At 42.9% G+C, this 57,671-nt stretch carries 47 protein-coding genes and 1 riboswitch (1 of these 48 running past the window's edge); of the genes, 28 read left to right on the top strand and 19 right to left on the bottom strand.

Annotation, left to right across the window (positions count from 1 at the left end):
• Together BLS49_RS20335 and BLS49_RS20330 are read left to right on the top strand one after the other, a co-directional pair.
• On the top strand, positions 1 to 951 hold the 3' portion of the coding sequence (locus tag BLS49_RS20335) for an MFS transporter (protein WP_091235178.1). The gene continues 372 nt to the left of window position 1, outside the view; the window shows 951 of its 1,323 coding nt (coding positions 373–1,323); its start codon lies off the left edge, out of view; the stop codon is at positions 949 to 951.
• Between the two features lie 28 nt (positions 952 to 979).
• Positions 980 to 1,840, top strand: coding sequence for a polysaccharide deacetylase family protein (locus BLS49_RS20330; RefSeq protein WP_425432166.1), 861 nt, complete (start codon positions 980 to 982; stop codon positions 1,838 to 1,840).
• Between the two features lie 20 nt (positions 1,841 to 1,860).
• On the opposite strand, the gene BLS49_RS20325 is transcribed toward BLS49_RS20330, so the two are convergent.
• Positions 1,861 to 2,769 carry an EamA family transporter gene (locus tag BLS49_RS20325; RefSeq protein WP_091235174.1) on the bottom strand — a complete coding sequence of 303 codons (909 nt, stop codon included), beginning with the start codon at positions 2,767 to 2,769 and terminating at the stop codon, positions 1,861 to 1,863.
• Positions 2,770 to 3,075: 306 nt separating this feature from the next.
• Between BLS49_RS20325 and BLS49_RS20320 the strand changes: the two genes are divergently transcribed.
• Positions 3,076 to 3,831 (top strand): GNAT family N-acetyltransferase, encoded by a 756-nt coding sequence (locus BLS49_RS20320; protein ID WP_091235172.1) that lies wholly within the window; start codon positions 3,076 to 3,078, stop codon positions 3,829 to 3,831.
• Between the two features lie 150 nt (positions 3,832 to 3,981).
• Here the strand turns inward: BLS49_RS20320 and BLS49_RS20315 are convergent, their stop codons facing one another.
• Positions 3,982 to 5,166 (bottom strand): glycosyltransferase family 2 protein, encoded by a 1,185-nt coding sequence (locus tag BLS49_RS20315; RefSeq protein ID WP_175471488.1) that lies wholly within the window; start codon positions 5,164 to 5,166, stop codon positions 3,982 to 3,984.
• Between the two features lie 198 nt (positions 5,167 to 5,364).
• Between BLS49_RS20315 and BLS49_RS20310 the strand changes: the two genes are divergently transcribed.
• The 8 genes from BLS49_RS20310 (at position 5,365) to BLS49_RS20275 (ending at position 13,460) form a co-directional block, all read left to right on the top strand.
• Positions 5,365 to 5,898 (top strand): sigma-70 family RNA polymerase sigma factor, encoded by a 534-nt coding sequence (locus tag BLS49_RS20310; protein WP_091235167.1) that lies wholly within the window; start codon positions 5,365 to 5,367, stop codon positions 5,896 to 5,898.
• Positions 5,885 to 6,940, top strand: coding sequence for a DUF4179 domain-containing protein (locus BLS49_RS20305; RefSeq protein WP_091235165.1), 1,056 nt, complete (start codon positions 5,885 to 5,887; stop codon positions 6,938 to 6,940). The genes BLS49_RS20310 and BLS49_RS20305 overlap by 14 nt, the downstream gene beginning before the upstream one ends.
• A gap of 122 nt (positions 6,941 to 7,062) precedes the next feature.
• Positions 7,063 to 8,658 (top strand): helix-turn-helix domain-containing protein, encoded by a 1,596-nt coding sequence (locus tag BLS49_RS20300; RefSeq protein WP_245742602.1) that lies wholly within the window; start codon positions 7,063 to 7,065, stop codon positions 8,656 to 8,658.
• A gap of 119 nt (positions 8,659 to 8,777) precedes the next feature.
• The gene (locus BLS49_RS20295; RefSeq protein ID WP_091235163.1) at positions 8,778 to 9,803 is read left to right on the top strand and encodes an ABC transporter substrate-binding protein; all 1,026 of its coding nucleotides are present in this window, start codon (positions 8,778 to 8,780) and stop codon (positions 9,801 to 9,803) included.
• Positions 9,804 to 9,807: 4 nt separating this feature from the next.
• Complete coding sequence (locus BLS49_RS20290; protein WP_091235161.1) at positions 9,808 to 10,821, top strand: FecCD family ABC transporter permease; 1,014 nt, start codon at positions 9,808 to 9,810, stop codon at positions 10,819 to 10,821.
• Entirely contained in the window at positions 10,818 to 11,855 is a 1,038-nt protein-coding gene (locus BLS49_RS20285; RefSeq protein ID WP_091235159.1) for a FecCD family ABC transporter permease, read from the top strand. The genes BLS49_RS20290 and BLS49_RS20285 overlap by 4 nt, the downstream gene beginning before the upstream one ends.
• Before the next feature lie 26 nt (positions 11,856 to 11,881).
• Positions 11,882 to 12,700 (top strand): ABC transporter ATP-binding protein, encoded by an 819-nt coding sequence (locus BLS49_RS20280; protein ID WP_091235157.1) that lies wholly within the window; start codon positions 11,882 to 11,884, stop codon positions 12,698 to 12,700.
• Positions 12,672 to 13,460, top strand: a complete 789-nt coding sequence (locus BLS49_RS20275; protein ID WP_091235155.1) for an IucA/IucC family C-terminal-domain containing protein — start codon at positions 12,672 to 12,674, stop codon at positions 13,458 to 13,460. Before BLS49_RS20280 ends, BLS49_RS20275 begins: the two co-directional genes overlap by 29 nt.
• Before the next feature lie 164 nt (positions 13,461 to 13,624).
• Here the strand turns inward: BLS49_RS20275 and BLS49_RS20270 are convergent, their stop codons facing one another.
• The 7 genes from BLS49_RS20270 to BLS49_RS20240 form a co-directional block, all read right to left on the bottom strand.
• Positions 13,625 to 14,032 carry a DUF350 domain-containing protein gene (locus BLS49_RS20270; protein WP_091235154.1) on the bottom strand — a complete coding sequence of 136 codons (408 nt, stop codon included), beginning with the start codon at positions 14,030 to 14,032 and terminating at the stop codon, positions 13,625 to 13,627.
• Positions 14,033 to 14,044: 12 nt separating this feature from the next.
• Positions 14,045 to 15,325 carry a glutathionylspermidine synthase family protein gene (locus tag BLS49_RS20265; protein WP_091235152.1) on the bottom strand — a complete coding sequence of 427 codons (1,281 nt, stop codon included), beginning with the start codon at positions 15,323 to 15,325 and terminating at the stop codon, positions 14,045 to 14,047.
• Positions 15,326 to 15,354: 29 nt separating this feature from the next.
• Positions 15,355 to 15,828, bottom strand: a complete 474-nt coding sequence (locus BLS49_RS20260) for a hypothetical protein (RefSeq protein ID WP_091235150.1) — start codon at positions 15,826 to 15,828, stop codon at positions 15,355 to 15,357.
• A 22-nt stretch (positions 15,829 to 15,850) separates the two neighbouring features.
• Positions 15,851 to 16,354 (bottom strand): hypothetical protein, encoded by a 504-nt coding sequence (locus tag BLS49_RS20255; RefSeq protein ID WP_091235148.1) that lies wholly within the window; start codon positions 16,352 to 16,354, stop codon positions 15,851 to 15,853.
• A gap of 190 nt (positions 16,355 to 16,544) precedes the next feature.
• Positions 16,545 to 17,429: a sugar ABC transporter permease gene (locus tag BLS49_RS20250; protein ID WP_091235147.1), complete on the bottom strand. Its 885-nt coding sequence runs from the start codon at positions 17,427 to 17,429 to the stop codon at positions 16,545 to 16,547.
• A complete protein-coding gene (locus tag BLS49_RS20245; RefSeq protein ID WP_091235145.1) occupies positions 17,426 to 18,766 on the bottom strand; it encodes a carbohydrate ABC transporter permease in 1,341 nt (446 codons plus the stop codon). The genes BLS49_RS20250 and BLS49_RS20245 overlap by 4 nt, the downstream gene beginning before the upstream one ends.
• A gap of 18 nt (positions 18,767 to 18,784) precedes the next feature.
• A complete protein-coding gene (locus BLS49_RS20240) occupies positions 18,785 to 20,119 on the bottom strand; it encodes a sugar ABC transporter substrate-binding protein (RefSeq protein WP_091235143.1) in 1,335 nt (444 codons plus the stop codon).
• A gap of 471 nt (positions 20,120 to 20,590) precedes the next feature.
• Between BLS49_RS20240 and BLS49_RS20235 the strand changes: the two genes are divergently transcribed.
• From BLS49_RS20235 to BLS49_RS20225, 3 genes are all read left to right on the top strand, one after another.
• Positions 20,591 to 22,309, top strand: coding sequence for a methyl-accepting chemotaxis protein (locus tag BLS49_RS20235; RefSeq protein WP_091235141.1), 1,719 nt, complete (start codon positions 20,591 to 20,593; stop codon positions 22,307 to 22,309).
• 120 nt (positions 22,310 to 22,429) lie between these two features.
• Positions 22,430 to 23,539: a threonine aldolase family protein gene (locus BLS49_RS20230; protein WP_091235139.1), complete on the top strand. Its 1,110-nt coding sequence runs from the start codon at positions 22,430 to 22,432 to the stop codon at positions 23,537 to 23,539.
• A 589-nt stretch (positions 23,540 to 24,128) separates the two neighbouring features.
• Complete coding sequence (locus BLS49_RS20225; protein ID WP_091235138.1) at positions 24,129 to 24,890, top strand: hypothetical protein; 762 nt, start codon at positions 24,129 to 24,131, stop codon at positions 24,888 to 24,890.
• A 52-nt stretch (positions 24,891 to 24,942) separates the two neighbouring features.
• Here the strand turns inward: BLS49_RS20225 and BLS49_RS20220 are convergent, their stop codons facing one another.
• The 4 genes from BLS49_RS20220 to BLS49_RS20205 form a co-directional block, all read right to left on the bottom strand.
• Positions 24,943 to 25,587 (bottom strand): DUF1266 domain-containing protein, encoded by a 645-nt coding sequence (locus BLS49_RS20220; RefSeq protein WP_175471486.1) that lies wholly within the window; start codon positions 25,585 to 25,587, stop codon positions 24,943 to 24,945.
• Between the two features lie 29 nt (positions 25,588 to 25,616).
• Positions 25,617 to 27,578, bottom strand: coding sequence for a J domain-containing protein (locus tag BLS49_RS20215; RefSeq protein ID WP_091235133.1), 1,962 nt, complete (start codon positions 27,576 to 27,578; stop codon positions 25,617 to 25,619).
• The gene (locus BLS49_RS20210; RefSeq protein WP_091235130.1) at positions 27,578 to 29,278 is read right to left on the bottom strand and encodes a molecular chaperone HscC; all 1,701 of its coding nucleotides are present in this window, start codon (positions 29,276 to 29,278) and stop codon (positions 27,578 to 27,580) included. The genes BLS49_RS20215 and BLS49_RS20210 overlap by 1 nt, the downstream gene beginning before the upstream one ends.
• Positions 29,279 to 29,370: 92 nt before the next feature.
• Positions 29,371 to 29,805 (bottom strand): VanZ family protein, encoded by a 435-nt coding sequence (locus tag BLS49_RS20205; RefSeq protein WP_425432165.1) that lies wholly within the window; start codon positions 29,803 to 29,805, stop codon positions 29,371 to 29,373.
• 517 nt (positions 29,806 to 30,322) lie between these two features.
• Here BLS49_RS20205 and BLS49_RS20200 point away from each other — a divergent pair.
• Positions 30,323 to 31,483 (top strand): Rho termination factor N-terminal domain-containing protein, encoded by a 1,161-nt coding sequence (locus BLS49_RS20200; RefSeq protein ID WP_091235125.1) that lies wholly within the window; start codon positions 30,323 to 30,325, stop codon positions 31,481 to 31,483.
• A 277-nt stretch (positions 31,484 to 31,760) separates the two neighbouring features.
• On the top strand, positions 31,761 to 34,325 hold the full coding sequence (locus tag BLS49_RS20195) for a beta-mannosidase (RefSeq protein ID WP_091235122.1): 2,565 nt from the start codon (positions 31,761 to 31,763) through the stop codon (positions 34,323 to 34,325).
• Positions 34,326 to 34,745: 420 nt separating this feature from the next.
• Here BLS49_RS20195 and BLS49_RS20190 read toward each other — a convergent pair whose 3' ends face one another.
• A complete protein-coding gene (locus tag BLS49_RS20190; protein WP_139173162.1) occupies positions 34,746 to 35,159 on the bottom strand; it encodes a hypothetical protein in 414 nt (137 codons plus the stop codon).
• A gap of 237 nt (positions 35,160 to 35,396) precedes the next feature.
• Between BLS49_RS20190 and ald the strand changes: the two genes are divergently transcribed.
• The 3 genes from ald to BLS49_RS20175 all read left to right on the top strand — a co-directional run bounded on the left by ald (position 35,397) and on the right by BLS49_RS20175 (position 38,455).
• Complete coding sequence (gene ald / locus BLS49_RS20185) at positions 35,397 to 36,521, top strand: alanine dehydrogenase (protein WP_091235117.1); 1,125 nt, start codon at positions 35,397 to 35,399, stop codon at positions 36,519 to 36,521.
• Between the two features lie 98 nt (positions 36,522 to 36,619).
• Positions 36,620 to 36,752, top strand: a riboswitch (cyclic di-AMP (ydaO/yuaA leader).
• A gap of 7 nt (positions 36,753 to 36,759) precedes the next feature.
• Positions 36,760 to 37,482 carry a CAP domain-containing protein gene (locus BLS49_RS20180; RefSeq protein ID WP_091235115.1) on the top strand — a complete coding sequence of 241 codons (723 nt, stop codon included), beginning with the start codon at positions 36,760 to 36,762 and terminating at the stop codon, positions 37,480 to 37,482.
• A gap of 160 nt (positions 37,483 to 37,642) precedes the next feature.
• On the top strand, positions 37,643 to 38,455 hold the full coding sequence (locus BLS49_RS20175; protein ID WP_091235112.1) for an alpha/beta fold hydrolase: 813 nt from the start codon (positions 37,643 to 37,645) through the stop codon (positions 38,453 to 38,455).
• Between the two features lie 2 nt (positions 38,456 to 38,457).
• Here BLS49_RS20175 and BLS49_RS20170 read toward each other — a convergent pair whose 3' ends face one another.
• Both BLS49_RS20170 and BLS49_RS20165 read right to left on the bottom strand, forming a co-directional pair.
• Complete coding sequence (locus tag BLS49_RS20170) at positions 38,458 to 39,474, bottom strand: bifunctional glycosyltransferase family 2/GtrA family protein (RefSeq protein ID WP_091235109.1); 1,017 nt, start codon at positions 39,472 to 39,474, stop codon at positions 38,458 to 38,460.
• Position 39,475: 1 nt separating this feature from the next.
• Positions 39,476 to 40,414, bottom strand: coding sequence for a phosphodiester glycosidase family protein (locus tag BLS49_RS20165; RefSeq protein WP_091235107.1), 939 nt, complete (start codon positions 40,412 to 40,414; stop codon positions 39,476 to 39,478).
• Positions 40,415 to 40,674: 260 nt separating this feature from the next.
• Between BLS49_RS20165 and BLS49_RS20160 the strand changes: the two genes are divergently transcribed.
• The 8 genes from BLS49_RS20160 (at position 40,675) to BLS49_RS20125 (ending at position 53,016) form a co-directional block, all read left to right on the top strand.
• The gene (locus tag BLS49_RS20160) at positions 40,675 to 42,057 is read left to right on the top strand and encodes an aldehyde dehydrogenase (RefSeq protein ID WP_091235105.1); all 1,383 of its coding nucleotides are present in this window, start codon (positions 40,675 to 40,677) and stop codon (positions 42,055 to 42,057) included.
• Positions 42,058 to 42,125: 68 nt separating this feature from the next.
• The gene (locus tag BLS49_RS20155) at positions 42,126 to 43,019 is read left to right on the top strand and encodes an aldo/keto reductase (protein WP_091235102.1); all 894 of its coding nucleotides are present in this window, start codon (positions 42,126 to 42,128) and stop codon (positions 43,017 to 43,019) included.
• 177 nt (positions 43,020 to 43,196) lie between these two features.
• Complete coding sequence (locus BLS49_RS20150; RefSeq protein WP_091235098.1) at positions 43,197 to 44,615, top strand: transcriptional regulator; 1,419 nt, start codon at positions 43,197 to 43,199, stop codon at positions 44,613 to 44,615.
• Positions 44,616 to 44,847: 232 nt separating this feature from the next.
• The gene (locus BLS49_RS20145; protein WP_245742599.1) at positions 44,848 to 45,096 is read left to right on the top strand and encodes an aspartyl-phosphate phosphatase Spo0E family protein; all 249 of its coding nucleotides are present in this window, start codon (positions 44,848 to 44,850) and stop codon (positions 45,094 to 45,096) included.
• Positions 45,097 to 45,341: 245 nt separating this feature from the next.
• Positions 45,342 to 47,276, top strand: coding sequence for an LTA synthase family protein (locus BLS49_RS20140; protein ID WP_091235095.1), 1,935 nt, complete (start codon positions 45,342 to 45,344; stop codon positions 47,274 to 47,276).
• Positions 47,277 to 47,291: 15 nt separating this feature from the next.
• A complete protein-coding gene (locus BLS49_RS20135) occupies positions 47,292 to 48,032 on the top strand; it encodes an MOSC domain-containing protein (protein WP_342707220.1) in 741 nt (246 codons plus the stop codon).
• Between the two features lie 267 nt (positions 48,033 to 48,299).
• Positions 48,300 to 51,854, top strand: coding sequence for a copper amine oxidase N-terminal domain-containing protein (locus BLS49_RS20130; protein WP_091235093.1), 3,555 nt, complete (start codon positions 48,300 to 48,302; stop codon positions 51,852 to 51,854).
• A 163-nt stretch (positions 51,855 to 52,017) separates the two neighbouring features.
• The gene (locus BLS49_RS20125; RefSeq protein WP_091235090.1) at positions 52,018 to 53,016 is read left to right on the top strand and encodes a glycosyltransferase; all 999 of its coding nucleotides are present in this window, start codon (positions 52,018 to 52,020) and stop codon (positions 53,014 to 53,016) included.
• Positions 53,017 to 53,072: 56 nt separating this feature from the next.
• On the opposite strand, the gene BLS49_RS20120 is transcribed toward BLS49_RS20125, so the two are convergent.
• The 3 genes from BLS49_RS20120 to BLS49_RS24900 form a co-directional block, all read right to left on the bottom strand.
• Positions 53,073 to 54,812 (bottom strand): putative bifunctional diguanylate cyclase/phosphodiesterase, encoded by a 1,740-nt coding sequence (locus tag BLS49_RS20120; RefSeq protein WP_245742597.1) that lies wholly within the window; start codon positions 54,810 to 54,812, stop codon positions 53,073 to 53,075.
• A 226-nt stretch (positions 54,813 to 55,038) separates the two neighbouring features.
• The gene (locus BLS49_RS20115) at positions 55,039 to 55,380 is read right to left on the bottom strand and encodes a hypothetical protein (RefSeq protein WP_139173161.1); all 342 of its coding nucleotides are present in this window, start codon (positions 55,378 to 55,380) and stop codon (positions 55,039 to 55,041) included.
• A complete protein-coding gene (locus BLS49_RS24900; protein ID WP_175471485.1) occupies positions 55,343 to 55,516 on the bottom strand; it encodes a hypothetical protein in 174 nt (57 codons plus the stop codon). Before BLS49_RS24900 ends, BLS49_RS20115 begins: the two co-directional genes overlap by 38 nt.
• A 270-nt stretch (positions 55,517 to 55,786) precedes the next feature.
• Between BLS49_RS24900 and BLS49_RS20110 the strand changes: the two genes are divergently transcribed.
• A complete protein-coding gene (locus BLS49_RS20110) occupies positions 55,787 to 57,271 on the top strand; it encodes a glutamate synthase subunit beta (protein WP_091235085.1) in 1,485 nt (494 codons plus the stop codon).
• Positions 57,272 to 57,671: the final 400 nt, after the last annotated feature.

The raw sequence follows: 57,671 nt of genomic DNA, 5'->3' as shown, positions 1-57,671 counted from the left end.
CTGTGGGTGAACTACGGAGCGTTATTTCCAGAGCTTTTTCGCGGGGATCGTTTAAGGGCCAAAGCATCTGCTATCCAGCAGGGATATCAAGTAGTTGCTTTACTAATAGCTACCGCATTAACACCTGTTATTTATGCAGCTATCAATTTCTCTAATATGGCGCTATTGTATGCCTGTATTTTTGGCTTGTTTATGTTGTTATGCATGATGAGTGTCCGTGAAAACCCGGAATCGAACCAAGGGGAGCAGCTTGGGCTAATTCCTGCTTTTAAGGAAACGATGAAGAACAAGAAATTTTGGGTGTTTAACATCTCGAATTCTTTCGCTCAGACAGTGAATGGACTGATTAGCTCAATGATTCCCTTTTACGCAAAATATGTGTTGAACATTTCAGAGGCGCAAGTGTCCATATTGCTGGCGGCGGTGTTCGTATCGGTTATCCCATTAGTTTTCGTATGGTACTGGATCATTCGCAAAATGGATGGGGTCAAAGCATGGCGACTATCGTTATATGTGTACGGTTTGTCGGTCATTCCGCTCTGGTTCGGGTATGATCTGGTTAGCGGGATCATTGCTGGTGTAGCCGTAGGTTTTGGCTTGGCGGGATTTTTTGTCACTCCGGCGTTAGTAGGCGGACGGATCATTGATGAGGATGAGGAGAAAACCGGATTAAGAAGAGAAGGAATTTATACGGCGGTTGCTGGTTTTATTACACGTTCAAGCGGTCTGATTTCGGCGCTGGCCTTCCTGATTGCAGGTATGATTTTTGGTTATGAGAGCGGGGACAATCCGGGGGCATCGCCGGAACTGACTTTCCGATACTTAATAAGTGTTGTGCCACTATGTTTGTTAGTGATATCTGTCGTTCTATCCTACACCGTTAAGTTTAATTTTTCGGAAAATAAAAGAGGTGACCACGATCTTGAGCAAACAGAAGCGATTAATCGTTAATTGTGATGATTTTGGACAAAGTGGGCCCATGAATGGGGCAATTATGCACTTGCTGGAAGAAGGTAAGGTATCCTCCACAACCATTATGGCTGTAGCCCCCGGGTTTGATGAAGCAGCAGCGTGGAGCGTTCGTAAGGGCATGACGAATGTGGGATTGCATTTAACGATGACAAGCGAATTCGATGCTCTAAGGTGGACCAGTCTTACAAGCCATCCCTCGCTGCATGATGTGAGCGGACATCAGTACAGGACAGTGAAGGAATTTGAGATGGGGGCCGAGACCAGAGCTGTATTGCGAGAGATCGATGCACAATTTGAGAGGGTGAAAAAAGCAGGGATCGCCATCAGCCACGTCGATAATCATATGGGCAGCCTGTATGGAATGGAGACAGGACGCAGCCTGCTTCCGCAGATGTTATGGAGAATCTCACGGTGGAAATTACCCGCCAGATTTTTTCGCAACATTCATACGGATGACCCGCTGCTCGGCTCGCTTACGAATATCGAGCGTCCGGTCGCTAAAGCCGCCGCGCTGGCAGATACGCTGGGAGTGCCTATTCCCGACTATCTGTTGTCACATCCCTTTGATTTACAAGCAGGCGAAACGTATGACAGCTTCAAGCAGTCGATCATTGACAAGATTTATAGACTCCCGGATGGCGTTAGCGAAACTTATATTCACCCGGGAGTAGAGGATGAATGGATGCTGAAGCATATCCCTCACTGGGAGAAAAGAGTATGGGAGTTCCGGTTATTTTGTGACGATGATTTGACCTATGCATTGCACGATGCTGGTGTTGAGATGATCAATTACCGCTATGTGCAGAATCAGCTCAGACGTCCGCGCATACGTTCAGCGTTTAAATTAATAAAGGAGCTGACTAGGTAAACTGCATTCACATTGTGCAGCTACAGCTCATCTGCGATACCAAGTAATGCAATACCAACAATAACGACAACAATAACCACATACTGCAGCTTACTCAGCTTTTCCTTAAGGAAGATCCGGGACAATATGACGGAAAAAATGCTATATGAAGCAATGAGCGGTGCTGCGATAATGGCGTTACTGGACATGGCAAACACGTAGAAGAACTGTCCGATGGTTTCCAGAATCGCAGCACAGCCTTTATCTCGTTCTTTGAATGGATTAAACGATTCCTTCTTCATAAATTTCAGATAAATAAAGCATATTGCGGCACAGATAAAAAAGGTGAACTCATACGAGAGCAGGGCCGCATCTTCGCTGATCAGCTTCAGTTCATCTAAATAGATGCCATCGGCAAATGTTCCGAGTCCATCGATCAAGCAGTATAGAATAGGGAACATAATCGCCATGAATCCGATTTGATATTTTCTATCCATTTCGGTGGAATTAGCCCGCAGCGCTGCTTGCTCCTCTTTTTTTTCCAAAATAGCAATTGAAATGACGCCCAGAGTGATCGTAACAATTCCTAGTATTTGAATCAGATTAAGTGTGTGTGTGAAAAAGATGAACAGAAGAATAGTCGTTACCGCTCCGGAAGAATTTTGCACAGGTGAGGCAATGGACAGATCGATATATCGTAATCCTATGTACCCGATGGCCATCGACAGAATATAAAGGGCAGATACAGGCAAATACCGGATCATATCCATAGGGTCCAGAGTAATTCCTTTCGTTAGCATATACCCCGTACCATGAATACCCATGACCAATCCCACCATAATTACAATCTTGATATGGCTGAATCGATCCAGAGGGTCAGTCCCCTTTTTGTAAAATAAATCAGCGCCCCCCCATGTGAAGGCTGTTAATAAAGCAAATGCAAACCACATACGAAAATCTCCTTGTTATAGATTCACTCCGTTTTAGACAACAGAGACAGGCTGGACATATGCAAAATGAAAAATTCGGCATGAGTCCGCATCTAGTCATAACATAAAAGAAAGTCGTTTGTCAGTACCTTTTGATATACTCAATATATACATAACCGCCGCTAACCGTAATGCTGTTTCCCGGAATGATTTTAGTTACGGGGTACGACTTGCGTATTGTCCTTATTAGAGTCGCAGCCTGTAACGCTGACTGAAAGATTCATGAATGCGAAAATTTGAATTTAATGGAAGGTAGAGTGGAGAGTAATGCAATGTATCCAATTATCGAATAGCAATCTGAAAGATGAACATATTTGCTGCGCCTTGGGAGCAAAACAATATGAGCAAGCAGTCATTGAGAAGAAAAAATGGTTGTCAGATCGTATGGAGGAAGGGTTAGTGTTTTATCGCTTAGACGAGCGTGCAAAGGTTTTTATAGAGTACTTGCCTGCTGATAAAGCATGGGCTCCTATTGCTGCACCTAACTATATGTACATAAATTGTCTTTGGGTTTCTGGAAAATATAAAAATCAAGGATATGCGAAGCGATTGCTGGATAAATGCAAGGAAGATGCAGCAGCACTTGGTATGGATGGAATTGTTCATATCGTGGGGAGTAAAAAGCTCCCGTACCTAAGCGATAAACGGTTTTTTGAACATATGGGATTCAAGGTAGTTGATCAGGCAGATCCATATTTTGAGCTGGTTGCCCTGCAACTGAATGAATCAGCTGCGCTTCCTGCCTTTAAAAAAATGGATGAAAACGCCTCTGTAAATGAAAAAGGGATTGTGATATATTTTTCCGCCCAATGCCCTTTTGCTGTTGGTATAGTAGAAGAGTTAAGAGAGGTTGCAGTGAATAAAGGAGTTCTTTTTACCGCACATAGATTGATTACACGGGATGAATCTCAATATGCTCCTGTTATATGGTCAACCTTCGCACTGTTTTATGACGGAAAATTTATAACTCATGAAATAATGAGCCCTAATAAATTCGAAAAGCTGTTAACAACGATATTATGATCCTTAATGAGTGAAGTAGATGGTATTGTAACGAGGAGAATGATATTTCGGGGAGATTTGGGGAATTTCACAATGTCATTATTACGATTTTCACCAGAGAAGTAGTTCTAGGGAAAGCAGATTTCCTTTGAACTACTTCTTTATTTGAGTTTAGCCCCTCTTTAAGCTTCTGCATGTTTTGTCCATGACACTTTTGATTTTGCGGTGTTTTTGTAATGGACTTGCTTTTCCTGAATAAATTTGATCCAGTGAAATCAAACCATTTTTTAATGTAGAGGATACATGCTTGTAGACCGGAGAATCAGGATTTGTATAAAGCAGCTTTGCGCTTCGCGCACAGGCTCTTCTTACTTGCTGGGCTGATCTTCGGTACGATGGACGTTTGCTATTTTTCCATTTTCGCAAAGTACGAAGGGTATTTTTATAGACCCGTATCTTATCTGATGGAGGGCAGATTGCAAATAGGGTTAGCTCTGGATCGCGGTAGCCGTGTTTTTTGTAGAGAATCTGTAAATTTTCAAATTCAGAGTCTGCATCTCGAAAGGATGATGGGTGTTCTTGATGGTAGCCGACGATCTTCTTGATGACCTTGAATTTATATCCACGACGGTGGAGTCGGTAACCTAGCTCCCAATCCTCAAGTCCGTATTTGAAAAATTTCTCGTGAAATCCGCCAGCTCTCACAAATAGTCTCTTAGGCATGGATAGGCAACGGGTGACGGATAACAACCAAGGCGCTACATCGGTTTTTGCATACTGTGCCTTGATCGGTTCATCTACATCCCACGGAGCAATTACTTGCTTGAGCCTGTCGGTCTGATGCTGAACGTCATCCAAGGATATAACATCCAGGGTCTCTTTTGCCTCCCAGAACTGATCGTTCCATAAGCCGGTATCCTTCAATACCGAATGCATAAGCCCTCTCTCATCCATTGAGAAGTCGGCGTGCATATGAGTATAGACATTTTGCCATATGTTAGGTGCGCCTGACACAACGGTGTTTCGGTATTTTGTATGGTACAGGGTATGGATTTGAATAAAGTTCGGAGAGACAAGAAAATCCGGGTCGCAAAAAATAATGTAGCGCTCTTTGGTCTCATCGACACCAACGTTCCGCGCAACAGATCTGCCTGATTGCTGCTTCAGAGATAACAGAGTAAGACGATAGGGAGGATGATATTGCTGCAATCGCTCAATAGTATCATCTGTTGAACCGTCATTGACAATGATGATCTCAAATTGGTCCATAGAACACGTTTGCTTTTCAAATGCCTTCAACGTTAGCATTAATTGCATGGAGCGGTTAAAAGAGGGAATGACAACGCTAAACTTCATGGGTTTATGTGACACCTCCATGTTTAGTGATTTCGTACATCTTATGCGCGGATGACAGGGGTATGAAATAGACAATGGACTATTTGCGTGGAGAATGATTAGATATGTCTCTTGTTAGCTTTACATATGAATGTGAACCAAATACTTAATTGAACGATCTAATAGGAAGAACAACAAACTTGAGGGGAGGTATGAGCTATGTGTTCTGAGGAGGATGTGAGGTTAGCACAACAAGGCCATAAGGAGGCTTTTGTCCGAGTGATAAAAGCAACTGAAGGAACAATGTATCGAGTCGCCAAATCAATTCTTCACTCGGAAGAAGGCGTGGCCGATGCGATTCAGGATACTATTCTGAAATCTTACAGCTCTATTACATCGTTAAGGGAGCCGCGATTTTTTAAGACATGGATCATTCGCATCCTGATTAACCGATGTCATCAGATGCTGACGAGTGATAGAAGATTTGTTCCCCTGGGAGACTGGATCGAATCTGTTGAAGAGGCCGTTTCTTATGAATCAGTAGAGCTTCAGGATGTATTAAACAGGTTAAAAGTAGATCACCGTGTCATTGTCACCTTGTATTATTTGGAGGATATTCCGATTAATGATATATCGGAAATGCTTCAAATACCTGCAGGAACTGTAAAATCCAGACTTAGTGCAGCTCGTAAACAGTTGGTGATATTACTTCGCTCGGAGGGAGAAGGGAGGATTAGTTATGATTTTCATTAAAAATGGACGGGATCAACAGATAGGTGACAAGCTAAAGGAATTGGATCGAGGTGTTTCTCAATATGTGCGGAGTAGTGTCGATCACATTTTATCGACTTTGCCTGATGCTCCAGACACTCCGCCAGTCATAACAGCAACAGTCGGAAGACAGACCTTCGGTAATAAGAGATACATAGCTCTTGTTGTCGCTATTGTACTTAGTCTGGGTATAGGATTCTATCCCCAAATGATCTATGCTCTGAAGCAAATTCCGCTCGTTCAGTCTATCTTTGAAAGGATTGGAGACGATAATCTGAAGTTTGCACATGACAAGGGGTGGTTCGCTGAGCTTGGGCAGGTTGTTGAGGATCATGGGCTGTCACTTCAATTAACTGAGGTTCTCTATGATAAATCAGATATTTCTATAGCCTTTCTACTTACTTCAAAGGATGGATTTACGGTGAAGGATCGTAAGGAAGACGGGTTTGATGACATTCGAATTATCGCAGCTGTTAACGGGAAAACAATAGACACCTACGGTTATTCAAGTCGTGGAAGCTTTATAGATAACAATCATTATGCAGGAGTTATTCAAATTAAATCAATGAGAGATCTCCCGCACCAATTTCAATTGAGTATGAATGTAGAGAAAATCGGCAGCACATGGGGAGAGTGGGATTTTTCTTTTCCGGTTGCCCTGAATGAAGAAGCTAACAAAACCATCTTTGTAATGAACAGCAGGACTTATGGAAACGTGACAGTGAATGTAGAGAAACTTGTTTATTCGGCATCCTCCATAGATATCATAGGTACAGGAAAGGGGATAATGACTCCGGATTGGAACTTTGAGATGGTAGATGAAGCAGGGCGAGAGATAGCACCTAAGGGGTCTATTTCGAAGCGAAACATCACTTCCTCGGGTCTAGAGTTGGAATGGAAAGCAAGCTTTGAAGCAGCCGATTCTGTTCCATTGTCCGTAACCATACGTCCACATGCAGCTGGTGTTGACCAGCTTGATCCCGAGTTTGTAAAAAAGATGGAGATGACCATCCCAATAAAGTAACTTATTCATTACCTCATAGCCCAGCATTCTTTGTGAAAAGAATCGTTGGGCTATTGCCGTTGATGTCATACCTATCATCACTTATAATCTTCGATAGTAAGGTATGAGAAAGGCAGGGTACTGTGAATAAATCGGAGCAAATTGCAAAGTACATCTACAAAATAGAGGACGTAAAACGCAAAAAAAATAAAAACATCTCTTCTCTGACGGAGCATACGAGACTCTATACACTGCTGTTCATGCTGGATGCTAGCGGAGAGATTGAAATTGACGGACTGATCACGCCGTTACACAGTCAGCAAGTGCTGGTGCTGCCACCGGGAACCTCCGTAAAACATCAGGCTCCGAGGAATAGCCGGATTGATTATTATGACATTCAGTTTCATGCTTTGCATCAGGATGAGCAAGGCTGCTTTGTTCCGGCAGACGTTCATTTTCCAAAGGAAATTTCGATTAGCAATTATCATTTTCTGCTAGGAAAACTTACCGAGATGGAGAATTTCTTGAATAACGGCGACCCTTGGGATGCGATGAAGGGCAATCTCATTTTTCAGGAAATACTGATGGTACTCTTTAAAGACGCTCTGCATAAGGAGCATACGGATCGGAATCAGATGGTAAATAAAGCAATTGATTATATGGAACAGAACTATCCTTATTCCATTCATCGGGATAAGCTTGCGACGATGGCGGGGGTCAGCCCGGATTATTTTACAAGAGTTTTCAAGAAAACGACTGGCAAAAGCCCTGTAGAATATTTGAATGAAATCAGAATCAAGCATGCTAAGCAATTACTGCTGTCTACCAATGATTCAATGCGTTCTATAGCGCAAAATGTTGGATTCAGTGATGAGTTTTATTTTAGCCGCAAGTTTAAAAATATGTCGGGCAAGTCGCCGATGCTATATATAAAATCTATGAAACAAACGGAGAGGATCGCTTCACTGAAACCCCTGCTCACAGGTCATTTGTTGGCTTTAGGGATTGAACCTTATGCGGCTGTGATCAATAGAGCATATCCTATGACTGAAGGGCTCAACAATACGATAAATATAGGGGAGCTCGCACCGAATTTGGAAAAGCTGATGTCTGTGAAGCCGGCTCTCATTTTAACAACGCAATACCGTGATTTTGATAAATCCAGCAAGGAAAAAATATATGATCATATCGCCCCTACCGTGACCCTGCCCTTTTTTGAACCATGGAGGGTTCATTTACAGACCATCGCCAGATTGGTGGGTAAAGAACAAGAAGCCTATGATTGGCTGAGGCGTTATGAATTGAAATGTGATCAAATACGTGACCGGGTGCATCGCAAGGTGGGCACTGACAGTCTTTTAATTATTGGAATAGGTAAAAACAAACTGTGTGTATACGGGCAGCGCAATCTAGGAGCCGTCCTGTATGGTGACCTGCAGATCTCTATCCCTCAAGGAGTCGAGAAAATATCGCATTACAAGGAAATTGAACCGGATGAGCTCCAACAATTTGAAGCGGACCGAATTATGCTGACAAGTCATAAACACGATGGGACGATAGATACTGATGAATCCATTGCACGAAGAGTAAGCATTTTATTCGATAGCGAACAGTGGCGATCTCTAAAGGCAGTTAAGGAAGGATCGGTATATTCGATGTATAATAGTCGTCATTTGTATACGTGCTATACCTCGCTGTCCCATAATTTACTTCTGGATCAAGTCCAACTGTTATTTTAGTCGTTTTTCTCCAAAAGACGGACGGGAAAATCCATGTTCATTCTTTCTTCATTTTGTATAATCGATAATGAGAATCAATATCATTACATTATACGTAATAAGGGAGAGAGCATCGAGGCATGTTGAAGCTAAGAAGAGAATTGCTGCTGGTTTGTATTTTAACTTTTGTATTCGTTCTAGCAGGATGCGGTGGCGCAAAGGAAGCGGGAAACAAGTCGACAAATACTTCTTCTAACGCTCCTGCGGCAGAAGCAACCCAGCCGGAATCAAATAATGATACACGTACGATTGAACATGCTATGGGAACGACAGAAATTAAAGGAACTCCGCAGCGTGTGGTCACTTTATACCAAGGTGCTACAGACGTTGCTGTAGCTTTGGGTGTTAAGCCTGTTGGAGTAGTTGAGTCCTGGGTGGAACAGCCGATCTATACTTATTTGAGACAAGATCTAGATGGTGTACCTATTGTCGGTCTGGAAACTCAGCCGAATCTAGAGGAAATTTCTAAGCTGAAACCGGAATTGATTGTGGCGTCCAAAATCAGACATGAAGCTATTTATGAGCAGCTGTCACAAATTGCTCCAACGGTTGTATCGGAAACCGTATTTACATTTAAAGAAACGATTGGTCTGATGGGAAAAGCTACAAATCAAGAGGAGAAGGGGAATCAGCTTCTCGCGGATTGGGATAAACGAGTGGCAGATTTTAAAACAAAAATTGCCGGGAAATCAGACATTACTTGGCCTGAAGAAGTGTCTGTTCTGAACTTTAGAGCGGATCATGCACGTATTTATGCCAGTGGATTTGCCCCTGAAATTCTGTCGGAGCTTGGCTTTGTATTTTCAGCATCTCAACAAGAAGCTAGAGATAAAGGGGAAACTGTTCTTAAGCTGACAAGTAAAGAGAGCATTCCGAGTATGAATGGTGGCGTATTCTTCATTTTCCAATTTGATGATACAGGGGAAGATGAAGTTCAGAAAACGTATGAAGAATGGACCAGCCACGCACTCTGGAGCAATCTGGATGCAGTGAAGAACAATCAAGTGTTTATGGTTAACGAAGTGTTTTGGAATAACGGTGCAGGTATTATCGCAGCCAATCGTATGCTGGACGAGGTTTATCAGCATTACGGCCTGACCCCATAAACATATGAAGGCTATTCTTTCTCGTAACTCATCGAAGTGGATCGGATTGATATTTGCTGCGCTCATGTTTATGATCCTGTTCGTATCGAGCATCTCTTTTGGGCAGACGAAAATGCCTCTTGGTACGGTGGTGGAGGCATTCACTCAATATGATGCTTCCTCCTCGGATCATATTATTGTTCGAACTACAAGGGTAGAGAGAGCAGTGATTGCAACTGTAATCGGAGCAAGCCTGGCGATCGCTGGGGCATTTATGCAGGCGTTAACCCGGAATCCACTCGCTTCTCCAAGTGTTTTCGGGATTAATGCTGGTGCTATGTTCTTCATCGTTATGGCAGCATCCTTCTTATCTGTATCCTCTCTGTCGTATTTTATGTGGCTTGCCTTTTTAGGAGCAGCAATCGCTTCAGCGCTAGTCTATATGCTGGGGACTTTGGGAAGTGACGGATTATCTCCAGTCAAAATAGTGCTAGCCGGCTCTGCAGTGTCTGCTTTATTCACCTCGTTTACAAGCGGGATGTTGGTGCTAAGCGAGAGCAATCTTGAGGGTGTCCTGTTCTGGTTGGCAGGTTCGGTGTCGGGAAGAACGCTGGATATGTTAGTACCGCTTTTGCCATTTATAGCAGGAGCGGGCCTTTTGGCGTTTTTTCTAGGGACTACGGTCAACATTCTCACATCAGGGGACGATATTGCTACAGGATTAGGTCAACGTACATTACTTATTAAACTGTTAATGGCTGTCGTTGTCGTTGTACTGGCTGGAGGCTCTGTTGCGATTGGTGGCTCGATCGGCTTTATTGGACTGATTGTCCCACATATGGTGCGGGCGCTAGTCGGTGCTGATTACCGTTGGATCACTCCATATTGTGTATTACTAGGGGCTAGTCTGCTTCTTTTTGCCGATATCATCTCCAGATTTGTCATCATGCCAGAGGAAATGCCAGTCGGCGTGTTGACCGCGTTGTTTGGAGCACCGTTTTTCATTTACTTGGCACGCAGGGGGTTCCGTAAATCATGAATCGTCATATCACTTTACGGACTCGTTCCGGCAAGATCTCCTTTTTGATTGATAGAAAATGGGTTAGAACGGTTAGTCTTTTGGTAATGATCACTTGTCTCGTATTTATACTGGGACTTTCAATTGGAAGTATTATGATACATCCATTTGCAGTTCTTAAGCATTTACTTGGTATGGGTACTGGTGAATATGATTTTGTCATCAATACACATCGTCTGCCCCGGATGCTCGTATCGTTATTAGTAGGAGCTGCGCTTGGCCTGTCGGGATTAATTCTTCAGGGCGTGATCCGCAATCCGCTGGCTTCTCCCGATATTATTGGAATAACAGGCGGGGCATCAGTGGGAGCGATTATTTTTATTACGTATTGTCTAGGTACGTTCAGCATTAAGTGGCTGCCGCTTGGGGCCATTGTAGGGGCCGCAGTAGTATCCTTTGCGATCTATCTTTTGTCCTGGTACAAAGGTGTAACTCCGTATCGATTAGTGCTGATCGGTATAGGTATGGCCGCTGTAACAAGCGCTTTAACGACGATGATGATTGTTGTTAGTGCTACGGATATTGCTAGCAAGGCTTATATTTGGATGACGGGAAGCGTCTATGGAGCAACATGGTCACATGTACAGTCTATGCTTGTGTGGGTCGTAGTATTTGCACCACTAGCACTGCTATTTTCCAGGGCGGTTAATGTACAGCAGCTTGGAGATGACATCGCCACCGGATTGGGAGCGAAGGTTGAGCTGCAACGATTTGGTCTGCTGATTGTTAGTGTGGCTCTCGCAGGCTCAGCCGTTGCTTATGCTGGTGCGATTGGATTTGTTGGATTAATTGCACCTCATGCAGCAAAAAAGCTAGTCAACGGGTCTTTTGGAGGACTTGTGCCTGTGACGATGTTACTTGGAGGACTTATTGTAAGTGTATCTGATGTCGTTGGAAGAACTGCTTTTTTGCCGCTTGATATACCGGCAGGTGTGTTTACTGCAGGAATTGGAGCGCCCTTTTTTCTATATTTGCTCTACAAAAAACGGAAATAGGTTAAATCGGAAGGGGAGGGACAGGAATGCATGCACTAGAGGCCAAAGGATTAACCTTGTCCTACGGTAACAAGACAGTCATTCAGCAATTGAACTTGCAAATTCCGGAGGGGAAAATAACGGTGCTCATCGGCAGCAACGGTTGCGGTAAATCAACGCTGCTTCGTTCGCTGGCACGTCTGCTCAAGCCAGTTGAGGGCTCTGTCATTATCGATGGCCGTGAATTGGCACAATGGTCGACAAAAGAAATTGCGAAGCGTCTTGCTGTGCTTCCTCAGGGACCTGTCGCTCCCGAGGCGCTTACGGTTGAACAATTGGTTAAGCAAGGGAGATATCCGCATCAGAGCTGGCTCAGCCAATGGTCTAAGGAAGATGAAATGATGGTCGCGAAAGCTCTCGAAGAGACGGGGATGGCAGATTTCAGCGATCGAACCGTTGATTCCTTATCTGGCGGTCAGCGGCAACGGGCATGGATTGCGATGGCACTGGCACAAGGAACAGATATGCTGCTGCTGGATGAACCAACAACCTATCTGGATTTGAGCCATCAGATTGAGGTTCTGGATCTTCTTTACGAGCTGAATGAACGGGAGCAACGCACGATTGTGATGGTACTGCATGATCTCAATCTCGCATGTCGTTATGCACATCATATTGTCGCAGTTCAGGAGGGATCAGTATATGATCAGGGAGCTCCTGAAGAAATCATGACCGCTGATCTCGTAGAATCCGTATTTCAAATGCGCTGTGATATCATGAAGGATCCTTTGTTTGGAACACCTGTGTTTATTCCCTACGGGAAAGGAAGGATTGTGAATGAACGACGGGATCACGTCTTTGCTTGACAAGAGGGAATGGGAATACTTAACCCAAAACCTGAGATTAACGACAGAGGTATCGTCTGAACGTGAGTTCTCCATGGCGAGCAGTGACTTGTTGGATGAAGAGCTGTGCGGCAACTATTTGGATCGACTTACGGCTGTATTCGAATCTCCTTCCAGAAGGGTTACGGCTTCTATGCTTGCCAAGAGGTACGCCTTTATGGTAGTATCCCCAAGTCTGTACGCTATGTCCATGTTCGATAAGGGATTGAAGCTACCTTTGAAGGACAGTCACATCGAATCGGGGTTTCGTAATGAGGCGTGGTTGCCGAGTCTGCGTCTGTCGAAAATGGAGTTCACTGAGCCTGCAGATCGTGATAGTTATCGTCATCGGGAGCTTTGGAGAGATGTTGTAGTTCGTTCAATATTTGCAGATCATCTGGCCCCGCTCTGGGGGGCCTTGTCTAGGGCCGCTAACATTCCAAAACCGATTTTGTGGGAGAATACCGCGGTCTATGTATATTTTCTTTATGAAACTAGAATAGCCGGAGAGGCGGAGGGGGCGAGAAAAGCCGTTGTCGAGAAGGATTTCGATTATTTACTGAATGCACCTGCCGAGTTGTTCGGTGAGAGCAGGAATCCTCTATCTCAATTCTACAGTCCCAAGCTCGTAGTCGAAGGATCAGATAAACCGGTAAGGATGCGCAAGACTTGCTGCCAATACTACACTACGTCCAAGGAAAGACATTATTGCAATAGCTGCCCTTGTAAATCGAGTCCATGATAAGTTTAGTGGACCTGAGAGGCATTATTTCTTGGAATTAGTGGAAGAAATCCAATAGAATCGGGCGGTGGTACGTGGAATCGTATGGGTGTCCGTTCAAAAAAAGACGTCTTCCACGATGTATCCTTCATCAGAGGAAGACGTCCATTTTTATACGAGAATAATTAGAGCAGGAACGTACCAAGCACGACCGATACCCCGATTATTACCCCGCTCAACATTTTCGCAACCGCTTCGTTGCCTTTTTGAACCTCGTCACACACCTTAAAGCCGATAGTCAGCTTATCAAATATTAAGTAAACCAGGGACAGAATGATTACCCCGACCAGACCCCAAATAATCATCAAAATCCAATCATGAGAACTATAAGATGCAAATGCGATAATAATACCAACTCCCATGAGCTTGCTGCCCATGTAGATACCAGCTGCTTTGTTTCCGTTCTTTATTTCTTGGAGGTCATTGTACTTTGTGATAGTACTGAACACCAGAAAGCCTACCACCATCATTAAGATCGTAATGCCTACACCGATTAAAATATTCAAAGTCCCATTTGCAACCTCTTGAAACATTCAAATTCCCCCTTAATTATTTTCAGTGAAACTAGCACAGAAATAAGATAAATCGCCAGTAATTAAATCTCCCAAACGCGTAAGCAGCCCGGAGAATCTCCCATTAATGACATAGGCTCCTGTCAGAAGGTAACCCTTCTTAGGCTCTTCTCCTATACTCAGAGTAAATTTTGTCATCCCAAATTTTTGTTGATAGATTTTGGGCTGCGTGTTGTAATAGCTATCATACTCATCCAAAGAGTTGGTTTGAGTGGCTACAATTTTGCCATCGTTCACTGTAGTTAAAGTAACTCCACGCCCTTCTCTGCCATACACAGCCTTTTCTACAAATGAGGTAGATTCGGACAAGAAAATATCGTTCACTCCATAAGTAGGCAGGAAGTATTTCGATATGATGGAAGCCTCGTAATGATTAAAGACCCCGAACGTATCGTTGTTCTCGTACAGCGTCCAAATGAACTTGTAAAAGGATTTGCTTTGCATAATAATGCTCTGGATCGGGTTAATAATGCCAAGGAGCCCCTTCTCGATCAAATCAAGAATCTGCTCTCCAACAGGAGTGCCGTCACTGTCCTCATCAAACACTAGCAGCTCCAAAGGATATAGGCGATACCAAATATCGATCTTCTCATCACCAAGGAATAAACCTGCCCCTTCCTGAACGGTAAGCTCCGAAAGGTCTGCAAAAACACTATGTATTCCTATGGATTCGGCACAGGACTGTACGAAACGTGTGTTGGCGTAATCCTCTGTATGCTCTTGATGACAGGAAAATACGATCTTTCCGGTTAATCCAACCGATCGGTAGTGATTCACCGCTGTAGCAAAAGCATTCGCTATATTGACAGGAAGAGGGTGATTGATCATTTCCTTCTGGTAGATGTCGTTCTCTATCAAGTATGAAGGGATAAAGAACGATTCCGGGACACCCGTAGGTGTATCAGCATTATTCTCAATGAACTTCATTTGACCCTCGTACAAAATCCAATCCTGTCTAGCCATAACATGAAAAGGAAGCTCTTGTCGCGCACAGGGAATTAGACGTGGATCTATATGAAGCTCTTGCGCCAGCACCTCATCTGGAACATTACGTTGAACATATCGAAGCGTTGTCAGATATACTTGATCAACACCTTCAGCAGCAGAGGACAACTCCTGCAGCTCTTGCCTGGAGTAAACCATCGCATCCTTAGTGCAATATTCCTGCCCATTCATATCCAGATAAGGTACAAGCTCTGCAATCTCTGCATTAAAAATCTCATTTCTACTTAACTTGCTGCTAATAATATGCAACTGCTACTCCTCCCATGAACTTCATATCTCTACGAGGACACAGAACTTTTACTGCTTGAACCCACACCTGATCTGGTAGTAATAGACCCTTTTCTGTTTGATGTGGAAGGCTTTATTGTTCCTTCAGGAGCTGAACTTATCGTTCTGTTCATGCCATATTTGCTGTAATTATTTTTGAAGGAAGGTGAACGGTAGTAGCTGTGCGACGGTGAAATATAAATGAAGCTTGAAGAAAAACCGTTAGCATCGTACCAGTTACCGCTTGATGTATCATCATCGCAGTTCAGATCAGACTGTCCTGCTTGCTTTTCCCACTCACAGGCATCTCTGGCGGTAAGATCAGAATCCGGATATTGAGGTGTCCCGCAGCCCGCCAAAGAGACAGGAAGCCCAACAACTAGCATATAGGCAAGCAGCTTCTGTGTACTTGGGACACCCTTGCCACTGACTCCGTATTTCGACTTATACCAACGATCCAACTGTTTATCAGTCAGCTTTTTCAATGTGAATTTCCCCTTTGTATAATTACTCTACAAACAAATACACTTTTCTTTTAGATAAGTCCAGACAGCTATAAATAAAGCCATAGGTGTTGCCATCGATTATTCTTTGGTTATCCAGCAGAATGGTGATGATATCCAGACTTGTATCAGCTTCCAGTGAATAAATTTTTTCAGGCTGCTCTACAACATAGTACACTTCCAGCATAAAATGTGGCGGGATATGAGTAGAATAGTCGGTTTTTATAATTTGAGTGATGCGTTCGATGATCGGCTCTTCGTTTATCGAGTCGTCATAGTATTTATATGGACGAACTTCAATAATTTTCTGTTCATTTTCATGCGAATGGAAAGTATTTTCGTAGATTTCCCCGTTAATAACTACCGATTCAGCGAGTCTGGCAATAAAAGAATCTAGCTGGTTTAAGGTTACTGACTGAAGTTGTGTCCCTCTAATTTCGTTATGTACATCATAATCGTAATACTTAAGCATTTCGTTTTTAGCCTTAATCGGGATACTGTAATCCATATGCGCCCCCCCTTGAACAAAATTGATTTGTAACTATGTCAATACCACAAGAATGGATGATAAATCAATACATTCCCAAAATATTGAACATAACCAAACTATTACAATAATACGGAGGCCTGTAAAAACAGTTGCATAAAAAATAAAACCCACCAACTGAAAACAGTTGATGGGTTCTAACAGCTTGTAACTACCCCTTGTTTGCCCCCGCTTTTAAGCCTTCAATAATATACTTTTGCAGCATGAGGAATAAGAGGGTGATCGGAATGGCAACAAGCACAGCCCCGGCAGCGAAGGTAGTAAAATCGTTGTTCGTGCGTCCGGTGATCATTTCGAAAAGACCAATAGCAAGTGTCTTGTTACGATCCGACAGAATGACGAGTCGTGCGAATATAAAGTCCATCCATGGACCGATAAAGTTGTTGACCGCGATAAAAGTAAACATCGGTACCGAAAGAGGCATCATGATGCGAACAAATATCGTGGTATGGGATGCTCCGTCGATTTTTGCGGCTTCTTCCAGACTACGGGGGAGACCGTCAAAATATCCCTTGACGAGCCATGTTCCAAATGGAATGGACCCGCCCGCGTAGACAAGGATTAATCCCCATAAATTATCGAGTAGATTAAGCTGCAATAGCAAAATGTAGATCGCAATCATTCCCATAAAGGAAGGGAACATTTGCAGAACCAGCATGACCATAAGTCCCTGCTTGCGTCCAGGAAACCGAAAGCGTGAAAATGCATAGGCAGCTGATACGACGAGCACTGTAGAAAGAATCATGTTCATTACAGCGACGAACAATGTGTTTTTATACCATATTAAATAATTTGTTGTGTTGAAGAGGTTGACATAATGCTTAATTGTTAGCGACTCTGGTAAATATGTGGTTGCATTGATCGTATCTCCCGGATTAAAGGAACCAAGAATGATCCATATGACCGGATAAAGTACAGCTATAGCGGTAATGATCAGAATAGCGTAAATGATGAATAGGAGAAGCTTTTGTTTAATCAACTGGCCAAAGGGCGACTTGGAGGCAGCGGCGGTTGTTGAATTCGGCTGCGTCTTCATTGAATCATATCCTCTTCCTTGAAGGCTCGTGTCTGACGGAAGTTCCAGATCGAGAACACGGCGATAATGATAAAGACCAGGATGGAGACTGCAGATGCTGTGTTAAATTGGTTTTGCTGGAGTGTTAATTTGAAAATCCATGAGATCAGGATATCCGTTGAGCCCGCAAAACTGTAGTCCATATTAACAGGACCGCCCTCTGTGAACAGGTAAATAATGTTGAAGTTATTGAGATTGCCCGCAAAACTCATGATGAGCAGCGGAGCGGTCGCAAACAGCACCAGCGGCAGCGTAATGCTCTGGAATCTTTGCCATGAGCTGGCCCCGTCGATTTCAGCGGCCTCGTACAGATCCCTGTCAATATTCGTTAATACGCCTGACATAAGAGCAAGCCAGAACGGAAACCCAAGCCATGTATTCACGAAGACGAGCGCTACTTTAGCCCAGAAGGGATCGCCCAGCCACGGAATTTTATCAATCCCGATAAGTCCGAGATATTCATTTAGCGGACCGAATTCAGCGTTGAAGAAATTGCGGAAGATCAGAATAGATATGAAAGCTGGAATGGCCCAGGGCAAAATGTATATGGTACGCCACATCTTTTTGAATTTGATAGCTTTGACGTTGATGATGAGCGAATAGAACAGCCCTGTAAAATAAGTAGTTGCCGTAGCCAGCACGGCCCAGAGTAACGTCCATTTGATAACTCCGAAAAAGGTATTGCTCCAGTTGGTCAGACTGAACAGATTGGTGAATGTTTTGAATCCTACCCAGTCCACGAGATGTTTTGGCGGCAAATGGTTAGGCCCGGAATAGTTCGTAAATGCGATCAAGATCCCGAAGAGCAGGGGAAGAACCGTCAGAAACATCGTAAAAATAATGGCTGGGGCCAGCAAAAAATATACGTATCCCCGCTCCCAGGCAAATTTGATGGACTGTTTGGCATCGTTGGCGGGAATTCCCGCCTCGATGCCTTTTCGAACTTTATATGCGTCACCGATACTAAAAATATAGAAGCAAATCAGCAGAATCAGCGCGAGCAGAAAAATGATACCCTCGACAAGCAGGAAGATGGAATGATCACCCTGCTCAACAATTCGTCCACGTGACCGAACCTGTACCTGTTCACCGAGCGTAACTAATCCCCAGATCCCTTTGGCAATTGGACTGCTCCAAAAAATGAGGATATATGCCTCGAAGATGACCATCAGGAGCCCCTTCGCAAACTGGCGGTTGTACAGCTGTCCCAAACCCATGAATAATAGGGATAATAGCGAGCTGATGAGCGGCTTGCGGCTGGTTTGCTTATTAACTGCCGGAAAATTTGGCGATATCATAAGCTTTGTCCCTTCGCCTTATTGCTTCAATAAGGTGATCCCCTCTTTAATTTGCTTAACGGCTTTGTCCAGTATGACTTTTGGATCGGTATCTTCATCCCAGATTACAGTGAATGCATTGTTCATCGCTCCCCATACAGGCTCCATCTCTGGAATATTTGGCATAGGTACGGATACGGCTGCCTGCTCAAGGAAACCTTTAATGATTTCGTCGCTGTTGATTTTTTCGTTTTCAAGCAGCTTGGTACGCGGAGGCATTTGGCCGGACATTTCGAACTTTTTCATCAGCATTTCTTCGCTTGTCGCAAATTTCGCATATAGGGATGCAGCCTCAGGATACTTCGTATAGGAGTTGACGTAGTAAGCACGAACCCCGGAGAAGCTGGCAGGCGCTTTGCCATTATCGAGCTTAGGAAGCGGAGCAACTCCGAAATTCACCTTACCCTCCTGCAGAGCCGCTACGGACCAAGGACCATTGATATCAAACATCAGCTTGTTATCTATGAAGAGGGACTCTTTTATCGCAGCGTTGATATCGGCACTGGACAGAGGAAGCACTTCCTTGCGAAGACGCTGCATGAGTTCTCCTGCTTTGACCGCGCCTTCATTATTAAGTCCGATATCCTGGCTATTTGTATTTTTATCTCCGAACACGTAGCCTCCGTAACCGCCAAGGAAGCCATGGAGGAAATAGAAGTCACCCACTTGCATCATGAAGCCGTATTGTCCTTTTGATTTATCAGTAAAAGCTTTGGCTTGCTCAATAAGCTCATCCATTGTTTCAGGTACTTTTTTCACCAGATCCTTGTTATATATCAGCGCATAAGTATCGATTGCAGTTGGGTATCCATATAGAACACCGTCAATTGTTGTCCCTGTAATAGCCGCATCCATGAAATCGCGCTTGTATTCATCAGGATAGAAATTTTCCAAAATAAGTCCTGCCGAGACGAGGCTGCCGATTCGGTCATGTGGTGCAAGAAATACGTCTGCACCAAGGAGTGCAGGACCATCTGTCTGCAATTTTGTTGGGGCATCGCCTTGAGCTACTACTTGTACTTCTACAGGAATGTTATATTTTTTCGTAAATTCCTCGGCGACCGCCTTGGCCCAATCTTCATCAGATCCACCATTATCCCATACGAGCAGGCTGGCATCCTTTTCAATTTCCGGCTCAGCTGGTTCGGTTGGCTGGTTTCCTGAATTGGTACTGGTAGCATTTCCTTTATTTGCGTTGTCCGGTTTTGCATTCTGATTGCCAGTTGCATTGTTGCCGCCACTGCACCCTACCAAGGCGAACACCAGAATAAATACAAATGATAAAGCTAGAACAGACATCCCTTTTCTTCTCATACTAAATCCCCTTTGCTCATCATTTTTTTACTGCGTAAACGTTTTCCACGTTATTACATTTATGACGACCTATGATGAAGTAGAATCAGAATTTCGAAAACGTTTTCAAAAAAAATAATACTAACGACAAAGCTAGAACAGACATCCTTTTGTTCTCATACTTAACTCCCCTCTGCTCATCATTTTTACTGCGTAAACGTTTTCGATGTTATTACACTTATGACGACCTATGATGAGTAGAATCAGAATAAAGAAAACGTTTGCAAAAAAATGATACTTTATACCGTAAAAAAAGTCAATCATTGTCATTGATAATATAGGATAGTCGATATAATAGTCACATATTATACAGAAATTCCTAAAGAAAATAATGGATTTTACGAAAAGTGTCGAAATCCTACAAATTCCCTTGTATAAAGCCGATATTGTGATAAAAGTCATTAATAGAAAAAACAATACGGGGGGAAAGTTATGAAGGCTTTTATGATGAGATTAAGGGGTATCAAAATTATACAGAGTATTATAATTGTGTGGATTGTAGCTCTCATTTCTGTATTTTTGGTAGCTAATAAGGGTTCGCTTAATACAGTGAGTCTATATGAAACGATTAACGAAATAAACACAACGATTATACCCAAGCTTAAAAGCTGGGGAGATGTTAATTCAGATGTGGGACTTGTACGGAATAATGTTACCAAAATTATAGATCGTGATTATGATCAAGGGTTGGTTGACGAAGTATACGAACGTAGCAAAAAAATCGAAAACATTATTGCACATAATCTGGAACTGGCCCAAAACAACCCGGAAGAATTAAAGCTTGTTCAGAACGTGGAATCAAGCTATCAAAATTTTTATAGTTATCTTCCTGGTTTAATCGAAGCTAGAAAGAGTGGTCAGATGATCGAAAAGCAACTCGGTTACGTTGAGATGGGCAAAGCAGGCACTGAACTGTCGCAAACGATCTCTGCTATCGTGGATTATCAGGAGCGGATTGCTAACGAGAAAGGCCAGCAATCGGAGATAATTTACAATGATGGGATTACAGCTGCTGCCGTTATTTTTGTTATTTGTTTAATAATACTTAGTGTCATCTCTATAGTCGTTATTAGTGTTATACGGCGGTCAATCAGGAATCTTACGTCGAAGCTTAAGGCTGTTGAAGAAGGAAATATTAACGAGCGCTTTGATGATACTTTGAAGAATGAGTTTGGTACCATTCACCAGTCGCTAAATAAAACACTTGATGGAATTGCTAATGTACTAAAAATGATCGAGAGGGATTCTGTAAGACTAACGACCCAGGCACAATCCTTGTCCTCATCATCAGGCATTATGAATACAACGGTAGGAGAGGTGTCCATTGCGATTCAGGGTGTATCCCAGGGATCTACGAATCAGGCGGAAGAGCTCATGTATATGAATGAGTCATTCCATGCCCTAAGCCATCGCTTGGAGGACATTACGGAGTCTGTTCAGACAGTAGATCAAGCTACTCAGAAGATCGGTGACAAAGCTGAAAGCAGCAGTACAGAATTAAATGGTCTGGTTATGTCAGTTTTGGGAATTGAAAACTCTTTTTCAGACACACGCAGCAAAATAGACAGCTTAATCAGCAGTATTGGCCGAGTTGCGGAGAGTGCTCGATTTATCAGTGATATTTCCAAGCAGACGAATTTATTATCGCTTAATGCTTCAATCGAAGCCTCCCGAGCTGGTGAAGCAGGTCGAGGTTTTGCTGTAGTAGCCAGTGAAATTCGAAATTTGGCTGATCAGTCTCGTTCCTCGTCACAGGGTATAGACGAATTGCTGCAGGAAATTAATCAAGAGATGGAGCTCGTATCAGAAACAGCTGAGAGTACGGGCAAAATTCTCGCTGAACAGTCAGCGGTAGTAATGACTACAATGGAATCCATGAGCGATATTATCCAGTCTATTCAGCTAATACTACCGCAAATTGATGGAATCTCAACATCCATCAGTGCGCTTAATGAGCATAAGAACAAGATTTTGCTTACAGTAGAATCGACTTCTGCTGTATCCGAGGAGAACTCGGCATCCGCCGAAGAAATATCTGCTTCAACGATCGAACTCGTCAGCTCCTATAATGAAATTACAAAGTCTATTCATGAGCTGGATCAAGTTTCGAAGGAAATGATTCAAGCGGTTAAACGATTTAAGCTTGAGTAGTATTGTATACAAAGAAGTGGCCCATTCTAAGGACAAGATCCTTAAGGGGTCACTTTTTAATTTGACTTCATGCTAAAATGGAATTCATAGAGTACAAGTTATAGAAGAGGGGCAAGACACATGTACACACCTAGCGCCGATCAATCATTGTCCGAAGCTTTTAATCTTACAAAATATCGAGTTGGAGGCAATGGCTCCAGGAGCATTGGGGTTCTAAAAGCTGCATTGGAGCAGGTTGAAGATCATATAGAAAGTGACATATATGGAACAGGCAAGGTCATCGAGCAATTTCAAGAGAAGATAGCGAAGTTCCTTGGAAAAGAAACAGCGGTATTTTTTCCAAGTGGGACGATGGCTCAGCAAATTGCATTAAGAGTTTGGTGCGATGAGTTGGGGACTAAAAAGGTGGCATATCATCCTCTGTGTCATCTGGAAATCCATGAGCAGGACGGCTTAAAGGAGCTTCATCATATTGAGCCGATCTTACTCGCAGACAAGGACAGCTTAATCACATTGAGTGATGTTCAAAATCTGAAGGAGGATATAGCGTGTCTTCTGATCGAATTACCGCAGCGCGAGATTGGCGGACAGTTGCCGGAGTATAGCGAGTTGGCCGAAATATCAAAGCATTGCCGCGCCAAGGGGATTAAGCTCCACCTGGACGGCGCCAGATTGTTTGAAGTGCTGCCCTATTATCAAAAGACCGCAGCGGAAATTTGTGAGCTTTTTGATAGTGTATATGTTTCCTTTTATAAAGGAATTGGGGGTATTGCAGGTGCTATATTGGCAGGGAATGAGACCTTTACCACAGAGTCGAAAATTTGGAAAAGAAGACATGGCGGGGACTTGATCAGCCTGTATCCATACATCATTAGCTCGGAATATTACTTCAATCTTAGAATGGGTAAAATGGGCGAGTATTACGAGGGTGCGAAGGAGCTTGCTGAGAAGTTTAATCATTGCTACAGCATAGAGACTCGTCCAATTCAGCCGGTAAGCAACATGTTTCATGTTATGTTTGATGCTCCCAAGGAGAAGGTTGAACATGCACTGGTTGAGTTCTATCAAGAGACGGATGTAGGTATAACAGGTAATCTGAGAGAGTATACAGACACAACGTGTTACTGCGAAATCAGTATAGGTGACCAATATGCGATGATTCCTGATGAAGTGATAGAAGAAGCGTTCACTTTGCTGGGCAGAAAAATGAAGGAAATTGAATTAACCTGATAAAAATGAGCTTGGCATAATGAAAAAATGTAAAAGTGCAGGTTTTTTGGAGGCAAAATCCTGAATCTGACTAAAAGCCTGCGAAAGTGCAGGCTTTTAGCTTTAAGTTGATAATAATCTTGATTTAACCAGAGAAAAGATGCGCTTTTGCAGGAAATTAGAATGTTGATCTAGCGAATGGAGTAGAAGATGTACTTTTGCAGGCTTATTGCGAACCAGACAGGAAAATAACACTTGCATCTAGAAATTGAAAGTACTTGTTAATTTACTAAACGGATTGGAGGTGCAGATACATCCCCTAAATATCGGGTTCGCAGCGTGGTCTCTGTTAACGAAGTTGCTTCTAAAACGACTAGTGCCGCTATGTTGATCTCCCTCATCTCCCACAATCTAAACCAACTGTAATATTATTCCGATATAAAGTTATATACGAATACCTTCTCACTAGACACAAAAGTGCTTAGAAAGGAACTATCTCAATTTGCGCATGATCATGAAAAGGAAGCCAAGTGTTCTTTTTTTAATCCTTATCACTATTCTTCTATTCTTATCAGGCTGCGATAGCCGCGATCAAAGAGTACAGGATCTGATGGATCTTGGCGACGATAATCTTAAGCATCATTCTTATTATTACGCAATAAAGGTATACGATGAGGTTTTAATAAGGGACCCGGAAAACGTGGAAGCCAGGTATAAGAGGGAGCAATCGCAGGCAATCATTGATTTGGCGAACACTTTTATAACTAAAGGCGATGAAGCCATCGCGGAGAAACGAACGGATGAGGCATTAGCGTACTTTCAACAGGCGAAGGAGCTTTTTCCATACAACGAGGATGACGGCTATAAAAGGAATATAGCGGTTTTTGAAATTGGGGAAATTCAATATTATCTGGATCATGTATCTGAGCTTGATAGTCAGTGGAAGAAGGTCAAAGAGGATCTCAAAGGCGGAAAGTCGCTTTCATCCAAAAGCATGTCCAAGTCCATTGCGAAGCTGTATTCTTTAGCAGAGCAGGTTTATAAAATAAGTGAGGCACTGGAGCGGCCAACCTCTTCCGAGGCAGCCCAATTTTATAATACGAATAAGCCTGATCTGGATAAAATGATGAAGGAATTCATCGTATATCAGATCATGCCGCAGCCGCCCATGTACCGTTTTGAGGGAGTGGACGAGTACGTGACTCATGTGAAGAACAGCATTGATGCATTTGGACTGGATTTTCAATATGAGGAAGCGGATGAGCTTATCAAAGAGCTATATTTTATCAATAGACCGGAATTAAAGGAGCTGCGAGACAAGGGCAATTTCCCGGATTTAAAAATGTTCGAAGAAACAACCGAAAACAACTGATCAAAAGCTAACTCCTTCAACCATGTTGATCAGGAGTTAGCTTTTTTGAGGATTACTTTAATTTTCGATCCCATTGAATGGGTGGATGAACACGAGTAGCTTCAAGCAGTTTCTGTACATATCTAGGTTTTAGTGAGCTTAAGTCTGCAGGTGGTGATTCAAAATATGATCCTGCAATGCATGCACTATAATATTCATGCCAGCTATTATATTTGGACTGTGCGATCTGGGCCGCTTCAAGGCTGAAGGATCGTGCCTCTTTCCGACCTGTCAGCCGCATTCTGCTTCCGATCTTGTATAGCGCTGTTAATTGGGCAAAATCAAATGCAGCGATGCTTGCAGGAGTCAGGATATTCATAAACTGATCCACGCAGATGAGCTTGTTCTTTTGTTTATCTTGTTCAGCAAGGCTGTTGATGTACTGCTTGCGCCCAGCTTCTGACATAGTGGACAGTATTTGCGCCAACGCTGCAAATTCCGCGCGATGTCCTTCATATAACAGCCACTTTAATTTGCGGTTAAAGCTAATAGAATCTGTTACTCCTCGCACCAGCAGCCATGATGTAAGGGTCGATTTTGAGCAGGTACTGATATTTTGATAGCTTCCTAGTCTTTCTAATTGAACGGGTGCAACCTTAAAAAGAGTAGAAGTCATCGATTCATAAAAGGCGGTCTGATGTAGCCGTACACCTAGCATGGTCATTTCCTTTCGTTTCAGAACTAAGATCAAAGAGTACCGCGGATTTTTCGGTATTCGAATACAAGGTAATACAAGCTTCGAATCCATATAGCTATGATGAGTCCCAAAGTAGCAATGTTAAATTTATTAACAGGTGACTTCGTTTTTGGGTCAGATATTTCAATATACTTCTGATTTATTTCCGGAACAGGGACGGAATTTGATTCATAATCAGTGTCGAACCCGATGGCAATGCTTTTGTTATACAACTCAAGCTTTGCTTCGGGAGTTCCTTCCGGATTAGAAGGTTTCCATCGCAGCATATGAGTGACGGCAGACTCAAGTCTGCTGCTTACAGCATGGACGTAGCCTTTAATAGCAGTACCGCTTTGAATGCTCAGTACATCTGTAGCAGGGTCAGCGAATACTATGATGTGTTGTCCGTTGAATTCTCCAAGATATACTCTATAGGTCGGGTTCCCGTATTCATCAAAATGACGAAACGCATACGCGCTATTTTCATAGAAGCCCGAATCGAAGGAATTAACCCCACCCGCATAATGATTGATATTTATATCTTGAAGATTGGTGACGGATAGCGCTGTATACTCTTGCTCGTTTATAAGCTCCAGATCATTCAAGCTGGTCACAATAAAGGGAGTATTTTGGATGCTTATGTTCCAGTAGTAATTTATACAGCCTATAATTAGCGCTGACGTTACAAGCATGATGATCATATGTAATAGAATATTTTTGTTGAATAATAGCTTCCAGTTTCTCCGATTTGCCCGGTTAGCCTTCACTAAATTCGGTTGTTCCTCAAGGGTACTCTGATTTCGATCGCTAAGCTGTACCGCCTTATTGAGCAATTCCTCTGCTTCGCCGGGGTTTCCGAGACTCATCCTGCAATGACTTAAGAGAATGACTGCGTCGGAGTTTTTTGGCCACTTGGATAGAATGTACTGGCACTGCTCTGCTGTTTGGCTGGTCTGCCCCATGTAATACCAAATTCGGGCTTTATACAGGTGTCCATCGATTTCCTCAGGCAGCAAACGGATCAATTGATCGAAGTAGGCTAATGCCGCCTCATATTGAGCTGTACGCATACAACATTCCCCAAGCAAACGAAGCAGATCAGGATCATCAGCAAAAAGAGCAAAGGCCCGCTTTAGATAGGTTTCAGCTTGCTTCAGGTCATTTTGAGATAGAGCAGCATAACCTTGATCCCGCAGCTGCAGAAATTGATCGTAATCAAGGCCATCTGTCTGGAGCAGGAATTCGTAACGAAGACCGGGATACTTTAGCTGTCTCAGGTAATAGCTCCAGATGGAATTTGGATTGTGATCGTCATCGAAGTCGATGGATTCCTGTATTGTATTTTCCAGATCCAAAGAGCTCTCAAGCAGCCGCCATATTTCGGTCGGAAGGAAAAGCTTGCGGTCTTCTAAAATAAACATCAACTGGTTGCGAATTTGCAGCTTGAAATCGATATTCCACATTACGCTCGAGTTAAGCAGCTCAAGCCATTTATCCTTTGAAATGCGTGATGGAAAATGCTCATACAAGGCGATGATCGCTTCAACAAATTCAGGGACAGTGTTGTAGTCAGTCTCCGACGAAGAAGAACCCTCAGTCTCGAATACGTGCTGCCATATGGATTGATTTGCATGAAGCGGTATTCTGGGAGGCGGCATTAATTGTTCATTGTCCTCAGGCTGAATATGCTCGTGATTCAGTTGCGAGAGGTTGATTCTGGGAACAAGCAATGTCTGAGGCTCAATATCGCTTTGAGACTCATCATCGTCTCGCAGCTCTTCATACTCTACCACCTCTTCGCGGGAGGCTTCACGCTTGGCAAAAGACAGCGCTGCGTCGAATGCCTCGCGCAGCGCTTGATAACCTCGGGGATCATCCTCCGGATGATATACTTTAAGCTGTTTGGCATACGCTCGTTTGATGGCTTTAATGTCCGCCGTTCGGCTTATACTGAGACGCTCCCAAATGGTCATTAAAACTCCAGCCACCTTTCAAGTGAATCCAGCTTCTGTTTAAATAGAACAGCCTTTTTCTTGATCTCCTGTTCATCCTGGGAGGCTAACACTCGTTCGAAATCAATAAGAAGATTGGCTATCATGTCACGCTTCTCATGAAGAGATTCTTCGTAGAGTCTTTCTCCTCTTGCTAACAGCAAGCGATTTTCACTCCGATCACGCGGATGGATTTTAAGATGCTTGAGCTCTTCAAGTCTGGCCTGAATTTGCTCCGGTGAAGACTGACCCGGGTTTTTCTCAATAATGACGGTTCTTTTTTGGCGAGTGCTTACTGCTGTGAGTTCAACTTCAAGCACCCCGTTAATGTCATACGTATAACGTACATCAACTTCTTCTTCACCGGCAGCTGCGACAGGTACGGGTATATCCAGTTCCCCGAGCTTGACATTATTTTCAACCTTCCGGCTTTCCCCTTGGTAAACGGTGATTCTGATTTTGTCTTGGAAAGGGTGGAGGGTTGTATAACGCTGTACTTTGCTGACGGGAATTGGCGTGTTGCGTTCAATAATAGGATCGAAATGTCCACCTTCATAACCTCCGTTTGGCATTCGGATGGATATAGATGTTCCTAAGGTGAACGGGCACACGTCAGTCAGAATCATTTCTTGCAGGCTGGCATCGCGATCCTTCAGGGCCACCTGAATAGCCGCGCCCAAAGCTACTGCCTCATCGGGATTAATTTGTGAGTAAGGGAGTCTTCCAAAAATTTTGCTGACGATAGTTTTAATAAACGGCATTCGGGTAGCTCCCCCGATCAAGATGACGGCATCAAGATCCTGCGGCATCAGGGATGCGTCACGGAGCGCGCGTTCAATCGGGTTACGCAGGCGCAGCAATAGCTGGGCAGTGAGCTGCTCATATTGGTTGCGATCTACCGTTAGCTGATAGGTCTGTTCCCCTTCAGTGAATACCATTTCACCTGCATTCCCGTTTCCTAGAGCAAGCTTGCACAGCTCTGCCTGTTTGATCAAGGCCGATTGAGCTTTGCTGGACAGGTTTGCATAATCGATTCCATTCGACTCTACAAAGTACGATAATAATACTCCGGTAAAATCCTCGCCTCCAAGATAGTTATCTCCGGCAATGGATTGCACCTGCATGATTCCTTCGAACAACTCCAGTACGGATACGTCAAACGTACCGCCGCCGAGATCAAACACAAGGAACTGTGTATCCGCCTCCTGAAGGTGCAGACCATAGGATACAGCGGCCGCAGTTGGTTCGCTGATCAGTCGCTCTACGTGTAATCCGGCTAATGAGGCAGCTCGTAAGGTAGCCTTCCGCTGCGCATCATTGAAGTAAGCAGGCACGCTAATAACAGCCTCTTCAATCTCTTCACTTAAATAAGCTTCTGCATCATCTTTTAATGATCGAAGAACAAAGGAAGATAGATCCTCCGGTGTGAACGTGTATTTTCCAAGCGGGTATTGTTTATCCGTCCCCATATAACGTTTGAAAGTTGATGCGGTAAGCTGGGGGTGGGTGATTAAGCGTTCCTTGGCGATTTGACCAACTAAAATTTCATCGTTATCGTCCAGACTGACTACAGAGGGTGTTAAGTGATTTCCCAGTGAATTAGGGATAATGACAGGCCCTTGCTCAGTCCAGTGAGCTACCAGACTATTGGATGTTCCAAGATCAATTCCGATTTTTGCCATAATTATGTACCTCGCATTTGCCATCTTAAGTATATATTTTTTATCGGAATTGAAGTCCTCGATGGTTAGTATTTTACATTGCCCTCCCCCTCTTAATTAACGATTATCAATAATACAGTTAATGCTACTATAGGTAAACCTATCACAAGGGATAGAACGGTGATAGTTCTTTTAACCTTATACTCGTCTTTGAGCCATTTATTAAGAGCTTTGAATATGACGATCCCAATTAATCCACCAAACATATTTAAAATAATGTCATCTATATCTGTTGCGCCTAGTGTAAAAATAAATTGAACGATTTCAATGAACAAGCTAATTATGACAATAAACAACAAGTTATGTGATATCGTTTTTTTTGCATTGTGTAAGGTCACATATATTCCGGCCGGGATGAACATTAAAATATTTCCCCATATGTTCACATCTAACAATCGAATTTCACCCAATCCATTGTCAACCATAATATAGTCTTTAATTGAATGAAAAGGGATAAAATTGACACTTCTTAAGCTATCTCTTGCCATAAAAACAATATCGACTAATAGCAGCGCATAAAAAATCAAAATCGCCCAATAACCTATGTTTAAAAATTTCTTCATAATTCAACCTTCCATTTCTTCCTTTATTTATACGTATAACGATTAAGTTCAGACAAAAGTCTTGAAATTAATAAAACACGTCTAAAAATCACTATTTAGCATTTTCGCTTTATGGTACATTTATGGAATATGTAGCTGCTGTGATTGGGGTTCTAACTCTTTCATAGTCAACAAAATGATTGTTTTAGGTTATGCCTAATCAACCAGCGGCGAAGTCTTACGCCTCTGAGAACACGGCACCTGATGCATGGTGCTCGAAGGAGAACACCGTTAACTGGAATGCACCTCTCGTATGGGTAGCTAAATATATCCAGGAGAACCTTAAACCACTGACAGTTGAATCAACGCGCTGATCAGCGGAATATGGTACAATAAAATTCGACTAGTGATTACAAAAAAACTGGTCGAATTTTTTGTGTAACAAATTGAAAGAGGTGTTTTTTTGTTAGAAAATCATGAAGATTTGTTAGAACAAACAAATATCCAGCATGCCATTGTTGGCGAGATGAGTTCGTCTCTGCGTGAAACATTGGGAGGGCTTAATAAGACTAGGATTTCCTCGCTTGCGAGAACGTACAATATATCCGGGAGATCCAAGATGAAGAAGGACGAGCTGGTGCTGGCTCTATTGGAACAGATTACGAATCCGGCAATTATGGAATCAGCTCTGCTCATTTTAGATGCTGAGGAATGGGCAATGCTTGAGTCTGTTTATGCTAGTCCATTTGTTCAGGATAACTTCGTTCCTTACGGGTTCTACCATTTATTGCTTGATCTTGGACTAGTGTATACTTTCTTCGATAACAACAAATTGTATATGGTTATGCCCGAAGAAGTGAAGGATACATTTAAGCAAGTCAATACAGACACATTTAAACAAGCTCATAGCAGACAATTTCTCGTGCTTGAGTATGTACAGGCTCTGACTAATTTATATGGTGTTTTTACTCTGGACCAGCTTCTGGCAATTTATAATGAGCAGAATGCTTCTGATCCACTTAGCGAACCGGAGCTTACGGCTTATGTGGAGCAATTCCTGAGCAGACAGCAGAAATTCGTTATGGAATCAGGTTATTTGATGTATGGCGGGCTGGCGGCTGAAGAGTCAGATGAGGGGGAGCTTGAGCGATTACTAGAGCAGATTCAAGGCAAACCGCATTATGTTCCTGACAAAAGTGAGTTGTTAAAATATGCGGATGACGGTTACTTTGAAATAACATCACAGCTCGAAGAGATGAAAAAATATATCCTGACCCATTTGACTAATGACGTGGAATTGGCCGATTACCTGATCGACGATATTCAGTTTGCTTGTTCTATGGAACTACCTATGCAGCAGGTAATAAACGAATTTGAGAGACGAAATCTTGTGTTTGAGGATGCGAAGCAGGTAGAGCAGGTTGTTCATTTGCTTACTGAGGTACGCAACAATACCAGAATATGGTCAAACTGCGGACATACTCCGAGCGAATTACGGGCGTTAACTGCAATCCCGGTTATTCATGGAAAGGTTGTTAAGTCATTTCAAGTCGAAAAAATCGGACGTAACGAGCCGTGCCCATGCGGCAGCGGATTGAAATATAAGAAATGCTGCGGTAAATAGATCAAAAAGCTTATTCCTCTTCGTTAATGAGCAGGAATAAGCTTTTTTTCTGTGAAATTTTTTTGTATTCATTAGGTGTAATGCCGACCATCCGTTTGAAAAGCTTGCTTGTTATTATTTATTGTCTTTATTTTTCTTATTTTATTGGGTCGTTTCATTAAGGGTTAGACAAATAATAGTAGTAATATTGACAATGTTATAATGATGTAGTGCTATTATAATAACAATAGCTAACAAAAAACGATATCGAAAACAATTTTCTTATAATGGAGGAACTATGACCACTTTACAACATGTATTGGATAATTGGGTTTTTAAGGCTTGCGATGGGGAGAAATGGTTTCCTGCTACTGTTCCGGGATGCGTACATACGGACTTACTGAAGAATGGCCAAATAGATGATCCTTTTTACGGCACGAATGAGCATGAACTGCAGTGGATTGACAAGAAGGATTGGGAATACAGAACTAGCATCGAACTACCGGAAGGCTGGAGTGATTTATCACGGATTGATATTGTTTTTGATGGCTTGGATACTTATGCTGATGTCATAGTAAACGGGCAGCTGGCGTTGACAGCGGATAATATGTTTCATTCGTGGAGCGCTGATATTAAGTCGCTGCTTACAGAAGGAACTAACACAATAACGGTAAAGTTCCGTTCTCCGATTTCAGAGGATATGCCTAAACTGGAGAGCCTGGGCTATCAGCTTCCAGCTCCGAATGACCAATCAGAGCTCGGTGGTACAGATGACCGCAAGATCAGCGTTTTTGCGCGTAAAGCGCCTTATCACTATGGATGGGATTGGGGGCCACGCTTTGTTACAAGTGGCATATGGCGTGAGGTTCGGCTTGAGGGCTGGTCTGAGCCTGTAATCAGGGATCTGTTTATTCGTCAGGATCAAGTGAATGCAGAAATGGCACAGCTGACAGCTATTGTAGAGGTTGATTCTATAGATGCGTGGGAAGGCCGTCTACAGATCGCTTCAGATTGTGGTCAGTTATGGAGTGAAGAGATTGCTTTGGAGTCAGGAAAGCAATCTATCACCCTAAAAATGCAAATTGCCGATCCTAAGCTATGGTGGTGCCGCGGGCTTGGTGAGCCGACTATGTATTCTTTTAATGCTGAGCTATTGCAAGGGGAACACAGAGTGGCTGATTATGCTGTTAAGACGGGACTACGCCAGATCAGATTGGTTCGCGAGCCTGATGAGGCTGGGGCTTCCTTTTATTTTGAATTGAATGGTGTGCCAGTTTTTGTTCGGGGATCTAATCATATTCCTAATGATAGTTTTGCTGCGGAAGTGACTTATGAGCGCTACAGACACGAGATTGCTTCGGCGGCTGAGAGCAATATGAATATGTTGCGTGTATGGGGCGGCGGGATTTATGAGGAAGACATTTTCTATGAGCTCTGTGATGAATATGGGCTTTTAGTTTGGCAGGATTTTATGTTTGCATGCAGTATGTATCCAGGAGATGAGGCGTTTCTGAACAGTGTCGCCAAGGAAGCGGAGTATAATATTAGACGTCTTCGCAATCATCCATGTATCGCATTGTGGTGCGGCAATAATGAGATTGATTCTGCTTGGTCGCAATATTTGGAGAATGCGGGATGGGGCTGGAAAGAGAAAGGGCCTTATACCTCTGAAATTCGGGATCGGATATGGCATGATTATCAGGCTGTGTTCCATAATATTTTGCCAAAAGCAGTGGCAGATGGAGCTAATGGTGTAGCGTACTGGCCGTCTTCCCCGCTTAGAGATTTAACTGGAGACGAGAAGCAGCATGCCTATAAAATTTTCGGTGAAGGGGACGTGCATTATTGGGGAGTATGGCACGCTAGTGAGCCATTCAACAATTACAATACACAAATCGGGCGTTTCATGAGTGAATACGGATTTCAGTCGTTCCCAGAGCTCGATTCAGTCCTGAGATATGCGCCGGAGAGCGAACTTGCGCTGGAGTCTGAAGTGATGCTGGCTCATCAGAAAAATGGTCGCGGTAATCAGTTGATCAAACAATATATGGATATGTATCTGCCTGAACCGAAGGATTTCAAATCATTCCTGTATATGAGTCAAATTTTACAGGCTGAAGCGATCAAGACTGCAATCGAGGCACACCGTAGAAATAAACCATATTGTATGGGAACGCTGTACTGGCAAATGAATGACTGCTGGCCCGTTGCTTCCTGGGCCGGAATTGACTACTATGGCCGCTGGAAGGCGCTGCAATATATCGTTCGGAGAAGCTTCAAGGATGTGATGCTGTCCATTGACGATTCTGATAAGGCTGGAGAAATTGCAGTACACATCGTATCGGATCGTCCTACGGGGGATATCGAGGCAGAACTTATCCTTGCACTTTATGATTTTAAGGGAACCTTGCTTCAGGAACATTCTTATCAGACCCTTGTCGCTGCAAATTCATCTTCCAGGGTGTTCATGGCTCAGACTAAGGAACTGCTAGGTGATCAAGATCCGCGTAATGTCGTTATGCGCCTTGTTCTAAAATGTCACGATGAGGTGCTCGATAGCAAGGAACATTACTTCACTTCATTTAAGGATATGAAGCTGACTCATGCACAGGTTTCTGTAGAGGAGGTTGCTGGCAGCGCGGGAACAGTGCTCATACTTGAGAGTAACGAGCTTGCCAGACAAGTGTGGTTATCATCAGAGGAAGAGGGAATCTTCTCTGACAATTTCTTCGACTTGATTCCCGGCATTCCGGTCACTGTCGATTTCCGACTCCGCAGCCATGGGGAGGAAGCGTTTGTTCCGGGATCACCAGGCAAAATAACGGTACGGTCGATGGTGGATTTTGTAAAGTCTGAGGAATAAAACTACTTGTGTGTACACAAAGAGGCCGCCCCAAAAGTTATCTAGGATAACTGTGAGGGGCGCTTCTTTTTTAGCAGTGGAAGGGCAAGATATCAGGAAAAGCTGCAAAAATGCATTTTTTTAAAAGTAGCCATGAAAAGATGAACAAAAGCCTGCAAAAATGCAGAAATATTGTTCAGAATAGACTAGTTTGAAAAGAATCCTAGAGAAAGCCTGCACATTTGCAGCAATTTAGGGCGTTTAGAGGCTTTACATGATCAAAGCCTGCACATTTGCAGGAATTCCGCATCATGCACTATTACACATGAGATACGGTCATAGAATGTGGCGGGGTCAAGCGGTGCAGGGATCGTCTTCCTTGCACCGCTATTTCTATTTTTGACAGTATACCTACTTTTGGGACAGCCTCTTTGTTGCTGATTATATGGTATAACGTTTATACACACTTTCTTTAATAATATCGGGCAGTTCCTTCATTTGCTCTGAATAGGATTCGGGTGACAGATTTCCCTGCCTATAGCGCTGCGTTAATTGTCCTTGCATCTGGCTTACCTGAAGCTCGATGAGCCGATCGACATCCTGCTGATGGGAATCTGCAATGTCAGCTAAAGAGTTGCCTTCTAGCAGAGCATTATAGACAGTTTCGTCAGCAGAGACTCCAAGAGCCTCATTGAAGTCGTCATTTCCGGATTCTGAGGTATTGTCATTATGAAGATTGGATTGCTTGATTGGGCATGCGGAAGCAGAGCCGCTAATCAACTGTCCGGATATGCCTGGAGTTAGTGTAATGACAAATGCCATCGTTCCAACAATAACTACTTGTTTTATATTCATATGGATAAATTCCTCTCTTTGCAGCATTAAGTCTACTTTAATTAGTACGTTTAAAAACTTCATTTAGTTTCAAATGGAAAATGTTTCTCCAATTACCCGGTCCAAAGTGGGTATAGTAAAAAATATAAAATACATGAGATAAATACTGCATACACAATTTGGAATAGTATATTAGAATATTAAAAATACGTTACGTATCGACGTAGAACATTTTAAAGATATGGGTGGTGCAGAGAAATGATTATTGGAGTTCCCAGAGAGATTAAAAATAATGAGAATAGAGTCGGGATGACGCCAGGTTCCGTCCTTTCTTATGTTCAAGCAGGTCATGAGGTTAAGGTTGAGAGCGGTGCTGGTACAGCCATCGGATTTACTGACGAGGATTATGTATCTGCTGGAGCAAGCATTGCACCCACAGCAGCAGAGGTCTGGAATTCGGAAATGGTCGTTAAGGTAAAGGAACCGCTACCCGGGGAGTATTCATATTTTCGCGAAGGTCTGGTGCTGTTTACGTACCTGCATTTGGCTCCGGAGCCTGAATTGACGCGAGTCCTTGCGGAACAAGGTGTAATTGCTATCGCTTATGAGACCATTCAACTGGAGAATGGAAGTCTTCCGCTGTTGATTCCGATGAGTGAAGTAGCTGGCCGGATGTCGGTGCAACTGGGAGCCCATTTCCTAGAAAAGCCAAATGGAGGAAAGGGCGTATTGCTGAGTGGAGTGCCAGGAGTTGAGCCGGCAAAAGTCACCGTTATTGGTGGAGGGATCGTTGGAGCCAATGCGGCCAGAATGGCGGTAGGATTAGGAGCTGATGTAAGCATTCTTGATACTAACCCGGATCGCTTGCGACAGCTTGATGATCTGTTTCAGGGGAGGGTCAGAACGATCATATCTAATCCCTACAACGTTGGGCAAGCTGTACAGCGAGCAGATTTGCTTATTGGAGCAGTCTTGATTCCAGGCGCTCGAACGCCTCGTATTGTTACTGAAGATATGGTCAAAAGTATGGCTCCAGGCTCGGTTATTGTAGATGTGGCTATCGATCAGGGCGGGTCTATAGAGACGATTGACCGGATTACAACTCATGATCAGCCTACGTATGAAAAGCACGGTGTTATCCACTATGCGGTTGCCAATATGCCGGGCGCTGTCGCCCGTACTTCAACTTTGGCGTTAACTAATGCAACAACCCCTTATGGACTGCAAATTGCTACTAAAGGATATCGTCAGGCGGCGCTGGACAATGCTGCTATTGCTAAAGGGATCAACGTGATGATGGGAAAAGTAACCTATCTTGCAGTTGCTGATGCACAGGGAATTGCCGGTGAAAATATCCATGAGTTATTAAAAGCTAACGGATAAAACTACGCAATGATTTCCAGAAAAATGGTTATATCTATATAAATTAACTATAATTTTAAAATGATTTGAGTGGAGATCCATGTTACGATTTGGACGTACCAAAAATCAGGCCGAAGCTTATATGAGCGCGGGGGAACCGTTTTTGGGGGTGAAGTCGTAACTTTGCGACAGGGAAAATCCGCTTTGTCCCGAACCCGTCAGCTAACCTCGTAGGCTGCAAAGGGAGAGATTTTACAATATGAAAAACGTTTCAAAAAAACTTGCTATAGTAGGAGCAATCGCTCTTTCACCAGTCTTGGCAGCAGGTCCTACAATGGCTGCATCGTTAAATGCTACTGACCAGGCTGCAACAAAAGCATATGTGGCAAAAGTTCAATGGTCAGGCCATAATTTCAACCTGTCACAGCAAAATAACAGCCTGTCTGGGCAGAGCTTATCAGACCTGCTGAATAAGCTGTTGAATAATAGTAATAATAATAATGCGTCAAAACCAACATCGCCTGCGCCTTCCAAATCGGAAACCATAACAGAAGATACGAATGCAGGAAAAGGAGAAACTCAAAAGAATACTACGAGCCAGGATGAGAATAATAAATCCGAATTCGCTAAGCAAGTGGTCGATTTGGTAAATCAAGAACGTGCCAAAGCAGGGCTTCAACCATTAAAAAGCGATGCGGCGCTTACTAACGTGGCAATGATCAAGGCTAAAGATATGTACAACAACAATTACTTTGATCATAATTCTCCAACGTTAGGATCACCTTTTGACCTGATGAAATCAGAAGGCATTCAATACCGCACCGCTGGCGAGAACATCGCCAAAGGGCAACGCACCCCGCAAGAAGTAATGAACGCGTGGATGAATAGTGAAGGTCACCGTCAAAACATTATGAATGCAAACTACACTTCCATCGGAGTTGCTTACTATAATGGTGAGTGGGTACAAGAGTTTACGGGTTAATGAAAGTACCCCTTCGGTATATACGTTTTCAAAAGGCTCTGCTGAAATATGCAGGGTCTTTATTCTGTTTGGCTGATCCTATACTTAAAATAGGTATTCACCTATCCATCTTCTGCTGAGTATTCTATCTCAGAATAAGCTTAAAGCGGAGGGAAATTGAATGGGATACTATGTCAAGGTGGAACCTAATGTCAAGATCTATGTTGAAGATGTGAACCCTGGTGGGGATAAGACGATTTTATTTGTTCACGGTTGGCCGCTGAATCACAACCAGTATGAGTACCAATTTAATGTACTGCCTGGCAAAGGGTATCGGTGCATTGGCATGGACCTGCGTGGGTTCGGCAAATCTGATAAGCCTTGGCACGGGTATTGTCTGGATCGGATGGCTGATGATGTTCGTGGAGTAGTTGAGGCTCTTCAATTGAAAAATTTCACTCTTGCCGGCCACTCCTATGGTGGAGCTACCTCAATCAGATATATGGCAAGGCATGCGGGGTACGGCGTGTCCAAGCTGGCTTTATTCGGAGCGGCAGCTCCAAGTGTTACACAAAGACCAAACTTTCCATATGGGCAACCAAAAGAGAACGTTACAGCGCTTATAGAGAATTCCCTTAACGATCGACCGAATATGCTCCGCGGGCTTAAGGATATATTTTTCTTTCAGAACGTCTCTACAGCACTTGGTGATTGGTTTTTTGATTTAGGATTGGTCGCTGCTGGTCATTCTACTGCCAAGGTAGCTCAATCATTTCGGGATGAGGAGCTATTCTCTGACCTTGGTAAAATACATGTACCCACTTTGATTCTACATGGCATTCATGACAAGATATGCTACCCGGAGCTGGCTGTAGCCCAGAAGGAGGGAATTCCGGATGCTAAGCTAGTCTGGTTCGAATTCAGCGGGCATGCACTGTTCTATGAAGAACGTGACAAGTTCAACAGTGAGCTAATGAAATTTATTGAACACTAAAGCTATTTATATACGTATTTGCGCTGTGCCCAGTAACTGAACAGGAATAAAGTGATCTCGGTCAACAATTTGGCCGGGATTATTGTTAATCCGATCATTTCATGATACAGGTACATAAAGCCGTAATTCAGCAGGAGTACAAGTACGACAAGCGAGAAATATTTAGGCATAGAATGATGGATTTCAGCAGCTCCACTCTGTTTGCGGAACACTACATTTCGATTCATGGTGTAATTAAAAATAGAGCTGCAAATGCGTGCTGCGACGACCGATAACAGCAGATTCGCACTAATATGCTGAATGATCAGCAGTAACCCGAAGTCTAACAGGGCGGAAGCAATGGACGATGCGCTAAATAAAATGATCGGCAGATATACCCTGATTGAATCGGCTAATGGACGAAAATGTGATGATTTATTCTCATCTAAATACACTGTATCGATAAAAGTCTCTTCAATGCTATATCCTTCCTGATGTGCAGATAGCAGTAAGTTCATTTCGTACTCAAAACGTTCCCCGGAAATTTGACACAACCAATCCAGCATATCCGCTGAATACCCGCGCAGACCTGTCTGCGTGTCATACACTTTAGTTCCTGTTGTAAAAGAAAACACCGCCCGTGTTACCGAATTGCCAAAACGGCTGCGCAGAGGAACCTTGCCGCTAAAGCGCCGGCTGCCAAGAACTATCTTATGATCTCCCTGTTGGACGATCTCACTGACTGCCATAATATCTTCAGGCAAATGCTGTCCGTCACTGTCGGCGCATACTACGATATCTTGTCCTCCGGATTCCATTAAATAGTGAAATCCTGTCTTTAAAGCGCGTCCTTTTCCCCGATTTACTTCATGGTGCAGAACGATACATCCAACTGCTTCCGCCGTGTTGAATATTTTCTGATATTCCTTGCCACTGCCGTCGTCAACAATAATGATTCGGGTGTCAGAGCGCTTGCGCAGCTTTTGAATGAGCTCAAGCAGACGTTCGTCAGGTTCATATGCCGGAATAAGTATAGCCATATCACTTACCCTCTTTCACATATAAAATGTCGCTGACGCCGCGTTCTCTATTTTTGCCCAGAGGATTGTTCACAACCCGACCCATGAAATACATCGTTGAAGAGCCGCCGCCATCAAGATTGTACGCTTCTGTACACCCGAGATCCGCAAAAACCTGAGCGAATTCAGTTAACGTCATACCACGGCTATACCCTTGCTTCCGGCCGTCTACAACGATGAATACGTAATGATTTGGAGCGATCATCCCGATTCCTGTTCTTGGATTTGCATTTTGAATGGAACGGTTCCCGAAGTTGGTATCGATTTTGACGTGATCAAAATTGCTTGTCACTTCGCCAGCCTTAATCAGCACAGGACCAAAGGATAATGTATTAAGCACTCCATCAGACAGCAGTGTTGAGGAGTCCGCATCTTCTTCCTCATATGATTTCATCGTCCCGTCATTGAGTAAGGCCAGACCTGTTCTTGCAGGCTCATCTCGATATACAGTTCCGTTTCGAATGATCACACCATCACTGCGGAAGCCATAGTAATCTCCATTAATGGCGAATATAGCATTGTTGGTAGAAGCAATCTCCGATGTGTTCTCGATAATATTGCGTCCAAAGCTGTCGTCTGCAAAAGCTGATAGAAGGTTAGTTCCGTTTTTCAACTGAACGTCTGCAACATAGTAAGTGATTTTGTCAGATCCCGAGCCGCGTTCTACCTGATCGATTTTAATTTGAAGATTGTCGCTGTTATAGCTCCAGTCGTCGTACACCGCTTTACCTGTAACACTATTTTTATTGCCGCTTGAATTGCCATCATCCACGACGATCTCTACATGCTGGATTAAATATCGGTCGGCAAGTCCGTATAAAATCGCTCCTACTACTAAAAGGACCAGAAGCAGTATAGCGTACAATTTTCGTCTGGATTTTATAGGTTTGGAACTTATCATAAGAACACTCTCCTTATTAATAACTGGATTAAGCTCCTCGAATTGGAGAACCTTTTGAGCACGTAATTCATGTTACTGCGGGCAGCTGAAAGGGAACTGAAAGCTAAATGAGCATTTGCTGAAACTTCTTGGATGTGTGAAAAAGAGGGGCAAATAAACATGAAACTGAGGAAACTTGCGATTTGTAAAAATAACGATAAAATTACGTCAATAAGGTATCATGAAGGATAACAATGGAATTAGAATGGGAGGGGGAGTTGATGATGGATTCGCAGAGTGTGCAGGAAATTGTCAATCGGCAAAAGCAGATGGTTCAGTCAGGGGCTACTAAATCAGTCGCTTTCCGTTTAAAACAGTTGGAGACTCTTAAATCTGCTATTAAGGAACGTGAGAAGCTCGTAATGGAAGCATTATTTGCTGATCTGGGCAAATCTGAATTTGAAGCGTACGCCACGGAAATCGGAACGGTATATGACAGTATTAGCCATGCTATGAAAAATCTTAAAAAATGGGCCAAGCCGCAGCGGGTGCGAACTCCGATCGTTCATTTTGGATCAACCAGCTATATTTATTCTGAACCGTATGGATCTACTCTCATTATTGGTCCTTTTAACTATCCATTTATGCTAGTTATGGACCCGTTAATCGGAGCGATATCTGCAGGGAATTGCGCGGTAGTCAAGCCATCTGAATATACTCCACATGTATCTGCAATCATTGCAGAAATTTTAGCGGATTGCTTTGATGAGACTTATATAATTACGCTCGAGGGCGGTAAGGAGATTACTTCGATATTGATTCATACTCCTTTTGATCTGATATTTTTTACAGGCAGCATTGGAGTTGGAAAGATTGTTATGGAAGCTGCGGCGGGTAATTTGGTGCCGGTGATTTTGGAGCTTGGGGGCAAAAGCCCATGCATTGTAGACCGAGAGACTAATCTGGATCTAGCTGCTGGACGAATCGTATGGGGCAAATTTTTGAATACAGGACAAACTTGTGTTGCCCCGGATTATGTGCTGGCTCATCGAGACATAAAAGAAGCGTTGATTGTAAAAATGAAGGAACAAATCACCGCTTTTTACGGAGCTGACCCTAAGGACTCTCCCGATTATGGAAAGATCGTAAATACCCGGCAATGGGATCGTCTGAATGGCCTTCTCTATCATACAAAAGTTGTTGCTGGAGGAAATGGAGATCGGGAAGATTTGTACTTTGCACCTACAATAATGAATGGAGTGGAATGGAACGACAAAGTGATGGAAGAGGAAATATTCGGCCCGATTATGCCTGTTCTGGAATATGACGATTTATCTCTTGTCATTGATAAGGTAAATGCTAGACCTAAGCCGCTTGCCTTGTATTTGTTTACCGAGAATAAAAGCGTCGAAAACAGGGTGCTGGAGTCTGTTTCTTTTGGTGGCGGATGTGTAAACGATACAGTGCTGCATTTGGTCAGCCCTTATTTGCCTTTTGGCGGAGTAGGATCATCGGGTATGGGGTCTTATCATGGCAAGCACAGCTTTGATTCTTTCTCCCATCGCAAAAGTGTGCTGAAAAAGTCGACTAGAATCAATTTGGATTTGATCTTTCCCCCATATAATGAACGAAAGCTGAAATGGATTAAAAAATTCATGAAATAGTACTTGCGACTAATATAAGCAACGTTAGAGTAAAATAGAAAACACAATAGATAAGGAGGCCGTGCCAGTTGAAATATCGCAGATTAGGAAAAACAGAACTGGATGTATCCGTTATTGGAATCGGGACGTGGCAGTTTGGAGGAGAATGGGGCCAACAGTTCACTCAGAATGATGTCGACTCTATTCTGGATAAGGGTCAGGAGCTTGGCATTAACCTGATTGATACAGCGGAATGTTATGGAGATCATTTGTCAGAGTCGCTGATCGGAGACTATATTAGTCGCCGAAAACGTGAAGATTGGATTATTGCGACTAAATTCGGTCACCATTTTCATGAGCGTTTTACACGTACCGATGTTTTTGATGCGCAGGATGTGTTGAAACAGCTTGATGCTTCCCTGAAGGCGCTTCGCACTGAATACATCGACCTATATCAATTCCATTCAGGAAGAGATGAGGCATTTGATAATGATGATTTGTGGACGTTGCTGGACAAGCAGATTCAAGCAGGGAAAATTCGATTCTTGGGCACTTCCATCGGCAGCAATGACAATCTACATCAGACCGAAAATTCCACAAGGGTTAATTCCTCAGTTATTCAGGTTGTGTACAATCGTCTGGATCGGGTTCCAGAAAACCGTGTATTCCCTTCCTGTGAACAACAGGATTTGGGAGTGTTGGCCCGGGTTCCGCTTGCTAGCGGCTATTTAAGCGGCAAATATAAGCCTGGAGCTACCTTTGAGTCCACCGATGTTCGGCATCGTCATGATGCCCAAAGCACTATGCGCAAGCTTGAGGAAGTGCAAATGATTCGTAAAAATGAAGTGTCTGAAGGAGTAGATATGGCGCAGTGGGCATTAGCTTGGTGTTTACGCCATCCGGTCGTCAGTGCAGTAATACCGGGTTGCAAAAACCCGGCTCAAGTAGAAGCTAATGCTAGGGCAGCAAACCTGCTAGATTAGGTTGCAAGAATAACAATGATCCGATGAATTGCGAAAGTTGCGAAAATCATCGGATTTATTTTTTTGGCATATTTTTATGTTGACGGTTGTAAATAATAGGTATAATATGAACATACATACTATAATTTCCTATATATTGGGTGGTTGGTGGAGGATCTGATAGGGGGTGGTTGCTGTTTGAAGCACACATCTACGATTTGCGCAGAGCTGGAAGGTTTCATTAAGAGAGAAGAGATGACTCTTCATCATTTTGCTGGAACTTCCGGTATTAACGCGGGTACGTTAAGTGGCATTCTAAATGGTAATCGACCAATCGCTATAGGACAACTGGATCGAATGACTTATGCGATGGGTCTTCCGGAAGGCAGTCTTTACGATTTGTATGTTGATGAGTTTTTTGCGCCTCAAGCTCCTCATTGGCGACGGCTTCGTCCTTTTATGCTTCGTTGTGCTGAACTTAAGAAATACGGATGTATTCAGCGAATCTCGAATCGGTTATGTAAAGATTTTTGGCATATTTCCGGTATTTTCAATACTGCTGAAATTTTGTTTGAGAAAGGCTTGTACGAAGCGGCGGCTATATTATACGAGAGCGTCGTTGATAGTGAGCACTCAAGTCATATGGAGCGACTTGCGATAAGCTACTATCGTCTATTTCAGATTTATCAGGGAGACTGTCGTAAGGGTTATAAAGCTGTCATTCAATTTTTGCCTTACCGATATCGCCTGCCGGAAGCGTATGCTTTGAACGGTCTGTTGTTGCTTGCTGAAGTTTATGCAGTCAGGTCCAGTTGGACTGAGGTAGAGAATTATGCGGATGAATTGAGTGAATTGGCAGTTAAGTTATATAAGAGACAGGTATGGAAGTCAGACGATTTTAATCCTGATCACCCACTCGTATACTACTACGGCAAATCTTATCTGTTCAAAGCTGCATCGTATGAATATCGTGGAATGTTCGAGGAAGCGAGGAATTGGATTTCCCAATATGCTGATCTGAGTTGGTTTGAGGGTTTAGATCAACAAGGACTGGATGAAGTGAATAAACTGAAATCTTTGGCAGAGGCGAACTTTATTAACCTAGAGATCAAAGCAGGAGATCGCAATAGAATCCCGGAATATGTTTGTTTTCTGGAAGAACATCCTGATGAAATTGTTGAAGGATTAACTATTTTATTGGAATCGGCTAATCGGTACCACTTTTTTATCGATGAGATTCTCTTTAAATTTTCATATAAAATTGAGCAATACGGAAATGTTGATACAGATCACAGGTTAACTCAAAGAGTGGCAACTAATAGCTATCCAGAAAAATTATCGTATAATTTGCGTTGTTCTGTGTTCTTTCAGAACTTTGCCGTCTATAACTTCAGAAAGGGTCTTCATCGGGAAGGCATAAAGAACCTGTTATATAGCATGGCGATATCAGTGACCTTAAATAATAAGGAGCACATATTTAATAGTATGGTTATGTTCGAGTTGTACCGCCGATTCGCTTCTGATCAACAATGTCAGACTTATAATAATTTATGCAGAAATTTGTGGGATCATGAAAAAGTAAATATCTTAGGTGGTTCCAACCGTGTTTATGTTTAGTTCTGTTGTGTCGTAGCTGGTTCTAGCGTATTGAGACAGTTGTCACATGGCTGGTAATTAAGGATTAGTACAAAAAGGACTGGCATTAAGCCAGTTCTTTTTGTCATACTAGAAAGACATAAAATGCAAAACAATATCCTATATACTTCCAAAAAATATATATTATGCATAACATTTGAACAGTAAATATTTAGCAACATAACCTATGATATAAATAAGGTGGTGTGTAATTATGATGAATAGTTTTGAGTTTAATAGTAACTCTGAATATATAAAGTGTAGAATTGAAGAAGAAAGAGACGGACTTAATGAGCTCGTCATGAAATACGGATTTCGAGACGTACGTGTACTCAAGCAATCTATGGAGCTTGATAAATTGATTAATTCATATAATAAAGTAAGATATAACGATACTAGATATGCCAAGAAGCCAACGGTTGAAAGTAGTCGACTTTTTGAAGAGATAAGATATAGAGCTTGAAGAATATTGGATGCTTCTAAGAGAAACTGGATTTTATTGCTGTTAAGTATCGTCTTCGCTCAGAGCTGCATAATGTGGGATTATATGATGTTGCAAGAACCGTCCGGATTACGGACGGTTCTTCTGTTTTGGTAGTGCTGTGACTAAAATCGGAAAATGATTTCTCTAGTAATTAGATTATTATTTACATTGTTGATATAATGTTTACATTTGTAAAACATTTATAGAGAAGAGATGAAATACAGATGGGGCTTCGTACGATTTCAGATAGAAGTAAATTTATAGGTATATATATTCTATTACTTCTTAAAGTTATATTGCTTCGTGTTTTTGTTTTCGGAGAAACAGGGTGGAAGAGTTTGCCTGCCGAAGCATTGTCTATATTAGTCTTGTTTTGCGCTGTGGAGCTGATATTTTCTGTAAAAAGAAAAGGTATTGTCTATCAGATTTTTAACTTTCTGTTTTCGTTTTTGCTTTTTGCTGTCACGCTGTATTATGCGCATTTCGGAACCGTGCCGACTTATGTTGTATTAAGCGAGCTGAATCAGGTTCCGCAAATTCGCGCTAGCGTCAATGCATTACTGCGGCCGGAGCAATTTTTATACTTTGCTGATTTTGCTGTACTTGCATTATGGAGAACCGTGAGCCTTGTGCTGGCACGGCGTAAATCCAGAAGAGGAGGACTCCGTTTTCAGACAGCAGATGTGAGGCCGTTAAGAAGCGGTCGGATCTGGAAGCTAAGTGTAGCAGTCGTGATGATTATCAGCATTGCTATATCGGTTGTTTCTGTGCGATCCGGCGGCAAGGTCGATAATGAGCTGTTTCGTGCAGAGAAGATAGGCTTATTGAATTTCCAGGTCGATGCGGCTCTTCGTAATTATGAAGAGGAAAAAATGATTGCAGAGGGGAATTTGCAGGAGACAAAAACTAAAATTTCAGACTTGCAGGCGAGTTACCCATATCGCGACGATTCACAAGCTGGCGGTAACGGGGCGCTTAAACCCCAATATTTTGGGGCAGCAAAAGGAAAAAATCTGATTGTGATTCAGATGGAATCTTTTCAAAATTTCCCGATTCATCTGTCAGTCGGAGGGCAAGAGGTTACTCCTGTACTGAATGGGTTGATCAAGGAAGGGGTTTATTTTCCCCATGTGTTCCAGCAAATTGGCCCCGGCAACACCTCGGATGCTGAATTCATGTCTAATACGTCTATTTATCCTACGGCTGCAGTAGCAATGTCTAAAGGCTACGGCAACAGGGAGCTGCCCAGCTTGCCTCGTTTATTGCAGAAGCATGGTTATGTGGCGAATACGTTCCATATTAACAATGTAACCTTCTGGGATCGGAATAAGCTGTATCCTGCATTAAATTTTGATCAATATTATGACAAGCCTTACTACAATAATGATCAGTTCAACAATTTCGGCGCATCTGATGAAGAAATGTATCGGGTTGGAATGGAGAAGCTGAGTGAAATTCATCGTCAGGGTAAGTCCTTTTATGCCCAATTTGTAACAACGTCGAGCCATTCTCCTTTTACAGTACCGGAAGACAGACGTCAGATTAAGCTGACCTCTGATCTCGAAGGAACGAATCTTGGTAATTATATTACGGCTGTTAATTATACGGATTATGCGATTGGGAAGCTGATCGGGCAGTTGAAGGAAGCTAATATGTGGGATGATACAATGCTTGTTATTTATGGCGATCATTTCGGACTTCAACCAAGCGATACAAGTGCAGAAGAAATTAAGTCTAAGCTTGGAATTCCATATGATAATATAATTAGTAGATTTAACATTCCTTTTATAGTGCATATACCTGGTCAAAATCTCGGTATTACATCAGATCAGTCCGGGGGGCAGGTTGATATGATGCCTACGATGGCTAACTTACTCGGTATCTCTCTGAACGATGAAGGTTTTACCGCATTGGGACAGGATTTGCTGAATATTGATCATAACGTATTCGGTATGCGGTATTATCTTCCAACAGGATCATTTTTTAACGATGAGATTCTGTTTATGCCGGGTCAGGGATTTGATGATGGTTCTGCAATATCATTGGACACATTACAGCCAGTTAGTGATTTCTCAAGCTATCGCAACGACTATGACTATGTTACGCAATTGATGAAGCTGTCTGATGAATATGTAAAGCTGTTGCCTAAACGTCATTAATAAGGAAATGTAGTGTTGAAGTATCAGTTGGGGGCGAACGGAATGGACGGAATGGCTAGTATGGACAATGTCAGAAGTGTAGGGGATACGATCAGCACGATTCGACAAATGAAGGTAAAAGGGATTAATATAGGCAAACCTGTCGTAATGACGTATCAGAACAAGGAAATAATGAGCGGTTTTCACAAAACTCCGATTGAAGGGCGGATTTATTTGTCATCTCTTAACTTTGATGGTGATGGACAAGGAGATTTGAAGCATCATGGCGGAGTAGATAAGGCGGTATGTGTCTACCCGTTCGAAAGGTATGCTTATTGGGAACAAGAGCTGGGATTGTCTTTGGCGCTGGGGGCGTTTGGAGAAAATGTAACCACTGAAGGTATGCTGGAGGATCAGATATGCATCGGTGATATTTTTCAGTTCGGAGAAGCTGTCGTTCAGGTAAGCCAGCCCAGACAGCCCTGCTATAAAATCGCTGCCCGATACGGAGTGAAGGAGCTTCCTGCAATGGTTCAGGAAACGGGATATACCGGATATTATTTAAGAGTGCTTCAAGAGGGATGGGTTAATCCAGAGGATACACTATCGCTAAAGCAACATCATGCAGCCGGAATTACTCTCCAGTATGCCAACCAAATGATGTTTCATGATAAGGAAAATGCGAAGGGAATCCAGACTATTTTAGACGTGGAAGAATTGTCCTCAAGCTGGCGTGACACCTTTACTAAACGGCTTGGCTCATTGTTAAATGACTAATGACCGGTATTCAAATTGCAGAACCTGCCCGATTCTCGTTGGAGAGAAGGGCAGGGTTTTATTTTTTGAACTTTAGTCGCATTCCCTTTTGTCCTAAAAAATGGTATATCAAGAAATAAAGTTAATTCGAAAAAGGAATCAGCATCATTTTTGGGTAATTTTAATTATAAGCTGATTCATGGAGAAACTTTTTTCAGCCTTGATACGTCATTTAATCAGCATTAATTTTATCACATCTGTTTATTACGGGTGTAGGAGGATGAAACGGTGAGGAAAATATGGACTTCTTTTTTAGCAGTTATTTTAGTGGTGCCTCTGCTGCTGCAAACAACTGCTCATGCGGATTCAGCAATAAATGTCTACATTGATGGATCTCCGCTGAAGACGGATCAAGCACCAATCATGGTTCAAGGGCGTGTCATGCTGCCGCTTAGAGCTATCTTTGAAGCACTGAATGCTACGGTCAAATGGGATCAGAAGGCTCAAATGGTTACAGCTATTAAGGGAGATACCACGATCGTATTAAAAATTAAATCCAAGGTTGCGACAATTAACAATCAGGCAGTAACATTGGATGTTCCAGCTCAGTCGATTAAGGGGAGAACGATGGTTCCCGTAAGATTTGTGAGCGAGGCCCTTGGTCAAGAGGTAGGGTGGAACTCCAAAACGAAGAGAGTAACTATTACCAGCTCCGACAATAGCGGCGGTAATGGGAATGTAGGCAATCCAAGCGCTGTATCTTATGTAACGCTTCGGGATAATGGCAGCAATGGAGACGGAAGAGATTTGGAAGTGAGCTTTGGTAAGTCATTAAACGAGGCTTCTGCCGTTGATCATTACCGAGTTTATATTGTGAAGGCAGGAAATGCTTCATGGTTTAATTTGAGCGCGACAGGCAAAGTATCAACGGGCAACTATTCGACGCTTTTGCCAACGGGTTCAGATCAATCCCTCAGGCTGTTATCCTCGACACGTGATGTAGATGGCGCTGTAATCAAAGCCAACCAAAGTTATGTAGCTTTTGTGCTGGCTGTAGGCAAAGGCAATGCGACTAATGCACTGTCCGCTGCTTCGGGCACAGTTACGTTGGATAGTGGCGCTTCAGTTGCTGCGGCTACGAATGTCAAAGCGTCCGATGTGAGTGATTATGGTGATGGTCGGGATATTTCGGTAAGTTTTACCCGTCCACAGAATGATAGCAATATAAACAATTATCGAGTATTAATCGTCAAAACGAAGGATGTCAGCGGTTTCAATCTGTCCACTGCGAACAATGCTTCGAGCCAATCGTATATTATTGTAAATAAATCAGGAAGCAATACTTCCTTAAAAGGAACATTAAACTCTAATTCGCGTGACACGTCCGGAGAAATTATCAAAAATGGCGTGGCATATACCGCTTATGTTCTCTCCGTGAGTAATTCGAGTACGGAATCAAACAAATTGTCATCTGGCTCGTCTTCTTTTACACTTAACGCCAGCGCGATAAGCATTCCAACAATCACACAGGTTAGAGATCAAAGTGATAATGGAGACGGCCGGGATCTGCGGATCAGCTTCACTAAATTATCGGATGAGTCTAAAATATCCGGTTACCGGGTTTTTGTCGTGAAGGCTAGTGACTATGCTAATTTTAATTTGAGCAAAGCCAATTCGGTATCGAGCTCCAACTATACGTCATTCAATAAGAAAAATTACAACTTCGATGAATCTTTGTCTTCCAGTGCAAGGGATGTTGATGGAGCGACAATACGAACTGGAGTAAGCTATCGTGTATTTGTTATGGCTGTTGGAAGCGGCAGTTACACAGGGAACAACACTCTGTCTTCACCATCCAGCGCTGTTACTTTATCGAATATTTACTCTGTTGGAATGGTAACCAATATAAATGTGAGCGATGTCTACGATAACAATGATGGTCGGGATTTGTATGTGTCGTATACTCGTCCATCGGATGAGTCGAATATTAGCAGCTATCGTATTCTTGTCGTTAAAACATCAAATGCCGGGAGCTTTAATCTGAGTAAAGCCACCGCGGTATCCGGATATAATTATTACACACAAGCGAGTGTAGGTTCTAACTTCAACCAAGCACTTGCATCTGGGGCGAAAGATGTTGACGGCCATAAAATTCAAAATGGTGTGAGTTATAATGTATTTGTTCTGTCCGTAGGCAAAGGAAGCTATAACGGGACTTACACTTTGTCAGCTAAATCAAGTTCAATTACGCTAAGTAACAATTACACCGTTGGAAAAGCGACTAACATAACAGTTAATGATATTAGTGATCATAATGATGGTCGTGATTTGGAAGTGGCATTTACTCGAGCATCTGATGAATCCAATATTAGTAATTACCGGATTATGGTCGTGAAATCCTCCAATGCTGGAAGCTTTGATCTGGCAAAAGCGAATCTAGTCAATAGCTATAACTATACTGAGGTAAATAAAGGCGGCAATTATAAACAGTCGTTATCCTATAATGCTAGAGACGTAGATGGAAATGTCATTCAAAACGGAGTGAACTACCGCGTGTTTGTATTGTCGGTAGGAACCGGAAGTTATGCAGGGAATAACGCTTTGTCTCTGGGGTCTTCTTCAACTATTACTTTAAGCTACAATTATAATGTTCTTCCTGTACCTAACGTAACTGTTAGCGATATTGGAGATAATAATGACGGTCGCGATCTCGAAGTGTTTTTTAATAAGGCATCCGACGAAACGAGCATTAATCATTATCGTATTCTCGTAGTGAAATCTGCAAATGCGGGCAGCTTCAATTTAACAAAAGCGAATGCAGTTAACAACAGCAGCAACTATACGCAAGTGGCAAAAAGAGGAGATAATATTAAGACGGCATTATCGAGCGGTGCTAGAGACGTAGATGGAGCAACCATTCGCAATGATGTTCCATATCGTGTTTTTGTTCTCTCTGTAGGCAGTGGAAACAACAATGCTCTGTCTCAAGGTTCCTCGGAAATTACGTTGAGTATGAGTAATGCAGCTGAGGAGGTTATTGGGCTATCCGCAACATTAGAAGGAAATACGGGCAGCTTTAGCGATATTAAGGTTAGCTTTAATAAGGTGGCTAATGAGAACAAAATATCGGAATATCGTATTTTAATTGTACCCTCGTCCTCAATAGGTAATTTCAAAGTACAGGATGCCAACAATGTAACGGTAGCTGACAATTATACTCGAGTTGCCCCTAGGGGATCAAATGTGAGTCAGTCACTACAAAATTCGAGAGATGCTTACGGTAATGCTATTAACACTGACACCACATATCAAGTTTTGGTGCTGTCAGTAGCTAAATCGGGCAACCCTGCGGATAATACCTTGTCTCGTGCTTCTAATCAAGTGAGGGTTAATCCGAACCCGGATACGGTTTCCATACCTGCTGTGTCAGATGTAAAAGTTACATCCGATGCTTCGGGCATAACTGTGAGCTTCACTGAGCCAGCGGCAAAACAAAATATTGCGGAATATGCCATCATTGCTGTGCCAAAGGGCACGGCGCTTGATCTTGCAACAGCAAGAAGTGCATATTCTGACGGAAAAGCGTTGAAGGTCAAAGACGGTGCAGCACAAATAGTAACACAGGACGTATATGGTGCGCCTATTAATAATACGAAACTAGAATACGACATTTATGTGCTGTCAGTTCCTAATATGATTAACGCTAAGATTCCGGCCTTGTCACCTTCCTATTCTGCAGGGCTTTATGTACCTCCTGTTCAACCGGAAGTGACACCACCGGCATCATCACCACCAGTAGTGACACCGCCAGAGCAACCATCTGTCCCGGTTACAACTCAATAAGTACTCTGATGACGCTATCGATATACATTCACAAAGAAAGAGCGACCCGTTATGGGCCGCTTTTTCTTTGTGAAATAAATAGGCGAAAGGTTTATTTGACAGGCAGAGCTGCCTTCGGTACCTTTATACTAACCATTTGATGAATGTAGGAGAAAGAGTGCTTATGAAAAAAGTCGGACTAGTCATGAGGAAAATACAGTTTACCGAATCACAGGGACCACGGGTGTTTGCGGAACGGCTGCGAGATTTGGCTGCGCAGCTTGGGGTAGAGATCGTTTTTATCTCGCCAGAAAGACATGTCAGTGGACATGATTGGATCGCAGGATATGAACATGAAAAAGGGGACCTGGTCAACTATGATATTGTCCTTGATCAAATGTATTCAGCCGGTATTGATCATGTTATTTATACTGTATCCGGTTTTACCTTCTTAAAGATGTTTTTTAAAAATAGTGTGCTGTTTCCACACAGTTTTCCTGATCCTGCTCTAACGGGTTATGAAATGATGAAGCCATTTTACGGAATCGTGGACAAGGCTATTGTTCAGACAGAGTTTTTGAAACGGCAGATGAACGAGGTTTATGGTGTAAGTGATGTGGATGTCATTCCTATCGGGTTTAGTGAGCAGCTGGCAGAGGAATACTTTGATCCTAGCGCCATTGTGGGCAACCGTGTCCTCTGGATTGGAAGGGATGAGGAGAATCGCCGCCCTGATCTGGTATTGGAGTATGCACGGCGCAATCCGGATAAGGAAGTAATTATGGTGTTTGGCGGCATGAGATATAAGGAAAGTATGAAAAAATACGATATCCCGCACAATGTTAAATTGAAGTTCGCCTTAACTCAGAGTGAAGTTTTTGAACTCATGAACTCATCAAAAGTATACTGGAGCAGCTCCAAATTCGATACTTTCGCGATGCCGCTGACCGAAGCACTTGCTATGGGCAAAATCGTCATTAAGCCGGAGCATCCTTGTTATGATCATATTAGCAGTCATCATGCATTTGCGGGCAATGAGAAGAACTGGTTTGAATTAATCAACATGGCGATAGCCTCACCTCTCAATTATTCGATGGACAATCGGGACTATGCCTTCTCGAAGTTTTCAAGCTCGGTGATGAAGGAAGGCTATCGTGATTTCTTTGATCGGTGGTTACGTTAGAAAAGACCGCTTCTCTGCATTAGATAGGTACATCAGCAGAAAAGCGGTCTGTTTGATTAGTCTGAATGTGCAGCAAGCAACTGTGCCGTAGAGCAGCTATCAAGCGGACGGCTAAAGTAGAAGCCTTGAATTTGATCACAACCATGCTGACGCAGGAAATGGAACTGCTCTTCCGTCTCAACACCTTCGGCCAGCACGGTAAGTCCTAGTGATTTACCTAATTGGATGATGGATAACAGAAGAGAGTTATCTCTTGTAGATGTAGGTGTATTTTGAATGAACGTACGGTCGATTTTCAACACCTGTAAAGGCAGCTCTTTTAAATAATAGATAGAAGAATAGCCTGTACCAAAATCATCGATAGACAATGAGATTCCCCGGCTTTTCAAAAAGTCCAGCTTATCTTTGATCATGACGGGTTCATTCAGCAGTGATTCCGTCACTTCAAGCTCCAAGTATTTAGGATCAAGTCCGGTTTCCTGAAGTGCACTTTCTACAGTTTTTACGAATTGTGGATGTCTGAACTGGATCGCCGATACATTGACGGACACTGGTAGCTTGGGATGTCCAGCATCCTGCCACATTTTGTTAGTTCTGCATGCTTCACGCAAAACCCATTCGCCAAGCTGAACGATAAACCCGCTATCCTCTGCAATGGGTATAAAAGCTGCCGGAGATATGCGTCCTTGCTCCGGATCATTCCAGCGAATCAGAGCCTCGAGTCCTGTAAGAGTACGCGTCTCCAAATTGATTTTCGGCTGATAGAACAGCTCAAATTCCCCTTCAGCCAAAGCGCGCGGCAATTTCTTTTCAATTTGTACACGCTCCAATAATTTATCCATTAGGTAATAATCAAAATAATGCGGATCGTGCAGCGATTCGTTTTTCGCTTCTTTCATAGCTAATTCCGCATGCTTGAGCAGGAGGGTAGCCTCAGGACCGTCGTCCGGGTAGATGCTAATACCTGTACCAAAGCCGATCGTAATTTCTTCTCCAAATAAAATGTAAGGTTTATTTAATGATTCGCTTAATTCACTAGCCATTTTATGTATTTGCAAAGGATCAGACAAACGGGATAATAAAACAATAAATTCATCAGCAAAGCTGCGGCAAATCGGCGTGCCTTCGTCGAATGTTTCACGCATTCTGTCAGCAACGCTTTTTAGCAGGTCGTTACCTGCTCCTTCACCATAGCTTTCATTAATATAACGGAACCGGTTAATATTGACGCGCAGAACGGCAGCGGTCTTCTTCTCCGCTTCTGTAGTGATTAGCTCTGCTTTCATAACTTCCCGGAATCGGCTCATATTAAGCAGGCCAGTGATTGGATCAAAATAAGAGAGCTGACGGATTCTTTGGTTGGAAGCGTCGCGCTCCTCCATCTCCTTAGTTACATCGAACTGAAGCCCGATAAAATAGCTTGGCTTCCCTTCCTCATTCATAATCGGGCTGATAATGAACTGGTTCCAGAATGTACTTCCATCCTTTTTGTAATTCTTGATGGTTACCGTGTCGGCGCGACCTTCCTTAATCGCCTGACGTATAACTCCCAGATGCTCCATATCAGTCTCTTCTCCCTGAAGAAACCGACAGTTCCGCATAAGAACTTCATCTCTGGAATAACCAGTTATTTGCTCAAAGCCTTGATTAACGTAGACTAGAGGGTTGTCTTTAATATTGGGGTTAGTAATAGCCATGCCGACCCCCATCATATCAATGGAGCGTAATAACGCAGAAGAATTAATAATCGATTCGATACGGGTAGAATTGATTTTCTGTTCCTTTTCTATGTCCAAATGAAAGCCCCCCTTAGAATGAACCGTATTAAGATGTATGTATCAAACCGAAGACCGGTATATGGGGTACAACTACAGCTTAAGTTCATCATACATGTGGTGCATTCAGGAAATCAATGATTTTAACCACTAAAAAATAAAATCACCGTCCAAAAAAAACCAATGGTCGATTTTGGACGGTTTTTCATATACATAAAAAGTGATATATTAGGGGATTTCGATTAAATTATTCCGAAGGGATCACGATCACTTTCTCAGCGTTTCCGATTGGTGGCAGACTGCGAGTTAATAGCGGACTGTAGAAGGCTACGATTTTAGTATCCTTGGTAAGCTCGTTTACTGCAGCTTCAGTTCCATCGACATGAATTAGAGACGTATCTTCCGTAATATTAACGATAACTTCAGCAGGAGAAGAGGTGCTGATTCCTGACCCTTGAACCCGAATACTAGTTGGTCTGTTGGAATTCGCAGCAGTAACCTCTTGAATCGTACCGTGGGTGCCTAACCAATCAATCGTATAATCCTTGTCCTTAACCGTGATGCGATAAGTAGGTGTTTGTGGTGGCAAGCTTAACGTAGCTATGTTGGTCAGTATTTTGAATGTTCTGATTAGGTGCATTTTCAGTTGCAGCGTAGGTGGCGCCTCCACCTAAGGTTAAAGAGAGTGCGAGCAAGGCTGCTGAGTATTTTTTTGCAGTCATCATGAATGATAATCCTCCTTCTTGGTGTAATTAACCATCTGACGAGCCTGAACGACAAACAGTTGCAGATATAACAGAAAATTAATTGAAGAGGGGAGATAAGTGATTTTTTTCATTATTGAACTACCGAATGAAGTGATAACATGAGTTTACTAAAAACGTGTAAGTTGTATTTTTTTGCATCATATTATTTTAATGCTTTATAGCGATAATGCGGTATAGTATTGCGAATGATGATAGTTTTGCTCTTATATTTAATTCAGGAGGATTAAGATGGGAAAAACGACTGGTTTTTTAGAATATGAACGTGAAGTTGCTGTAGAGGTTAAGCCGTTAGAGAGAATATCTTCATGGTGTGAGTTTACAGTGCCCTTGGATGAAAATAAACTGAGAGAACAGGGAGCACGTTGTATGGATTGTGGCACTCCATTTTGTCATGTGGGACGTATGCTGTCAGGTATGGCATCTGGTTGTCCAGTTCATAATCTCGTCCCTGAATGGAATGATCTCGTATACCGTGGAAGCTGGAAAGAAGCACTAAAACGACTTCACAAAACCAATAATTTCCCCGAATTTACTGGACGTGTCTGCCCAGCCCCATGTGAGGGTGCCTGTACGGTGGGGAAGCACGGTTCTCCTGTTACAATCAAGAGCATTGAGCGTGCTATTGTTGATAAAGGGTTTGCTGAGGGTTGGATTCAACCGGCAATTCCGGCAACGCGTACGGGTAAAAAAGTAGCTGTCATAGGCTCTGGACCAGCAGGAATGGCTTGCGCAGCGCAGCTTAACCAGGCAGGACATCTTGTAACCGTCTATGAACGGGCTGACCGAGTCGGCGGTCTTTTAATGTATGGAATTCCAAATATGAAGCTGGATAAAGGACTCGTGCAGCGTCGCGTAGATCTCCTTGCAGCTGAGGGTGTTACCTTTATAACTGGAACGGAAATAGGCAAGGATATTCCTGCTGCTGAGCTGAAGCGTGATTTTGATGCTGTTGTTCTATGTGGTGGGTCTACTAAAGCTCGGGATCTGAATGTACAAGGGCGCGAGTTTAACGGAATATATCAGTCCATGGAATTTTTGACGCGCAATACGCGAAGCCTGCTGGATTCGAATCTTGACGATGGCAAATATTTATCCGCTAAAGGGAAAAATGTTGTTGTCATTGGCGGAGGAGACACTGGTACAGACTGTGTTGCTACGGCTATTCGGCATGGATGCCGCAGCGTAACACAATTGGAGATCATGCCTCAGCCGCCGTTAACCAGGCAGCCAAGCAATCCATGGCCTGAGTACCCTAAGGTGCTGAAGACAGATTATGGTCAAATAGAAGCGATTTCGATACAAGGTGAAGATCCACGCCGATATGTAACTTCAACGAAGTGTTTTGTTGGTAATGCTGATGGCCAGGTTACTGAGGTGCATACAGTAGACATTGAATGGACAAAAACGGATTCCGGGCGTCTCATTCCAATTGAAATTCCTGGCAGTGAAAAAATTATTGCAGCCGATATGGTTTTGCTTGCTCTAGGATTCACAGGGCCGGAAGAGGGAATGATCGTAGAACTCGGCTTAGAGCAGGATGAGCGCTCTAACATCAAAGCGGAAGAGGGCAAATACAAGACAAATGTACACGGTGTATTCGCTGCTGGTGATATGCGGCGGGGCCAAAGCCTGGTTGTATGGGCGATTGACGAGGGCCGCCAAGCTGCCCGTGAAGTGGATTTGTTCTTAATGGGTGAAACCCAGCTGCCATAAGCTATAAGTAAAAAGGGGCTGTCCCTCAAAGTTATCTAAGATAACTTTGAGGGACACTTCTTGTTTAGCAGTGTAAAGGCAAGATATCAGGAAAAGGATGCAAAAATACAGTTTTTTTAAAGTAGCCATGAAAGGATGAACAAAAGCCTGCAAAACTGCAGCAATATTGTTCAGAATAGACTAGTTTGAAGAGAATCCTTAGAGAAAGCATGCACATTTGCAGCAATTTAGGGCATTTAGAGACTTTACATGATCAAAGCCTGCACATTTGCAGGAATTTCAGAAAATCCGCATCATGACACTATTACACATGAGATACGGTCATAGAATGCGGCAGGATCAAGCGGTGCAGGGGGCGTCTTCCTTGCACCGCTATTTCTAGTTTTGACACTAAACCTAC

This window comes from Fontibacillus panacisegetis (genome assembly GCF_900102215.1).
Taxonomy (GTDB): domain Bacteria; phylum Bacillota; class Bacilli; order Paenibacillales; family Paenibacillaceae; genus Fontibacillus; species Fontibacillus panacisegetis.
Note: the sequence above shows the minus strand (reverse complement) of the source record. Positions and strands in the feature narration are given on the sequence as shown.

Bases quoted from the DNA above. Each gene is read 5' to 3' on its own strand.
- BLS49_RS20220 (WP_175471486.1), bottom strand. From the start codon at position 25,587: ATGCTAGGTGTACGGCTACATCAGACCGCCTTTTATGAATCGATGACT.
- BLS49_RS20330 (WP_425432166.1), top strand. From the start codon at position 980: ATGAATGGGGCAATTATGCACTTGCTGGAAGAAGGTAAGGTATCCTCC.
- BLS49_RS20315 (WP_175471488.1), bottom strand. From the start codon at position 5,166: ATGAAGTTTAGCGTTGTCATTCCCTCTTTTAACCGCTCCATGCAATTA.
- BLS49_RS20240 (WP_091235143.1), bottom strand. From the start codon at position 20,119: ATGAGAAGAAAAGGGATGTCTGTTCTAGCTTTATCATTTGTATTTATT.
- BLS49_RS20270 (WP_091235154.1), bottom strand. From the start codon at position 14,032: ATGTTTCAAGAGGTTGCAAATGGGACTTTGAATATTTTAATCGGTGTA.
- BLS49_RS20195 (WP_091235122.1), top strand. From the start codon at position 31,761: ATGACCACTTTACAACATGTATTGGATAATTGGGTTTTTAAGGCTTGC.
- BLS49_RS20140 (WP_091235095.1), top strand. From the start codon at position 45,342: ATGGGGCTTCGTACGATTTCAGATAGAAGTAAATTTATAGGTATATAT.
- BLS49_RS20225 (WP_091235138.1), top strand. From the start codon at position 24,129: ATGGATCTTGGCGACGATAATCTTAAGCATCATTCTTATTATTACGCA.
- ald (WP_091235117.1), top strand. From the start codon at position 35,397: ATGATTATTGGAGTTCCCAGAGAGATTAAAAATAATGAGAATAGAGTC.
- BLS49_RS20165 (WP_091235107.1), bottom strand. From the start codon at position 40,414: ATGATAAGTTCCAAACCTATAAAATCCAGACGAAAATTGTACGCTATA.
- BLS49_RS20295 (WP_091235163.1), top strand. From the start codon at position 8,778: ATGTTGAAGCTAAGAAGAGAATTGCTGCTGGTTTGTATTTTAACTTTT.
- BLS49_RS20230 (WP_091235139.1), top strand. From the start codon at position 22,430: ATGTACACACCTAGCGCCGATCAATCATTGTCCGAAGCTTTTAATCTT.
- BLS49_RS20285 (WP_091235159.1), top strand. From the start codon at position 10,818: ATGAATCGTCATATCACTTTACGGACTCGTTCCGGCAAGATCTCCTTT.
- BLS49_RS20235 (WP_091235141.1), top strand. From the start codon at position 20,591: ATGAAGGCTTTTATGATGAGATTAAGGGGTATCAAAATTATACAGAGT.
- BLS49_RS20190 (WP_139173162.1), bottom strand. From the start codon at position 35,159: ATGAATATAAAACAAGTAGTTATTGTTGGAACGATGGCATTTGTCATT.
- BLS49_RS20145 (WP_245742599.1), top strand. From the start codon at position 44,848: ATGATGAATAGTTTTGAGTTTAATAGTAACTCTGAATATATAAAGTGT.
- BLS49_RS20275 (WP_091235155.1), top strand. From the start codon at position 12,672: ATGAACGACGGGATCACGTCTTTGCTTGACAAGAGGGAATGGGAATAC.
- BLS49_RS20175 (WP_091235112.1), top strand. From the start codon at position 37,643: ATGGGATACTATGTCAAGGTGGAACCTAATGTCAAGATCTATGTTGAA.
- BLS49_RS20180 (WP_091235115.1), top strand. From the start codon at position 36,760: ATGAAAAACGTTTCAAAAAAACTTGCTATAGTAGGAGCAATCGCTCTT.
- BLS49_RS20290 (WP_091235161.1), top strand. From the start codon at position 9,808: ATGAAGGCTATTCTTTCTCGTAACTCATCGAAGTGGATCGGATTGATA.
- BLS49_RS20250 (WP_091235147.1), bottom strand. From the start codon at position 17,429: ATGAAGACGCAGCCGAATTCAACAACCGCCGCTGCCTCCAAGTCGCCC.
- BLS49_RS20255 (WP_091235148.1), bottom strand. From the start codon at position 16,354: ATGGATTACAGTATCCCGATTAAGGCTAAAAACGAAATGCTTAAGTAT.
- BLS49_RS20215 (WP_091235133.1), bottom strand. From the start codon at position 27,578: ATGACCATTTGGGAGCGTCTCAGTATAAGCCGAACGGCGGACATTAAA.
- BLS49_RS20305 (WP_091235165.1), top strand. From the start codon at position 5,885: ATGATTTTCATTAAAAATGGACGGGATCAACAGATAGGTGACAAGCTA.
- BLS49_RS20310 (WP_091235167.1), top strand. From the start codon at position 5,365: ATGTGTTCTGAGGAGGATGTGAGGTTAGCACAACAAGGCCATAAGGAG.
- BLS49_RS20170 (WP_091235109.1), bottom strand. From the start codon at position 39,474: ATGGCTATACTTATTCCGGCATATGAACCTGACGAACGTCTGCTTGAG.
- BLS49_RS20320 (WP_091235172.1), top strand. From the start codon at position 3,076: ATGCAATGTATCCAATTATCGAATAGCAATCTGAAAGATGAACATATT.
- BLS49_RS20205 (WP_425432165.1), bottom strand. From the start codon at position 29,805: ATGGCAAGAGATAGCTTAAGAAGTGTCAATTTTATCCCTTTTCATTCA.
- BLS49_RS20160 (WP_091235105.1), top strand. From the start codon at position 40,675: ATGATGGATTCGCAGAGTGTGCAGGAAATTGTCAATCGGCAAAAGCAG.
- BLS49_RS20325 (WP_091235174.1), bottom strand. From the start codon at position 2,769: ATGTGGTTTGCATTTGCTTTATTAACAGCCTTCACATGGGGGGGCGCT.
- BLS49_RS20280 (WP_091235157.1), top strand. From the start codon at position 11,882: ATGCATGCACTAGAGGCCAAAGGATTAACCTTGTCCTACGGTAACAAG.
- BLS49_RS24900 (WP_175471485.1), bottom strand. From the start codon at position 55,516: ATGATGACTGCAAAAAAATACTCAGCAGCCTTGCTCGCACTCTCTTTA.
- BLS49_RS20125 (WP_091235090.1), top strand. From the start codon at position 52,018: ATGAAAAAAGTCGGACTAGTCATGAGGAAAATACAGTTTACCGAATCA.
- BLS49_RS20210 (WP_091235130.1), bottom strand. From the start codon at position 29,278: ATGGCAAAAATCGGAATTGATCTTGGAACATCCAATAGTCTGGTAGCT.
- BLS49_RS20110 (WP_091235085.1), top strand. From the start codon at position 55,787: ATGGGAAAAACGACTGGTTTTTTAGAATATGAACGTGAAGTTGCTGTA.
- BLS49_RS20245 (WP_091235145.1), bottom strand. From the start codon at position 18,766: ATGATATCGCCAAATTTTCCGGCAGTTAATAAGCAAACCAGCCGCAAG.